The following is a 57237-nucleotide window of genomic DNA, read 5'->3' as shown; positions in this document are numbered from 1 at the left end:
CACCGCACGCTCACAGCGCGGCCAAGGCCGTGTTCGGCAGATCGGTGACGAACATGTGCCCCGGGCTGTGCGTGATCATGAGCGGGGGCTTCGATGCGAGCGCCACCGCCTGCGGCGTGACGCCGCAGGCCCAGAACACCGGCACGTCGGCGGGCTCGAAGTGCTGCACATCGCCGTAGTCGGGTCGCATCACGTCGGCAATGCCGATCGCCGCTGGATCGCCGATGTGCACCGGTGCGCCGTGAGCGCCCGGAAAGCGTGCGCTCGCGGTGACGGTCCTGGCTACGTCGGGGCCACGGATCGGGCGCATCGAAACGACCATGGGCCCATGAAACATCCCCGCGCCACGGCATGCGATCGAGGTGCGAAACATCGCCACGCCCTTGCCGTGCTCGACGTGCCACAGGCGCACGCCGGCATCGAGCAGCGCCCACTCGAACGTGAACGAGCAGCCGAGCAGAAACGCCACCAGGTCGTTGCGCCAATAAGGGCGGATGTCGTCCACTTCGGCGGCGAGCTCGCCATGCGCGTAGACGCGGTACTTGCCGATGTCGGTGCGCAGGTCCGCGCCGGGCGCCACGCCCACGGGCTCGGCCGAGCCTTCATCGCACACCTCGATCAGCGGACACGGCTTGGGATTGCGCTGGCAGAAGAGCAGGAAATCGTACGCCTGCGCCCTGGGCAGCACGGCGAGATTCGCCTGCACGAAGTTCTGCCCCAGCCCGGCCGTGACGCCGCGCAGCCGGCCCTCGCGGATGTCCTGCCGGATCGCGCCGGGGTGACGCGCGTCGATCGTCATGGTCGCATTCTAGCAACGCGCCATGTCGAGAGCGCGGGGCGACCGAACACGCGACACCACGAAGCCGTGCCCGGCATTGCACGAAGCCGTGCTGGCCGAGCAGGCAAGCTGCAAGACGGGCGAGTTCTGGCCGCTGCACGATACGCTGATGCAGCGCGGTGCAGCGCTCACGTCCGGCGAGCTCGATGCGCTGGCCGCGGCGAACGCGCTAGCAAGCGACGCGCTCGACACGGCAGCGCAGGAAGCGGCTGCGCGCGTGCGCGCCGATAGCGACAGCGCGCAGCGCAGCGGCGCATTGGTGTCGCCGACCTTCTTCGTCAACGGCCGCCGCTACGAAGGCGCCTGGGACGAAAGCTCCCTGGCCGAAGCCATGCTCGGCTCGCTCGGCCACCGCCTGCACGCGGCGAGCCTGGATTTCGTGCGCTGGGCTCCGTCCACCGGATTGCTGCTGATCGCAATGACGGCGGTTGCGATCGTGCTGGCCAATTCGCGCTTCGGCCCCGGCTTCGAAGCCTGGTGGCAGCAGCCGCTCGCGCTCTCGCTGGGCAATCACGAATTCGCGCTGCCGCCCTCTTCTATGGCGAGCACCTGCATCCGATCTACCTCGCGGCTGCGGCGGGCACTACGCTGTGCCTCGTCATGCTCAACCGCACCGGCCTATACCGTGCGCCGCCCTACGCGATCCTGGGCGTCGTGCTGTGGGTGTGCCTGCACCACGCCGGCCTGCACGCGACGCTGGCCGGCGTAATACTCGCGCTGGTGACGCCCACCCGCCCGCCCGCCAATCTCGCCGCGCTGAATGCGCAGGCCGAAATGGTCATCCAGGCCGAGATGCGACGCATGGGCGACGGGGTGATGCACCACGGTCCGTCCGAACCCGCGCTGCAGGCGCTCGACGTGGTCCACGACCGGATCGAATCGCCGGCGAGCAAGCTGCTGCGCACGCTCGAGCCGTGGTCGAGCTATGGGGTGCTGCCGGTGTTCGCGCTCGCCAATGCGGGCGTGACGTGGACGGGCGGCGTGATCGAGCAGCACGGAGCCCTGATGGCGGCGATCGTGCTCGGCCTGGTCGTCGGCAAGCCGCTCGGCATCGTGGCTGCCTCGGCGCTCGCGGTCGCTTTGCGCATCGCGGCCAAGCCCGCGGCCTATACCTGGCGCCAGCTTGCCGGCGCCGGAGCGCTCGCCGGCATCGGTTTCACCATGTCGCTGTTCATCGCCGCTCAGGCGTACCCCGGAGAAGCGGAATTCGCCGCGGCCAAGATCGCCATTTTCGCGGCCTCGCTTCTTGCCGGCTCGATCGGCGTGGCGTTGCTGTTCCCACGCGTGCGTGCGCGCGAAGAAGGCAAGGCATGAGTCGCGCAGGGCCGAACCGCGCAGGCCGATATTGCGAATCGCCCCGGCGAGAGACACCACGATGCGCGCATCCCGACTTGCGCCCGGGAACCTGGCGTCTCTTCCGTTCGGCCGGCGCGAACCATGGTTCGCGAAACCCCGGCCTCACTCCCCAACCCTTCTCCCGGAGGGAGAAGGGAGCGTCCAGTGCCCGCTGGGGCGGGCAGGTTCCTGGAAAGGGACTTGCGGTTCGAATCAAGCCTCGGGAAGCATTGCCTTGACTGCGCGCAGAGGCACGTCGCTGCGGGTTCTGCTGATCCTGCTTGCCGCCGGCGCGCTTTTGCCGCTCGCGCTCATGTCCGGCATCGGCTTGTTCCTGCTCGACTCGCACCATCGGGACCAGACTCGGCGCCTGGGCGTCGGGACCGCCCGCGCCCTGAGCATGGCCGTGGATGCCGAATTGAACCGCGCCATGGCCGTGCTGCTGGCGCTGGCGGGCGAAGCGTCGCTGGAAGAAGGCGACGTGCAGCGATTCCGCGACCATGCGCAGCGTGTCATGCGCACGCACCCCGATTGGCTCCTGATCGCGCTCACCAGCCCCGACGGCGAGCAGTTGATGAGCACCCGCGCCGATCCGGGGACGACGCCCGCGCCGGTGGTGGAGCCCGAGAGCCTGCGCAGGCTCGTGCGCGAGCGCGTGCCGACGGTGGGATTCGTGGAACGCGGACCCGGCGGCAACTACGCCGTGCCGGTGCGCGTGCCGGTGCGCGTGCCGGTGATGGTCAACGGCGCGCTGCGCTATGTGCTGTCCGGTGCAGTCAAGCCCGACGCATTCGCCGAGGTGGTGAAACGCCAGAAGGTGCGCGCGGATTGGGTGATCTCGATCTTCGATGCGAGAGGCACCCGGGTCGCGCGCTCGCGTTCGCACGAGCATTTGGTCGGTGGCGGCGCGACCCCGAGCCTGCAGAAGCTGCTCGAGCGCACGGGCGAGGGCTGGGAGCTCACGCATACGATCGAAGGCGACCCGGTGTTCACCGCCTTCAGCCGTTCTCCGGGAACGGGCTGGGCGGTTGCGGTCGGCATTCCGCAACCGCTCATGCGCGAAGGCGCTGCGCGCACGCTGGCGGCGTACGGCAGCGGCCTCATGATGTCGCTCGGGCTGGCGTTGATCGCGGTCGTGCTGATTGCGCGCCGGATCACGATCCCGATGGCGAGTTTGCGTGCCGCGGCGCGCACGCTCGCCCGGCGCGAAGTGCCCGTGATCGCGCCGACCCGGGTCACCGAGATTGGCGAGGTCGGGGACGCGCTGGTGGCAGCAGGCGAGGAGCGTGCACGCGTCGAAGGCCAGCGCGAGCGCCTGCTGCGCGGGGAACAGGAGGCGCGCGCCGCGGCCGAGCGCGCGAACCGGTTCAAGGACGAGTTCGTTTCGATGCTGAGCCACGAGTTGCGCAATCCGATCGCCGCGATCGCAGCCGCATCCCGCCTGCTCGAGCCTGAGCTGGCGGAGGACGACGTGGCGCTGCGCGCGGGCGACGTGGCGCTGCGCGCGGGCGACGTGGCGCTGCGCGCGCGCGCGGTCAGCGCGGTCATTCGGCGTCAGGCCGACCAGCTGGGCCGGCTCGCCGACGATCTGCTGGTGGCCGAAGCGGCGCTACAGGGACGCATCGTGCTCGAGACTCGCAGCGTCGACCTCGCCATTGTGGCGCGCGAAGTGCTCCAGCACACGATCGCCGCCCGCGACGCAAATTCGCATCGCGTGAGCGAGGCGCTCGAATCCGTCTGGGTGAACGCCGACCCTTTGCGCCTGGAGCAGATGATCGCGCGGCTGCTGGACAATGCTTTCAAGTTCACGCCGGACGGCGGTTCGATTCGCGTGAGCAGCCGAGCCGAAGCGGGCGAAGGGGTGCTGGTGGTTGCCGACAACGGCATCGGCATGACGCCCGATCTGGCGCAGCGTGTGTTCGAGTTGTTCGCGCAGGCCGAGCGCGAACCGCATCGGCCGCAGGGCGGGCTCGGCATTGGCCTCACGCTGGTGCGGCGGCTCGCGCAGCTGCATCGCGGCTCGGCCACGGCCCGCAGCGCCGGCCCCGGCAAGGGCAGCGAATTCGAAGTCCGGCTGCCGCGCGCGCCGACACCGCAACCCCAAGCGGCCGCCGAGAATGCGCAGCCCGCGCCGCGGCCGCGTCACGTGCTGGTGATCGAGGACAATGCGGACGCCCGCACGATGCTGCAGCTGCTGCTGCAATCCGCGGGACACCGCGTGCGCGTCGCCCGCGATGGCGTGGAAGGGCTGCAAGCGGTGCTGGACGAACAGCCCGACATCGCGCTGATCGACATCGGGCTGCCGCGCATGGATGGCTACGAGGTCGCGCGCCGAATTCACGAGACCTTCCCGGCTGCCGGCCGGCCGTTCCTGGTCGCCGTCACCGGCTACGGCCTGCCCGCCGACCAACGGCGTGCGATGGCCGCCGGCTTCGACGTGCACCTGGTCAAGCCGATCGACTACGCGGTGCTGGAAACGATTTTCGCGCGGCTCGGGTAAGCCGACGCCACCGCGGCAGTCACAGCGGCGGCCAGGCGCATCCGGTGCTCCCGCATGATGTGCGCCACCTTGCCGGTCGCGGCGGCAGCCGCGGCACGCGCACCAGTGCTCCACCTGGTGCGCACCACCTTGCCTGACGCAGTCGCGGCAGAGCCGCTGCAGGCGCGCCGCTACTTGCGCCGGATCAGCAGCCCCAGCACGATTCCGGCGACAGCGGCGACCCCGACCGCCGCCCACGGATGATCCTCCACCTCCTGCCGGGCTCGGGTCGCGGTGCGCCCGGCAGCCGCGCTCGCTTCCCCGCCCCACGCGGCGAGCGTCGAGCGCATGGTCGCCACCGAGCGTTCGACGCGCTCGGCCGCATGCCGCGCCTGCTCGCCCACCTGCCCGGCGCTGGCGCGTACCAGCGCCTCGGCATCGTCCGTGACGCCGCGCACTTCGTCAACCAGCCTGTCGATGCGAGTGTTCATGATGTTCTCCTGGAAAGTCTGGTTCGATCATACCGCCGTGCGGCGGCGCGGGCTCGCGGGCGAGCGCACTTTCTTGCGCGCCGACTTTCGCCCGGAGCGGCGCACGAGCAGCACCGGAACGGGAGCATCGCGCAGGACGCGCTCGGCATCGCTGCCCAGGAGCAGGCGGTTCAAGCCGCGCCTGCCGTGCGTGCCCGTCACGATCACGTCGGCGCGCGAACGGCGCGCGTCCGCCACGATGACATCCGAAACAGGCTTTCCGCGGCTCGCGACCTGCACCGCCTCGGCCTTGACGCCGGCCTTCTGCGCGCGCGCGACGGCCTGGTCCAGGACCTTGCGTCCCTCCACGCGCATGGATTCCAGCACGTCGCCGATCGGCACTGCAACCGGCTCCACCATCATGGTGGTAAGGACCATCTCGTCGACCACGTTCAAGATGCGCATGCTCGCTTCCTGGTTGCTGGCCAGCGCGATCGCGTGCTCGAGGCCCAGTAGCGAAGTATTGCTGCCATCGATTGGCACCAGAATTTTTCGATACATGTTGTGGACTCCTTAGCGCCTCGAGGCGTGCGCCTGGGCCGATTTCTTCGTATGGCTTCGTCCCGCGCAATCATCGCGCCCCGCGCGCAACGCGGTGCATTGCGCGCGAGCGTCAAAGCGGTGTCTGCTGGTGGAAGGCAAGCTTCCAGCTAGCGCCGTCGCGCACGTAGACACTGCTCGCGCGGGCGCGGTACGGTTCGCCGTCGGCTCGCGCAGCAGTCGCCTTGTAGGTCACCAGTGCGGCCTGCTCGTCCAGCTCCAGCAGGCGATGCTCTTCCAGTTCCACTTGCGACCAGCGGGCCTTTTCCGCGAGCGAGGGCGCGATCTCGTCCTTCAGCAGGAGGCCCGCGGGCTCCGGGAAAACCATGAGCGCGGTATAGGCGAGATTGCGCTCGTAGTACTCCGGCCCCTGGGTCCAGAATTTTTCCTCCAGGGCGAACAGGTGGTCTTCGAGTCGGGTCGGCATGTCGGCCTCCGCGGCAAAAGAAGCTTCGACCGTACGCAGCGACGCAAAAATCCTCCGACGCGCTCGATTACGGCAATTCGCCTTGTGGGAGGGCGAGCAGCGCATCGTAGATTTGGCGATCGATCTCGATGCCTTCGCGCAAAGCCTTGGCGCGCTCGCGCAGCGCGCGCTCACCGGGCAGGCGGATTTCGTCCACGCCCGGCTGGCGCGGGGTTGCCTTGACGCGCGCGAGCATGGCGCTCATATCGCGGCGAAAATCGTCCAGCGGCAGCAGCAGGTCCGGCTTGATCGCCATGACGAAGTAACCGTAGGTCTTGTCGTCGCCGTAACCCGAGCCGGCGAGCACGCCGAGCGCCTGCATCGTCAGGGCCAGGGCGAAGCCCTTGTAGCCGCCGAAGGGCAGGAGCGCGTGCACCTTGGCCGGGTCGCGCGTCGGTTGGCCGTGCGCATCGATCGCCACGCCTTCGGGCAACACCGCGCCGCGCCGCTCCTGAAAAATGAGATCCGTGCCCATGAAGGCCGACGTTCCGATATCGACCAGGAACGGCTCGTCCAGGGCCGGGAATCCGAACGCGATCGGATTGGTGCCGGTCGCGGGAGCGCTCGAGCCGGGTGCGGCCACATGGATCTGGCTGCTGACGCTGTGAATGCCGATCATGCCGGCACGGGCCACCAGCTCAACGTAGTGCGCGCTGCGTCCGCTCATCCAGGAGTTGTTAACGCCCACGGCGGCGAAACCCTGGCTGCGCGCCTTGTCGATCGCGACTTGCGTGGCCCGATACATGGCCACCATGCCGTTGTTGTTGCCGCCATCGAATAGCGTCGACAGCGGCGTTTCGCGCAGCACCCGCATGGGCCGGCGCGGCGCACGCAGCTGCCGATGCTCGGCCACGTTCAGGATCTTCGGCAAACCCGAATATTCATAGCCGCACAACGCGGCATCGACCACGTGATCGGCGATGATCTTCGCTTCCTCGGCTCCATAGCCGATGCGGGCAAGCGAGCGCTCGGCGAGCGCCTGTGCTTCGGCGGCGCTCAGCAGGACCCTGCCCTCGGACACGTGCTCCATACCATCCCATCTCCGTCGATTGCAGCCCAGTTGGGTTGAGCGTGCTGCCCGCCTGTTTCGCGAGTCGGGCGGACGCGTCCACTTGGGCGTTTCGGGGTTCGAGCGTATCGTAACGCCCAGCGGGCGTGGGTGCCACTCGCGGCTGCATGCTAAAGTTGTGCGCTCGAATCTCCGGCGGAGGGTTGCGCATGAGCGAGGAGAGAACCCTGCGGATCGTGATGGCGGAGGATTCCGCGGCCGATGCGGAGCTCGCCCGATACGCGCTGAAGCGCGCTCGCATTGCAGCCCATGTCGTACTCGCGACCACGGCGGCAGACTTTCGCGCAGCGCTGCTGTCGGTGCGGCCGCATGTCATCATCTCGGACAATTCGATGCCGCAATTCAGCGGCAAGGACGCGCTCGCGCTGGCGCGCGCACTGGCGCCGGACACACCGTTCATCTTCCTGTCCGGCACGCTGGCACCGGGTTACGGCTCCGACGAGGCGTTGTCGCAAGCGAACGCGTGTCTCGACAAGAGCGATCTCGACCGGCTCGGCGCGCTCGTCAAGGGCCTGCTGGTGCAGCCGGGCGCCGGCCCGCAGCCCTGATATCCGCATACCGGTTCCAACTGCTCTGATCCAGCGAAAGCGAGGTTTGCAATGGCGACCAAGCTGGCGAAACCGCTGCGACGCGAGATCACCATCGGCGACAGCCCCTACATCGTCACGATCTCGCCCGAGGGCTTGAAGCTCACCGCGAAGGGAAAGCGCAAGGGCATCGAGCTCGCCTGGTCCGCCATGGTGAGCGGCGAAGCGGCGCTGGCGAGCGCGCTCAACGCATCGCTCGAACAGACCCGCTGAGCCGGCCGAGGGCCGCAACCGATGCGGCACCGCGCCTGTGCCAAAGAAGGCGCGGGGCTGCGTCGACCACGCTCAAGTGACGTCGAGTCGGTCGATACGGACGCGCGTTGCTGGCCATGGCTGCGATGAGGCCATCGACGTACGGTCCGAAACAAGAACTCCGCGCGCTTCCGTAAGTGGCGACGCTCGCGGTCGCCGGCGCTTCCCTGCGTCTGTTTACTTTGCGCTTACGCAGTCTATATAGTGAGCGCCGGGCAGCGCGCACCGCCCCGACACAACCACGAGGAGGATGCAGTGATGAAGAAGCTCTATTCGCTCACGCGCGCGGCATGCTTGACCGCGTTTGCTGCATTGGGCATGACGTTATCGGCGACAGCGGCCGCTGGGGAAGTCAGTTTCGCGGGCAAGCGCATCGAAGTCATCGTGCCGTTCGCACCCGGCGGCGGAACCGATGTCTATGTTCGCGCCCTGGCACCGCATCTGGAGAAGCACCTGCCGGGCAACCCGACGATCGTGGTGCGCAACGTTCCCGGCGCCCGCGGCATCCCGGGGGCCAATCAGTTCCAGTCGCGCGCGAAGCCCGACGGCCTGGAGATCATCGCTGCATCGGCTTCAACGGTCGCCAATTTCGTGTTTCAGAAATCCAAGGTCGACTACCAGCTGGACAAGTGGGAGCCCATATTGCTCTCGCCCCAGGGGGCCGTGGTGTACGCCTCGACCTCGCTCGGCGTGACCGGTGCGAGGGACGTGGCCAAGCTCAAGGCTCAGCAACTGGTGTTCGGCGGTCAGAGCGCAGCCTCCGCAGAGCTGCGGGCGATCCTGACCTTCGAGCTGCTGGGTCTGAAGCCGAAGTACGTCTGGGGCATGAACCGGGGCCCGGTACGGCTCGCCTTCGAGCGCGGCGAGATGAACATCAACTACGATTCCACGCCGGGCTACCTGAAGGGGGCACATCAGCTGGTGAAGGCGGGCAAAGCGGTGCCGCTTTACGCGCTCGGCGTGCTCGACGACAAGGGCGAGCTCGTGCGCGATCCGAATTTCGCCGACCTGCCGAGCTTCGCCGAAGCCTACGAGATGATGCACGGCAAGAAGCCTTCGGGACAGGGCTACGAGGCCTGGCTCTCGGTCATGAAGATGCTCGTGATGCTGAACAAGGGGTTGTACCTACCGACCGGCACCCCCAAGCCGGTGCAGGCCGTATGGCAATCGGCGGTGAAGAAGATGCTGGACGATCCGGAGTTCGAGAAAAGCGCCGGAATGGTGATCGAAGGCTATCCCCAGTTCATCGGCGATTCGGGCCGTCCCATCATCAAGGACGCGACCACGTTCTCGCCCAAGTCGTGGCAATGGATCAAGGGTTATCTCAAGACCTCGCACGACGTGACGGTTCAGTAAAATGCCGCGGCGCGCACGGTTCATGATGCAGGCTGGGCCGCCGCGGTCGCAATAGCAACGAACCGGGAAATGGCTTTAGTAGGGAGGTGGGTTCCACGAAGCATGCCGCGCGGCGTGCTGCGCGGGCGCCCGATGGGGCGCCCGCGGCCGCCGCGAATCCTTCGGCGCCGAGCCGTGACGCCTGGAACACGCTGCCGCAGATGGGTATTATCGCGAGCTGGATCAAGAATTACTCTAACACAACGTACAACACGACGATCCAATAAATGCTCGGCGATCTTCTGCAGGCGCTCGTAACCCTTCTGAGCTTCGAACACCTGGCTTATCTGCTGGTGGGCACGACGCTCGGTCTGATGATCGGCATCCTGCCCGGTCTCGGCGGCACAGCCATGCTGTCGCTGATGCTGCCGTTCGTCTTCGGCAAGGACCCGGGACCGGTGCTCGCCATGATGGTGGGACTGCTCGCGGTCAACAACACCTCGGACACCTTTCCCGCGGTGCTCATGGGCATACCGGGAAGCTCCTCGTCGCAGGCGACCATCATGGACGGCTTTCCGCTGGCGAAGCGCGGCGAGGCCGCGCGCGCGCTGGGGGCCGCGTTCTCGGCGTCGCTGATCGGCGGCCTGTTCGGCGCCTTCGTGCTCACGCTCGCCATCCAGTTCGCGCGCCCGCTCATCCTCGGCGTCGGATTCGCCGAGCAGCTGATGCTGATCCTGCTGGCGCTCACCATGGTCGGCATGCTGACAGGCGCAAGCCCGCTGAAGGGCCTCGGGGCTTGCGGCGTGGGACTGCTCCTGGGCAGCATCGGTGATGCCCCGGCCACCGGAGAGTACCGGCTCGCCTTCGACACCGTGTACCTGAGCGACGGCATCAACATCGTCATCGTGGGGCTCGCGATGTTCGCCGTGCCGGAGATCGTCGACATTCTGCGCCGGCACGTCACCATTTCGTCGTCGGCCACGCTCGGTTCCGGCGTGCTGCGCGGCTTCATGGAAACGCTCAGGCACAAGTGGCTAGTCCTGCGCTGCTCGGCCCTGGGTTCGGTGCTGGGCGCATTGCCCGGGCTCGGCGGGCCGGTCACCACCTGGATTGCCTACGGCCACGGGGTCCAGACGACCAAGGACCGGGAAATGTTCGGCAAGGGCGACATCCGCGGCGTCATCGCGCCGGAAGCGGCCAACAACGCGGACAACGGCGGTGCGCTCATTCCGGCGTTGATGTTCGGCATACCCGGCTCGGGCAGCATGGCGATCTTCCTCGGCGGCCTGATCCTGCTCGGCGTCGAGCCGGGCATCGGCATGATGGAGCGCCACCTCGACCTGACTTTGGTCATCATCTGGTCCCTGGCGATCGCCAACGTGCTGGGCACGGTCACCTGCCTGTTCCTGGCAAAACCGATCGCGCGTCTGACGACCGTGCCTTTCGCGCTGCTCGCGCCCTTCATGGTCGTGATCATCTACTTCGCGGCCTATCAGACCACGCGCAGCTGGTACGACCTGGTGGCGCTGTTCGTGCTGGGCGTGCTCGGCGTCTACATGAAGCGCTTCGGCTGGTCCCCGCCCGCGCTGCTGATCGGTTTCGTGCTGGCGAACCGCCTGGATGCTTCGGTGTACCAGTCGATCCAGGTCTATGGCATGAGCTTCCTGGAGCGCGGGGGCGTGCAGTTCATGATTGCACTTACCGCCGTGTCCATCTTCCTTGCCGTGCGCATGAAGCCGCATCGCGATCCATTGTCCGAGAACGGCCCGCATGCGTCTGTCAACAAAGCGCCGCAAGCGATCTTTCTCGGCCTGGTGATCGCCTGCGTCGCCTACGCGATGTACGACATGTCCCAGCTGGCGTTCCTGGGCAAGGTGTTCCCGATGGCCGTCGGCATCATCACCATGCTGCTGCTGGTCGCGATCGCGATCATCATGCGCGGGAAGCGGGCCAACTTTGCGATCTACGACGGCGAGAACCCGGCATCCGGGGAGGCCAAGCCCGCCCACAGCGCACTTCACGTGCTGGGCTGGATGCTGGCGCTGCTGGTGATATGCGCCGTCGTCGGCTTCGTGCTCGGCGTTTTCGTCTACATCGTCACGTTCCTTCGCCTCAAGGCCGGCTCGAAATGGCCAGGGGCCATTGCCGGAGCATTGGGGGCGGTGGCGGTGTTGAGCGCGTTCGGACACTTCATGGTGCTCGACTACCCGAGAGGCCTGCTGCAGCTCGTTTTCGAAATGCCCTGGCCGTTCGATTGAGACGGGGCTGCGGCCTTGCCGGCCGGCTCCCGGAGACCGGGAGCCCCGACCGTCCCTATCGACGTCAGTCGCATCCGCCCGCGGTCGATGCGGCTCAAAGCTGCCAGAGCAGCTTGAAATAGACGCCGCGCTCGAACTCGCTGCGGGTCTCCACCGCACCCACGCCGGCATACAGCGTCTCCAGTGCGCTGAACTCGGGATGGCTGCTATCGAACAGGTTCTGCAGCGTCAGCGACAGCTCCAGCGTCCTGGAGACGCGCCAGCCGAAGCGGGCATCGACCGCCGTGTAGGCAGGCACCTCGGGATTGGGCAGCCTGCCCACACGGCGCACCAGGATGTCCAGCTCGTGCCGCGGCGACAGGTCGTGCGAGGAGCGCAGCATCCACTGGCTGCGCGGATCGTTGCCCAGCACACTCGGTCCGAACGGGTCGGTGCTGGACGACTTGGGGCGCAGATGGGTCTTGAGCAGCAGCGCGCCTGCGCTCAGCCGCCACGACGGCGTAGCATCGAGATTGCCCCAGAGCTCCAATCCGTGAACGCTGCCTTCCATCTCGTTGCCGTAGAACACCGACCTGCCGCCCGGACCGAGCTCCTGGCTTCGCAGGTGATCGTAGTCGGCATAGAACAATGTGGCCGAATACGAGGTCGTGCGCGAAGGCTGGCCGCGGTAGCCCAACTCGACGACGTTGGCGATCTCGGAGCGAACGTCCGGGCCGCCTGTGAGGATGAACGGCGGTTGCCCGGGCACGAACGTGTCGCGGTCCAGGCGCGAGGGCGAGCGCACCGCGCGCGATAGCGCGGACCACAACAGGTGTCGTTCCGACAGGCTCCAGGCGAGCCGCGCATTGGGAAGGAACTCCACGCCCGTATAGTCGTTTCGTTCCACGCGCGCGCCGAGCGTCAGTTTCAGCGTGTCGGTGAGCGCGATGGCGTCCTGAGCGAACAGGCTCGTCCACGACTGGTTCACGTGCGCGGGCAGGAACGCGACGATCGAACTGTTGTCGACGCGATCCCTGGCATAGCGATACTGCGCTCCCCAGGCCCACTCGTGGCGGCCCGCCGCAGCCAGCGTGTGCTGAAGCTTGACGTCGAAGATGTCCAGGGTCTCGGCGAACGTCGGGCGAACGATCCGCTTGGTGCGATCGACGTAAGCCTGGATGTCGACGCTCGAACCGCTCGCGAGCGTGCGCGACCAGCGGCCCGTCATGTTGGTGCCGGAGATCGAGATCCTGCCGAGCGGAAACGGCACGCCGGTCGTGATGGTTCCTGGCGCCGGCTGCGACTCGCTGCCGCGGTAGGCATTGGCGTTCAAACTGAATCGATCGCCGCCGCGCGCCCAGTCGGCGCGAAATCCGAACTGGCTCTTGTGCCAGTCGTCGTCGACGGAGCCGCCGCTCGCCTTGACGGTCTCGCCGCGGTCGAGATGCTTGGCGTAGATCCGAAAATGACCGTCCTCGCCCAGGCGCCCGCCGTAGCGCGCAGCCGCATCGGTGCCGATGCTTCCGCCTCCCAACGACACGAGCGTGCCTTGCGTGTTCGCCGCCGATCGCGTGACCACGTTGATCACGCCGTTGACCGCGTTGGTGCCCCAAAGCGTCCCGCCTGGTCCGCTCACCACCTCGATGCGCTCGATGTCCTCGAGCATGACGTCCTGAACGTCCCAGAACACACCGGAGAACAGCGGCGTATACACCGAGCGGCCGTCGATCAGGACCAGCAGCTTGTTGCCGGCGCTGTTGTTGAAGCCGCGGGCGCTGATCGCGTATCCGCTGGCGTGGCCTTGTGCGACTTGAAGATTGGGTGCGAGCCTTAGCGCTTCCGGGAGGCTGGTCGCGCCCGAGCGCCGGATGTCGTCCTGTCGGATCACGTAGATCGATGCCGCGCTCTGCGCCACGCGCTGCGGCCGGGTCGCGACCGACGTGACCTCGATGTCGAGCAGCTGTTCGAGGTTGAGCTCCCGCAGATCGGCGGCGGTTCGAACCTGATCCAGTGCCAGTTGCCGTGCACTCGCGCTGGCGCACGCGCAAGTCAACGCAATACTGCAAGCGACTCGCACCCATGACGTGGACGTTGGGCGGGCATGGCCCGACGCGCCGTAGCGAAGACACCGCGCGGCGCGGCTCATTGCAACCCCATGCCGATCTCCCGTGTCGAGAATTGTTCGTCGTCCGCGGACGTTAGCGGCGAGACCCGTTCGCCGTCAAGCCGTTCGTCGCACGCACGTCGATCCCGCAGCTTCGCGCCGATCGCCATGGCGTCGGAAAACCAGCATGCGTGTCGAGGATCTGCCTCGGCGCCCGGCGGCGCGCGACCGGATATCGTCAAATGGCACGCGAAGGCCGGGCGGGTCAGAAGTTGGGCGTTCGGCAGGCGCTCTGGCCGACTGGCATGCTTCTTTCTAGGGTCCCAGGCGGAAGCGGTCCACGCGGTTCATGGAGAAGACGGTTTGTTCGAGCTCAAGGGACTCATCATCGATGCGCCGCACATCGAACACATTCTTGCGGGGCGCAAGCGCTGGGAGATGCGCGCGGCCGGTACCCGCCAGCGCGGCACGATCGCCCTGATTCGCAGGGATTCGGGCGCGGTGGTCGGCGTTGCCGATCTGATCGATTCGCTCGGCCCCCTGACCGAGAACGAGCTGCTTGCAACCGGCGCACTGCACCTGATTCCGAGCCAGCGCGTGCGCTCGATGGCCGTGGTGAAGTACCGCTACGCCTGGGTGCTGGACAATGCGCGCCCGCTGTCTACGCCCATCACCTACCGGCATGCGCCCGGCGCCGTGACCTGGGTGAATCTGAACGCCGAGGTCGTAAACGCGCTGGAAACGAACTGGGTGGCCTAGAGCATTCTCTGGTCTGGAGCACTCTGGCCGGCATCGAAGGCTCCCTGAGTCAGCGCGCACCTACGCATCGCGGCAGTCGGCTTCATCGGCCATCTTCGCAAACGCCAGCACGTTGATGGTCCGTGAGTGATGGGTTGCACTACGCATGGGCCGCGGCACTCGCGATGAGCTCGGTCCGCATCGCGACGCTTGCGGCCGAGTCAACCGTGCCTGCCCCACAGCCCGAGAGCGTCTGTATCATACTGCTGCAGCGCCCCAGACCAACCGACGCATCGGGAGGGAACCATGGCCGATTCCACGCTCTTTACCGAGAGCGGACGCGTCCGAGCCGCAGTGGACAGTGCCCGCACCGCCTGCGCGAACAAGCTCGTATCGGATCTCGTCGACGCCGACGGCAACCAGTACGTCGACTTCGTGATGGAAGGCGGTGGCGTGCTCGGCATCGCGCTCACCGGCTACACCTATGTGCTCGAGCAGGCAGGCATCCGCTTCCTCGGTGTCGGCGGAACGTCGGCCGGATCGATCAATGCGCTGATGATCGCGGCACTCGGGACTCCGAACGAAGCCAAGAGCGAACGCTTGGTGTCCGCGCTGGCCGACATGCCGATGGAGTCGTTCATCGATGGCGACGGCGATGCCCGCGACTTCTCCCGGGCGATCCTCGACAAGGCCGGCATGGTGAAGCTGCTGTGGAAGGCCACGCAGGTGCTCGACAACCTGAAAGAGGATCTCGGTCTGAATCCGGGCGACAAGTTCCTGCAGTGGCTTACCGAGGCACTGGGTGCGGTCGGCATTCGCAGCTATGCCGATCTCGTGCAGAAGCTGCATGCCACCCCGCATGGCTTGCATCGGCGCGACGGCGAGGCGCTTCTGGAAAGCCAGCGCTGCGGCCGGCTTGCGATGATCGCGGCCGACGTCACGACCGAAACCAAGGTCGAGCTGCCGAAGATGGCGCATCTGTATTGGGCCGATCCGGCGAGCATGAATCCGGCCTGTTTCGCGCGCGCGTCGATGTCGATTCCGCTGTTCTTCAAGCCTTTCCAGGTTTGCGATTGCCCGCAGGCGGAGGCGTTGCGCGCCGACTGGGAAAAGCTCGCCGGCTACCTGGGCGAGTTGCCCAAGGAAGTTTTTTTCGTCGATGGCGGCATCATGTCCAACTTCCCGATCAACCTTTTTCACCAGCCGCACCGGGTGCCGTCGGCGCCGACGTTCGGTGCGAAGATCGGAATCGATCGGTCCAAGCCGGTGGCGATCACGAAGCCGGCGCAACTGATCGGATGCATCTTCGATGCCGCCCGCCATACCCTCGACTACGACTTCATCCTGAAAAACCCCGACTACCGCCACCTGGTGAAGATGATCGATACGGGCAACCACAACTGGCTGAATTTCTCGATGTCGAACGACGACAAGCTCGACCTGTTCGCGATCGGGGCGGAGGCAGCGGCCGAGTTCCTCGGCGGATTCGACTGGGAAAACTACAAGAGCATCCGGCGCGATCTCGCCGAGGCATTCAAGAAGAGCACCGGCTGACGCTACATCCCGGTGCTCGCGCCGAGCAGGAACTTCAGTTCAGGACGCGAGGATTACCGTGCCGCTGCCCACGCCGCGCAGCAAACCATCCTGCGCATGCACCCATATTTCCACCTCGTGGCTGCGCGCCGCGCGGGCGGCGACCTTGCCCCGCAAGACGATCTCGTCCCCGGCGCGCACCGGACGAATCCCCTTGTATTCCACACGCGCACCGGGGCGAAGCAATGCGCCCGGACCGTAAGCCTGCTCGAGCAGCTCGGCGCAGTAGGCGAGGCTCGCCACTCCGGCGTTCGCGGTGCCGCCGAACAGCGTGCGCCGGGCGAAGTCGGCGTCCTGGTGCAGATTCGTGCCGACGCGCGGACGCAGCCGCGTGAGCGTGGCGTAACGATCGATCGCTTCCTGCGTCTCATGCTTCGTCACCGGCGCCAGCGCATCATCGGGGTCGATCTCGGGCAGCGGGTCCGGCGCCACCGCTGCCTGGCCCTTTGCGCCCACGCCCGGACCGTCCGGCCAGATCGTCGTGTAGGTGTAATCCAGCAGCGCCTCGCCCGCATCGGTGTTCGCTTCCGTGCGCCATTGGGCGAAACGCTTGCCCCGCCGCTCGAGCTTGTCCTCCAAAAAGACGCGCGAGGCCACTGTATCGCCCGGATGGATCGGCCGATACAGCCGCAGCTCGCACTTGGCGTACGGCGTCTGGTACTCGCCTTTTTCCTCGGGGGCGGCAAAACCCTTGGCGTGCATCACTTCGTTGCGGCGCAGCGGCGCCACCATGAAGGCGAAGGACGGCGGAGCAACGAGACGCCCGAACGGACCGCCAGCGGCAACGGTCGCGTCGAGGTAGAGGGCATCGCTATTTCTCACGGCCTCGCAGTACGCCGCGATGTCTTCCTCGCTGACCGTGTGTGTGAACAGCGGTGCCTCGTCGCCGATCGTGGCGACCTCCCAGCTGTAGGTGGGAAGGGCGAGGATGCGCTCGGCCGCGAGCGTTTGCTCGGAATCGATGCTCATGCAAGGTACGAACGTGTTTTCTCGGAGCGCAATTATCGCCCCGCGAGGGGGCGAATCATAGTGCTGCCGAAAGCTGCGGAAAAACACTCGCAGCTTTACGAGGCCAGCGGCCCATGCAGCCAGGTCCCGCAGAGCGCGGCCGGACGGCGCGTCATCTGTTGCGAGAGCCCTGGCTCAGTGCGAATTCCAGCCCCCGCCCAGCGCCCGCACCAGCGCAACGGCGGTCTGATACTGCGCCGAGCGCACCTGCAGCGCCTGGCGCCGGTTGCGCAGCTCGCTGCGCTGCGCATCCAGCAAGTCGAGCTGGCTGACATAGCCGTTGCGATAGCGCACGTCCGACAACGACGTAGCACGGGACGCCGAGTCGACTGCGACACGCTGCACGTCGGCCTGCTCGGAGAGCAGTCGCAGTGCGGCAAGCTGGTCCTCGACATCCTTGAACGCCAGCAGGATTTGTTCGCGATAGCGCGACACGGCAGCGTCGAATTCGGCGCCGGCGCGGTCGATACCGGCCTGGCGCCGGCCACCGTCGAACACAGGCAGCGACAGGAACGCGCCGATCAGCCAGCTGCGGGCGGACCACTTGAACAGATCCGAAAGCTCGCCGGAAGCAAGCCCTCCCGAGGCAGTGAGCGTGACATTGGGAAACCACGCGGCCTGCGCAACGCCGACGCGTTGCTGGGCGGCAAGCATTTCGTTCTGGGCCGACGACACGTCGGGTCTGCGCGCCAGCACCGTGCCGGGGATGCCCGCGGGAATCACCGGCAGAGCCGTGTTCCAGTCGCCCGTGCCCAGATCGAACGCCGACGGCGTCTCGCCGACCAGCACCGCCAGCGCATGCTCGAGCTGGGTGCGGCGGCGCGTGAGCGCCAGTGCCTCCGATTCGGTCTCGGCCACCTCGACGGTTGCGCGCGCCACATCGAGCTCGGCGACGTCGCCTGCACGCCAGCGGCGCTCGGTGAGCTCCAGCGTCGCGCGATAAGCCGCGACCGTGCTTTGCACGAGCGCGATCTCGGCGTCGAGCGCTCGCATGGCGAGATAGGTTTGCGCGACTTCCGACTGCACCAGCAAGCGCGTGCTCAGGAACAGCCCCTCGCGCGCCCGCGCATCCAGCGCTGCGGCATCGGTGGCCCGCTCAAGGCGTTCGAACAGATCGACTTCATAGGCGAAATCCGCTCCGGCCTCGAAAATGTTGCGCGCGGGCCCGGGGTTGCCGGCGGCCAAACCGCGTTGACGCGCCGCGGTCGCGCCTACCGCGACCTGCGGATAGCGATCGGCATCGGTCGCGCGCACGAGGGCGCGCGCCTGGGCAAGCCGCGCCGCCGCGGTCCGGATGCTGGCGTTGCTGCGGTTGGCGCGCGCGACCAGATCGTCCAGCACCGGATCCGAGAACGCCTTCCACCATTCGCCGCGCGGGTGCGCTTCGGCGGGGGGCGCAACCGTCCAACGGCCGTCGCCTTCCTTGAACGCCGCGGGAACCTGCGGCAGCGCTTGAGGATCGACCTGGGGCAGCTGCGCGGCGCAACCCGCGAGCAGCATCATGAGCATCAAGGCGACTTTCATGGCGACTCCTTCATCGGCAGCGGCTTCAACGCACCGCCGCCCGGGGCATGCACGTCGTGCGCTATCTCGCCGTGGCGCTTGAGCGGGCGGTTGCCGGTGAGCGCCCGCAGCAGCACGTAGAACACGGGCGTGAGGAAGATGCCGAAGGCGGTGACGCCGATCATGCCGGCGAACACCGCGATGCCCATGGCCTGGCGCATCTCGGCACCCGCGCCGACCGAGAAGGCCAGCGGCAACACGCCCATGATGAACGCGATCGAGGTCATCAGGATCGGCCGCAGCCGCAGCCGGCTCGCTTCCATCGCGGCCTGCACGGGGTTGCGCCCGGAGAATTCCAGCTCGCGCGCGAACTCGACGATGAGAATCGCGTTCTTCGCCGCCAGCCCCACCAGCACCATGAACCCGATCTGGGTGAAGATGTTGTTGTCGCCCTCGGTGAGCCACACGCCGAAAAGCGCGGCGGCGAGCCCCATCGGCACGATCAGGATGATCGCCACCGGCAGCGCGAGGCTCTCGTAGAGCGCGGCCAGCACCAGGAACACCAGCAGTATGGCGAGCGGGTAGACCCACAGCGCCGAATTGCCGGCGAGAATCTCCTGGTAGGTGATGTCGGTCCACTCGAAGTCGATGCCCGGCGGCAGGACTTCCGTGGCGATCCGTGCGATCGCGTCCTGCGCCTGGCCCGACGAGTAGCCCGGCGCGGCGCGACCATTGATGTCGGCGGACAGGAACCCGTTGTAGCGCATCGCCCGCTCGGCGCCGCCGGCCGGCTCGATGTGCATGAGGGCGGCAAGCGGCACCATCTCGCCGCGATTCGAGCGCACCTTCAGCAGCCCCACATCCTCCGGACGCGCCCGATAGGGCGCATCGGCCTGCACCCGCACCGAGTAGGTGCGGCCGAACTTGTTGAAGTCGTTCACGTACACGCTGCCGAGGTAAACCTGCATCGTTTCGAACACCTCGGCCACGGGTACGCCGAGCTGGCGCGCCTTGGTCCGGTCGATGTCGGCGTAGAGCTGCGGCACATTGACCTGGTAGCTGGAAAAAATGCCGGCGAGCTCCGGAGTCTGATAGGCCCTTTCCAGCAACGCCTTGGTTGCGGCATCCAGCGCGACATAGCCCCGCGATGCACGGTCCTCGAGCTGCAGCTTGAAGCCGCCCGTGGTGCCGATGCCGTTCACCGGCGGCGGCGGAAAGATCGCGATGAACGCCTCCGGTATCGCGGCGAACTCGCGATTGAGCTGCTCGGCGATGGCGGTGCCGCTCAGCTGCGGCGACTTGCGCTGTTCGAAGGGCTTCAGCACGGCGAACGCGATGCCGGCATTCGAGCTGTTGGTGAAGCCGGCGATGGAAAGCCCCGGAAACGACACCGCGTGCTCGACGCCGGGATGTTCGAGCATGATTGCGCCCATGCGCCGGATCACTTCGTCGGTGCGATCGAGCGTCGCGCCGTCGGGCAGCTGCGCGAAGCCGATCAGGTACTGCTTGTCCTGGCTCGGCACGAAGCCGCTCGGCACCGCCTTGAAGAGCACGCCGGTCAAGGCCAGCAGCACGACGTACACGCCCATCATGAACGTCTTGCGCGTGAGCACCCGGCCGACACTCGCACTGTAGCCGTCGGCGGCGGCGGCGAAGTAGCGGTTGAAGGTGCGGAAGAACCAGTTCTTCCGGCCGGTATGCGGTTTGAGCAGCAGCGCGGCGAGTGCGGGCGACAGCGTGAGCGAGTTGATCGCCGAGATCACCGTCGAGATCGCGATGGTGAGCGCGAACTGCTTGTAGAACTGCCCCGACAGGCCGCTGATGAAGGCGAGCGGCACGAATACCGCCACCAGCACCAGCGCGATCGCGATGATGGGGTTGGTCACTTCGCGCATGGCCTGGTAAGTCGCCTCGCGCGGCGATAGTCCCTCGGCGATGTTGCGCTCGACGTTCTCCACCACCACGATGGCATCGTCGACCACGATGCCGATCGCCAGCACCAGGCCGAAGAGCGAGAGCGCGTTGATCGAGAAGCCGAACGCATACAGCAGCGAAAACGTGCCGACGATCGATACCGGCACCGCCACCAGCGGGATGATCGAGGCGCGCCAGGTCTGCAGGAACAGGATCACGACCAGCACCACCAGCGCGGTCGCTTCGAGCAACGTCCTCACCACGGCCTTGATCGAGGCGCGCACGAACTGGGTCGGGTCGTAGACGATGTCGTAGTCGACGCCTTCCGGCATCGTCTGCTTGATCTCGGCCATGGTGCGCCGGACGTTGCTCGAGATCTCGAGCGCGTTGGCGCCAGGCGCGGCGAAGATGCCGATGCCCACGGCGGGCTTGTTGTTCAGAAGCGAGCGCAGCGCGTAGTCCGCCGCGCCCAGCTCGATGCGGGCCACGTCGCGCAGCCGCGTGACCGCGCCTCCCGGCTCGCTCTTGAGAATGATCTCGCCGAACTCTTCTTCGCTCTTCAGGCGGCCTTGCGCGTTGATGGTGAGCTGTACATCCACCTTCTCCTGCGTGGGCGACCCGCCCACGATGCCGGCCGCGGCCTGCACGTTCTCGCCGCGGATCGCCTGCACCACGTCGCCGGCGGAGAGCCCCACTTCGGCCACCTTGCGCGGATCGAGCCACACGCGCATCGCGTACTCGCCCCCGCCCCACATGATCACCTGCCCCACGCCCGGCACGCGCGCGAGCCGATCCTTGACGTTGAGCAGCCCGTAGTTGCGCAGGTACGTGACGTCGTAGCGTTCGTTCGGCGACACCAGGTGCACCACGAGGGTGAAGTCCACCGCGCTCTTGACCGTCGTGATGCCGAGCCGGCGCACCTCCTCCGGCAGCCGCGGCTCGGCCTGGGTTACCCGGTTTTGCACCAGCTGCTGGGCGAGATCCGGATCGGTGCCGAGCTGAAAGGTGACGGTGAGCGTCATGCGCCCGTCGGTGGTCGCCTGGCTCGACATGTACAGCATGCCTTCGACGCCGTTGATCTGCTCCTCGAGCGGTGTCGCCACGGTCTCGGCGATCACCTTGGGGCTCGCGCCGGGATAGGTCGCGGTGACCACCACCGACGGCGGCACGACCTCCGGATACTCCGAGACCGGCAGCAGCCGCAGCGAGATCAATCCCGCGAGCAGCACCAGCACCGACAGCACGCCGGCGAAAATCGGGCGATCGATGAAGAAGCGCGAGAGATTCATGACGCCCCCGTCGGCTGGGATTCGTCCGCAGCGGCGGATTGCGGCGAGAGCTGAGCGCCCGGACGCACCCGCTGCAGCCCGTTGACGACGATGCGCTCGCCCGGCTCGAGCCCGGACGCGACGATGCGCTCACCGTCGATGCTGGCGCCGAGCGTGATCTCGCGGTAGACCGCCTTGTCGCCGGCGCCGACGACCATCACGAAGCGCTTGCTCTGGTCGGTGCCGACGGCGCGTTCGCTGACGAGGATTGCCGGCTGCGACTTCGCACGACCCATGCGCAGCTTGACGAACTGGCCCGCCATGAGGCTTCCGTCCTTGTTGTCGAACACCGCGCGCACGCGCACCGTGCCGGTTTTCGGGTTCACCTGGTTGTCCACCAGCTGCAGGAACCCGCGTTTGTGCGTGCCGCCGTTGGTGACCGTTTCCATCTCCACGGGGATGCTCTTCAACTGCGGCGCCTCCCTCAGCGCGCGTGCGACCACCTGCTCGCCGGCATCGAAGCTCGCGTACATCGGGTCGACCGACACGAGCGTGGTGAGCACCGGCGCGCCGGGGCCGGCAGCGACCAGGTTGCCGACCGTGATTTCGAGCTTGCCGACGCGGCCCGAGACGGGCGCGCGCACCTCGGTGTAGCCCAGGTCGAGACGCGCCGACTGCAACGCCGCCTGCGCTGCGCGCAGGTTGGCATCGGCCTCGCGCTCTGCGTTGGCGCGCTCATCCAGCTCGCGCTGCGCGATCGCGGCTGCCTCCCACAGGCGTTTGGCGCGCCCGTGTTCGCTACGGGTGTATTCGAGGCGCGCTTGCGCCGCGACCACCTGCGCTTGCGCGCGCTCGACTTCGGCGGCATAGGGCGCCGGGTCGATCCGGATCAGCAAGGCGCCGCGCTTGACCAGCGAGCCTTCGATGAAGTGCACGGACTGCACCGCTCCGGCCACGCGCGAGCGCAATTCGACGCGCTCGACCGCCTCCAGCCGCCCGGAAAACTCGTCCCAGGCCGTGACCTCGCGCTGCACGACCGTGGCCACCTCGACCGGGATCGCCTGCGGGGCAGGCGGCTGTTCGCTTGCTTCGGTCCCGGCGCTGGGCAAGCCGAACGCCAGCACGGCGGCAAGCGCAATGGCCGCCAAGGATGCGGCTGCGGTGATGAGCTTCTTGTTCGGCCTAGAACGTAACCCTGCCATGGCGAATCTCCTGCAGACGACGATTTCGAGCGAACGAGCTTGTCCGGGCGCGCTTGCCGGCTGCGTGCCGGAAAAGCGCTGCGCGAAACTCCGGGACTTCTGCTTATTTGTATATCGGTCGATACATAAATAGGTGGCGGACTCTAGTCGCCTTGCCAGCGCCTGTCAAGTGTTTTAGTATCGATCGCTATGAAAACCGATTCAGCTCAGGCTCCGCGAACGCGCGGGCGCCCCCGGGGATTCGATCGGGAACAGGCGCTCGAGCGCGCGATGGAGCTGTTCTGGCGCCAGGGTTACGAGTCGACTTCGATTGCCGATCTCACCAAGGCGATGGGCATCAATCCGCCCAGCCTGTACGCCGCCTTCGGCGACAAGGAGCGGCTGTTCCTGGAGGCGGTCGAGCGCTATGGCGGCCATTCGAGACAGACGCTGGAGTCCATACTGAGCGCGGCGCCCAGCGCCCGCGCGGCGGTCGAGCGCCTGCTCGAGGCAACGGCGCGCGAATGCACCGATCCCTGTCACCCGCCGGGCTGCATGATCGTGAGCGCGGCCACCAACTGCTCGGCCGGGGGGGCGCACGTGCAGGCTGCGCTGGCGGCACGGCGTCGGAGCGCCGAAGCGAAGGTGAAGGCGCGCATCGCTCACGGCGTGAAGCAAGGCGAATTGCCCGCGCGCACCGATTGCGGCGCACTTGCCAAGTTCTACTGCACCGTGATCGAAGGCATGTCGATTCAGGCGCGCGACGGCGCATCGCGCAGGAGCCTGCTGGCAACCGCCGCGGCCGCCATGCGCGCCTGGCCGGCAAGGAAAGCAAACGCCTGAACGCACGCGCGCACGCCCTTCGCAAATCAATGATTGAACGTAACGAACGCGGGCCCGGAATTCATGCGCTCGAGATCCCGGATGCGACGTTCGAGATCGGCGTGGTCCGTCGCCGCGCCGAGATAGCGCTCGGTCGCATCCTGGGTACGCCAGCAGCGCAGGAACTGCCGCCGCAAGTGTCTGGCTTTAGCTAAGATTCTGGCCTTGCCCGCCGATGCCCGGGAAGTCATGACGCTCGAGCCTCCACATAGTTGATACGCAGTCGGGGTCGGCACTCCCGCGTGCCCTCGATACCCCATAGTCGTCGCGACGGCGCTCGAATCGACACCTGGATCGGCAGTGCCGCGGTTTTCAGTGCCGTGGAGAAGTTGCTCGGAGCTCCCGAACCGCGGTTGTCATGCTGGACCGATCCTAAGAATTAGTCTAATTAATTGTTATCATGAAACGCATAAGGCTTTCTTTGAGTCCGCATGCGCAGCCTGAACCTGGATCAATTACAGACGCTGCAGGAAGTGATCGCGCTCGGCAGTTTCTCGGCGGCGGCGCAGAAGCTGCGCCTGACGCAGCCCGCCGTCAGCCTGCAGGTGCGGGAGCTGGAAAAGCGCTTCGGCGTGCGGCTGGTCCAACGCTTCGGCAAGCGCGCCTATGCGACTGCCGCGGGTGAGGAGTTGCTACGCTACGCCGGCCGGTTGATCGCGGAAGCCGGGCACGCAACCATGGCCATGCGCCGGCACCGGGAGGGCCACCTGGGCCATGCGCGCCTGGGGACGTCGGTAGCCGTGTGCACTTATCTGCTGCCGCCCGTGCTGACCGAGTTGCGGCGCGCACACCCCGTGATCGAGCTCACGATCTCGCTCGGGACCACCGAGTACGTCGTCGAGCGCATTCTCGACAACGAGCTCGACATCGGCATCGTGACCATGCCGGTCAAACGCCATCCGGCGCTCGCAGTCGAGCCCTTGCGCGAGGACCCCATGATGGCGTTCTTTCCGGGCGGCGAGCGCCGGCTGCCGCGCGCAGCCGATCCGCACTACCTGGCCGGCCGCAATCTGATCCTGAGCCATCGGCAAAGCCAGACTTACCGGATCATCGCGCGCTGGTTCGAGGCCAAGGGCATCGAGCTGCGTCCCATCATGGAGCTGGCCAACACCGAGGCGATCAAGACACTGGTCGCCGCGGGGATTGGTGTGGGCATCCTCCCGCTCGAGCGCAAACAGGGGATCCTGGTGTACGGCAAGACGCAAGTACGCCCGCTCGAGCCTGCGCTCATACGCGAGCTGAGCATCGTTCGGCGCCGCGAAAAGCATCCGGAGCCGGCGCTCGGAATCGTGCTCGATGCGTTGCAGGCCCTGTCGACGCGAACGGGCGCGCAGCCTGCCCGAAGTGACGCTGGCGGATGAGTTTTCGCGACGGCCTCGCGAAAATCGAGCCACGCCGCAGTAGCCCGAGCCGGAGATGAATGCCGGCAGGACATTGTGCTTGCGCGCGGATTCGAGGTCAGTGGCTCTTGAGATGCCCGAAGAGCATCTCGCGCATCGCACATCCTGCTGGACTTCCGGGGCGATGCACACGGACCCGCCGAACAAGCCACCGCTGCCGAGCTCGTGCAGGAACTCCAGGCTCGCGATCGAGGCGACCAGCAGGCCGACCCAAAGATATCTCATGGCAAGGCTCAGCAACCGGGGACGAACGCCGCATTGGATGTTACGCCCATAGGGCGTGTCGGGTACAGGCCCCGGAGGAAGCAGCGTTCAGCCAGGTTCTTGCGTGAGGCAATAGGCAGCTTGTCGTACGCCACCGGGGGGTTTGCAGGGGCGGCGAAAAGACCGGACTGATACCATACGACAGCAGGACGCGGTTCCCTCCCAAGAACAACACCGAGTCTTTCGTGGCACACATCAAAAAGCACGGCTTCCACTACGCCTGGGTCGTTCTCGCGGCCGCGTGCGTCCTCAACATCGTTGCGCGCGCCGACCAGGCCTCTTTCGGCGTCTTCATCGATCCGCTGGTCGAGCAGTTCGGCTGGAAGCGCGGCGACATCTCCTTCGCCTATTCGCTCGCATTCCTGATCGGACTCCCGGCGGTGGTGATCATGGGCTGGCTGGGCGATCGCTTCGGGGCGCGCCAGCTCATGCTGATCGCTGCGGCCATGATCGGCGCAGGCACCATCCTGCTGGGCTCGATCGAAGAGCTGTGGCAGTTCTACCTCATCTACGGCGTCTTGGTCGGCTCCATGGGGCATGCAGCCTTCAGCGTCCTTCTGCCCGTCATCATGACGCGATGGTTCCACCGCCACCTCGGCGTCGTCATGGGTCTGTATTGGGCGGGGCAGGGTGTCGGGCCGATGATCTTCGCACCTCTGTTTCGCTGGCTGCTCGAAACGCGGGGCTGGCAGGACACCTTCACCGTCATCGGCCTGGTCCTGGGCGTGATCCTGGCGTTCTTTTCGCTCTTCATCCACAGCAATCCCGCCGCCAAGGGCCTGCAGCCCTATGGCAGCGAAGACGGGCCGACAAGGCCGGGGGCGCCCGCCGCGTCCGGCACCAAGCCGATCAGCCTGCGCGAGGTCCTGCGGCAGCCGGTCGTGTGGCGATTGACCGCGATCCATCACCTCGGCTGCCTTTCGCATTCGGTCATCCTCGCCCATGTCGTATCGATGGCCACCTTCAAGGGCATCCCGGGCGTGGAGGCGGCCGGCGTGCTGGCCGCCATCGCCGGCAGCTCGGTGATCAGCCGCTTCGCCTTCTCCGTCATCGCCGACCGATTCGGCGGCCGGTTGACGCTCACGCTGTCGCTGCTCGGACAGAGCCTGCCCGTCATCATTCTGTTCTTTGCCACCGAACCGTGGATCTTCTACCTCTTCGCCATCGTCTTCGGCCTGAGCTACGGCGGCGAAATGGTGGGCTTCCCGATCATCAACAAGCAGCTCTTCGGCGCGAAAGCGCCTCTGAGCTCGATCTACTCGTTCGAGATGGTCGGCGCCGGCACCGGCATGGCGCTGGGCGGCTGGCTGGGCGGCGGGCTGTTCGACATGACGGGTGACTATACCTGGGCGCTGACGACATCCCTCATCGTCGGCTGCGTGGGCGTGCCGCTGGCGATGTCGTTGCCGCGGCACACGGCGCCGCCGCCGCAGAAGGTGCTGGCGCCGGCGTAGCGTGGCAGCGTGGATCAGGCAGCCCGTGCCGTGAACAGGACATGCGGCGTGGAATATCCACGCGCGAGACCGACCGTTTCCTCGATCGTAAAGCGCGCCCGGTGCAGTGCCTCGGTGAGCATTTCGCGCGGCACAAACCCTACGGCACCGCTCGATTGCGTGCGTCGCAAGAGATGCACCATCAGCCGCTCTTGCCACAACGCCTTGGTCATGCGCCATGAGCCGTCGTCTTCGGCTTCCTTGAGCACGAGGCGCCCGCCGGGCCTCAGGAGCTCGTGGGCGGCATCCAGGAACGGCGCCCAAGTTTCCGCGGCCAGCAAATAGAGAACGTCGGCCACGAGTACCGTGTCGAACTCGGCAGGCCGCTCGGCGGCCAGGGCATCAATCGTGCATGCGATGAGCTCCACGTTACTGCAGCGGCCAACCGACCGGCGCGCCCAGTCGATCTTGCGCGTGTCGGGATCGATGCCAACCACATGACGCTCCGGTCGGCCAACGGCGAGCAACGCGACCAAGGCACCATGACCGCAACCGACGTCGAGAAGCGACAATCCCTGCGCGCGCGCCGCCAGCTCGTGCAGCGGCGCGGAAGCCAGCCGGCCGCGCACGAACAGCCGTTCTTTGAGTGGCAAGGCGTCGAATACGTCCAGATTCACTGTCATCCGCGATACCCGGAGCGGCGTTCTTGCCTTCGAATGCCAGCTCGATCGAGCGCAACCGCCGCGCTATGGTGAGACAATCGATGCGCCACTTGTGATGCAGCCAACATGATTTCCATTGTCGTACCAGCCCACAACGAAGAGCGCAACATCGCGTTGCTGCATGCGCGCGTAAGCACGCAAATGCAGGTCCAGATTGGCGCCTGGGAAGGCTCCGACTGGGAGCTGGTGATCGTCGATGACGGCAGCAGCGACGATACCTGGGCCCGCGTAACGGCGCTGGCCGCCGCCGACTCCCGGGTTCGCGGCGTGCGGCTGTCGCGAAACTTCGGCCATCAGAACGCCTTGCTCGCGGGTCTCGCCGCGGCGCGCGGCGAAGCCGTGATCTCGATGGATGCGGATCTGCAGCATCCCCCCGAGGTGTTGCCGCTGCTGATCCAGAAGTGGCGCGAAGGCTTTCAGATCGTGCACGCGATCCGCCGCGATTCGCGCAGCCTGGCCCTGAGCAAGACGCTTACTTCGCGACTGTACTACCGGCTTTTCTCGTATTTGAGCGGCGTGCACATCGAACCCGGCGCGGCGGATTTTCGTTTGCTCGATCGGCAAGTGCTCGACGAGATCCTGAAGTTCAGGGAAGAAGGCCTGTTCCTGCGCGGCATCGTACATTGGGTGGGCTACGCGACCGCAGCCGTGCCGTTCGATTGCTGCGAACGCCACTCGGGCGCGAGCAGCTATGACGTGCGAAAGATGCTCAGGCTTGCATGGTACGGCATCAGCTCGTTTTCCCTCGTGCCGCTGCGCATCGCCGTCGTCATCGGGCTCGCGGCGTCCACCTTGTCGCTTCTCGGCGTCAGCTACGCGATCCTCGGCTGGTGGCTCGACCGAGCGGTCGTGCCCGGCTGGGCCTCGTCACTGGCGATCATGTCGGTGCTGTTCGGCCTGCTGTTCGTGGTGCTCGCCATTCTCGCCGAGTACTTGGGCCGCATTGTCGTCGAGGTGCGCGGCCGGCCGCGCTTTCTGGTACGCGAGACCGCCGGCGCCGTCCTCCGGCCGCGCAACCGCGCTCACCTCCAGTCGGCCGCCCCGACCGACGTTCGCACCGGCACCTGATGGTGCTGCGCAAGCTTCGCGCGAGCCGCGCGCATACGGCCATCCGCTTCGCGCTCGTCGGTCTCACGAATTTCGTCGTGAGCTTCACCGTGTTCTTCCTGAGCTTCCACTACCTGCCTGAGGCCGTACAACGGAATTTCCCCGCCGCCGCGCTTGCAAACCTGCTCGCCTACCTGGCCGGTATGATCAACAGCTTCCTTCTGAATCGCTCCTGGACATTTCGCGCCTCCGGAAATGCGGCGGAGCAGGCCGTGCGCTTCACGATCGTGAATCTTTCGAGCCTCGCGCTGAGCACGGCGGTGATGTTTCGTTTCGTCGACGTGCTGCACTACCCCGAGATTGCCGTGTGGGTGCCCACCACCGTTGCAGTGATGATGCTGAACTATCTCGGCTGCAAGCACTGGGCGTTCGCGCACGCGCCGCGGCCTTCGAGCAAGACCACGTGAACGCGGCCGGCACACGGTTGATCGTGAATGCCGACGACTTCGGGCTTTCGCCCGCCATCAATCGCGGCATCGTCGCGGCGCATCGCGACGGCATCGTCACGTCGGCCTCGGTGATGGTCAACGGTCCCGCGTTCGAGCACGCAGTGGCGCTTGCGAAGGAGAATCCGACGCTCGACATAGGCGTGCACCTCACGCTCACCGGGCTCGGGCCCATAACCTCGCCCGATACGGTATCGTCGCTGGTCGACGAGAACCTGCGGTTCGCGCCCCACGCGCTCGATTTTGCGCGCCGCTACGCCCGCGGTTCGCTCGTGGCTGCCGAGGTGCGCACCGAGCTCGACGCGCAGATCCGGCTCGCGCGCGCCCACGGCCTTTCGATCAGCCATCTCGACAGCCATCAGCACGTACACGCGCTACCAGGCATTGCGCGCATCGTTGCCGATCTGGCAAGCGCACACGCGATCCGCGTCATACGCTATCCTTGCGAGCGGCTGCATGCCTACATGTTCAAAAGCCTCGGCAGCGCACGGCGGCTGGCCGAACAGCTCGCGTTGAACGCGGTCTGCACGCTGTCGGCATTGCGGCGCCTGGGGCATCCCGACCGGTTCGTCGGTTTCTATTTCGGCGGAAGACTCACGCAGGGCAACCTGGAGACGGTTTTGCGCTCTCTGCCCACGCGCGGCACCATCGAGCTCATGTGCCATCCGGCAGAGGCCGAGCCCGACGGCCCGCAGCGGCAATGGGGTTACGCCGGTCCGGCCGAGGGCGAGGCGCTCGCAGCCGCAAGGATCAGAGAGCTGATCCACGCACGCGGCATCGAGCTCATCGGCCAGCGCGATCTTTGAAGGCTCGAATCCGATGGACGAAGCCGAGTTCGACAAGTTTGCCGCCGAGTATCGTGACCTCCATGCCGCGAACATCAAGCTGTCGGGCGAGAACCCGGAGTATTTCGCCGAGTACAAGATCAAGGACATTGCCGCCGAGCTTACGGGCGCGAACGCGGGGCTCGACGGGCGCGTGCTCGATTTCGGCGCAGGCGTTGGCTATTCGGTTCCATTTTTTCGCCGCCACATGCCTGCGGCCAGCATTACGTGCCTGGACGTGTCGAAGCGCAGCCTCGCCATCGGCGCGGCGAAGCATCAGGACGAGGCCGAGTTCCGCCATTTCGACGGCACGACCATTCCCTACGAAGCCGCAAGCTTCGACGTAGCTCTGGCGTCGTGCGTGTTTCATCATGTACCACCCGGGGAGCACATCGGCTTGCTGCGCGAGATACGGCGCGTTCTCAAGCCCGGCGGCACCCTGTTCGTCTTCGAGCACAATCCGCTGAATCCGCTGACGCGCCGCGCCGTAAATACGTGCGAGTTCGATGAGAACGCGGTGCTCATCATGGCACCGACGATGCGCAGCCGCATGCTCGAGGCCGGCTTCGGCACTGCGCGCATCCGCTATCGCATCTTCTTCCCGGCCCTCCTGCGCCGATTGCGCGTGCTCGAGCGCCATCTCACCTGGCTGCCGCTGGGTGCCCAATACTACGTATGCGCGAGCAGATAGTGCGTAACTGGATCTATGTCGCGCTATTCCTGCTCGTATTGCTTCCGACGTATTGGCCCACCGTCTTTCACGAATACGGCTTCCGGGACGACTATTCGCACTTGCGCGAAACCCGCGAGATTCCCGAACACCTGATTCGCTTTACGTCCTCTTACGGACGCCCCGTATACGGCCCGCTGCTGGTCGCCACGGTGCGCCCGCTGGATGGACAGGTCGCGAATCTCGAGTGGTTGCGACTCGGGGCTGTTTTCCTGCTCGCGCTGGTGGGTATGGTCCTGATGCGGCTGCTGCAGCGGGCGGGATGGTCCACGTTCGAGAGCGCGGCGGTCGGGTTGTCGATCGGGATGTTGCCGGCCGCGCAGATGACCGTCGGGTGGTCCATTGCGTGGCCACTTGCGTTGGCGTTGTTGCTTGCGCTCGGCGGCTTCGCCGCCACCGACGCCGCGCTCGCGCGCACGGGCTGGCCGCGGCTCGGCGCATGGGCCGCAGGATTTTTCGCCTATCTCGTCGCGGGACTCATCTATCAACCGAGCGCACTGTTCTTCGTGGTGCCGCTGGCTGCGGCCCTGCTGCTCAAAAGCGATCCGGCGCGTGCACGGCTCGGCTGGTGTGCCGCACACCTGGCAACCGGGCTCGGCGGCATCGCCACGGGCTTCGTGGCGATGCGAATGGTGTTCGCGCTCGGCTGGCTCAAGCAAGCCACCGTATTCGGGCTCGAAACCGATCCGCTCGCGAAGCTGGTCTGGTTCGTCTCCGGGCCGGTTGCCAACTCGCTCGGGCTGTTCGTACTGCGCGACCGCTTCGATACACCACTGGCATTCTGGGTTGCCGTCGTGCTCGTCACCGCGTTGATCGCGGCGGGCTTCCTATGGCGCGTGAATCGAAAGCCCGTCGACAATTGGACTGCGCTGTTCTGCCTGTTCGTGCTTCCGTTCGTTGCGTTTGCGGTCAATCTGGTGGCGGCCTTGCGGGTGCCGAGCTACCGCACCACCTACGGACTCGCCGGCCTGGTGGTGGTGTTCATCGTGTATGCGCTTGGCAGCTTGCGCGCGGGCGGGCGCATCAGCCGCAGCGCGCACTATGCCGCGCTGAGCCTGATGCTCGTTACCGGCGCCGTGGCCGCCAATCGACACGCCTACACGCTCATTGCCGAGCCCCAAGGGTGGGAGTGGCAAATCATGCTCGATGCCGCGAGTCGGTTCGAGCCCGGCATGACGGTCTACGTGATCCACTCTTCCACGGAAAATCGCGCGACGCAGCGAACCTTCGCCGACGAGTTCGGCTCACTGTCCTCGGACACCGACTGGGCCGTGGAGGCGATGTTCAATTGTGCGTTGCGACGGCGTTTTCCGTCCGGGATGCCCGCGAGCTCCTACACGCTCAGGGCAGGGCCGGAGGCGCCGCACGGCGGCACCTTCGATCTCGTGATCGACATGCGAAAGCTCCGCCAGCACCGCGCGGATTGACCCATCCGCCTCCATGAACGCGCTACTGTTCGAGCCGGTATCCCTGCGCAAGCTGACGTTGGCGAACCGCATCGTCGTCGAGCCGATGACGCAGTTCTCGCGCGCTGGGGGTGAATCTCGCCTATCCGCAGCAGTATGAACGCGCGCATCCATCCCGCTCGCATGGGGCAGGAATCAATGCGCCGGGTAACGCTGCGCCTGGCGCCACGATGGAGGTCCGGTCGACGTAGAACGAAGCACCAACGAGCTGGCGGTCCCACGCCGTAAACCGAAGGAGGAGTCAGCAGTCATGCGATACCTGCAAGTTGCAGTCTCAGCGGCCGTGATGTGCCTCGGCCCCCAGCACGCCGCACAATCGCAGGAGCGGTTTCCGAACAAGCCGGTGCGCATGATCGTCGGCTTTACTCCCGGCAGCGAGATCGATGTCGTTGCCCGTCTGCTCGCCGAGCAGCTCTCGCAAGGCTGGGGTCAACGGGTCATCGTGGACAATCGCACGGGCGCGGGAGGAACGGTTGCCGGCGCCATCGCCGTGCGGGCCGCGCCGGATGGCTATACCTGGTTCTTCAAGCCGCGACGCTTCTAGCCAAACAGAGCGATCCTTCCGTTTCCGCCCGGCATGAGCCGCGAGCGCATTCGCACGTGGACCTGGCCCACGGCGCTGGCGATTCTTACCACGAGCGGTCTCATCTCGGCGCTCGTGTCGGAGGCATGGGGCGACGTGTGGTCGTGGCTCGGCCTCGGCATCCCGGTTCTGGTCATCGGCTGGTTCGCTTGGCATCCTGAGCGACCCGGTTCTGCGCCGTATTCATCCAGGTAGCTCTCATGCAACGACCTGCCCCGGCCCTGCTCGCTCCCGGCGCCATTCGCACCTGGTCGTGGCTGCACAAGTGGAGCAGCCTCGTCTGCACGCTGTTCATGCTGCTGCTGTGCCTGACCGGGCTGCCGCTCATCTTTCACCACGAAATCGGCCACCTGCTCGGCACCGAAGTCGAGGCGCCGGCAATGCCGCCCGGCACGCCGAAGGCGGGGCTCGACCGAGTCCTGGAGGTCGCGAACGCCCGCCACCCCGACCGGATCGTTCAGTTCGCGTCGCAGCCCGAGGACAGCACCGACTTGTGGTTCGTCACGCTCACGCCGACCCCCGAGCCCACGGAAGATTTCCGCTCCGTCGCCGTCGACGCACGCACCGCCGATATCCTGGCCGAGCCGCGTTTCGACGAAGGCTTCATGTATGTCATGCTCAAGCTGCACGTCGACCTGTTCGCCGGTCTGCCGGGCAAGCTCTTTCTCGGTTTCATGGGGCTGCTGCTGGTGATCGCCATCGTCTCGGGCATCGTGCTGTACGGCCCGTTCACGCGCAGGCTCGATTTCGGCGCAGTCCGGCGTGGCCGCACCTCGCGGATCAAATGGCTCGACCTGCACAACCTGTTGGGAATCGTCACGCTGATGTGGGCGCTTGTCGTCGGCGCGACCGGTGTGATCAACACCTGGGCCGACCTGCTGGTGAAGTACTGGCAGTACGATCAGCTGAGCACCTTGCTCGCGCCGTACCGCGACCAACCCGTCGTCGCGAGCAGCGAGCGCGCGTCGGTGCAGCGCTCGCTCGACGCGGCGCTGGCAAACGCGCCCGGCACGACGCTTTCGTTCATCGCCTTTCCCGGCACGGCCTTCTCCAGTCCGCACCACTACACCTTCTTTCTACGCGGCAGCGCGCCGCTCACATCCCGCCTGCTGCAGCCGGTTCTGGTCGACGCCGAAACGGCCGCGATTACCGCGGCACCGAAACTGCCGTGGTACCTGACCGCGCTTCTGGTCTCGCAACCGCTGCACTTCGGCGATTACGGCGGCATGCCAATGAAGATTCTATGGGCGCTGCTCGACATCATCACGATCGTGGTGCTCGCAAGCGGACTGTACTTGTGGCTGAAGAAGCGGCGCAACGCGCAAGGCTTCGCGGACGAATCGAACGTCGCGCCGGCGGGCGCGATGGATTGACGGCATGCGCTGTCCCGGCCGCGATCGCCAGCCGGGGAAAGCTGTCGCGGCGTCGCCCGCCTACCTCTCTGCTGCCCGTGCTTGGGGATGTCGTCAATCCAGCTTCACGCCCGCCAGTTTGACCACCTTGGCCCATTTCGCGATCTCGCGTCGCGTCTGCGCCGCGAATTCTTCCGGAGAGCTGCCTTCGGGTTCGATGCCGAGCGAGACCAGACGTGCGCTGACCTCCGGCTGCCGGACCATTGCGGCGAGTACGCCGTGCAGTTTCGTGATCACCGCGCGGGGCGTGCCGACCGGTGCGACGATGCCGTACCACGACGTCACCTCGTAGCCGGGCACCGTCTCGCCGATCGTCGGCAGCTGCGGCATGGCGGACATCCGCTTGGCCCCGGTTGCGCCGAGCGCGCGCAGTCTGCCGGCCTTGACGTGCGGCACGGCGCCGGAGAAACCGGTAATCAGCATCTGCACCTGCCCGCCGATCAGGTCCGTCAGCGCGGGGCCCGCGCCCTTGTAGGGGACGTGAATGATGTTGATGCCCGCCATGTGCTTGAACAGCTCCGATGCCAGGTGCGCCGTCGAGCCGACGCCCGAGGATGCGAAATTGATCGCTCCCGGCCGTGCCTTGGCGAGCGCGATCAGCTCCTTGACCGATTTCACCGGCAGCGACGGATGAACCACCAGCACGAGCTGGCTTGCGCCGATGCGGCTGATGAACGCAACATTCTTGAGCGGATCGTACGCGAGGTTGGGACGCAGATTGGGTGAGATCGCCATCTCGCCGTTGGCGCAGAGCGACAATGTGTAACCGTCCGGCGCTGCCTGCGTGAGCGAGGTCATGGACACGGTTCCGCCTGCGCCCGGCCGATTGTCCACGACGACCTGCTGCCCGAGGGCTTCGGACAGATGCTGGGCCGCGAGTCGCGCGGTGATGTCGGTGGGGCCGCCCGGCGAAAATCCGACCAGCAAGCGAATCGGCTTCGTCGGATAGTCCTGGGCACCCGCGGCGCCGGCGCTCAGCGCCAGTGCGCAAACGATTGCGATGCGTCTTGTCATGACAACTTCATCTCCTGGATCGGATTGACTCCGGCAACAAGTCGTGGCTGTAGGAGCAGTCGATTATCTCGCAATACGTCTCTGCCAGGCGACAGCATGTTGGCCGATGAACAACCGGCATCGCAGGACACGAGGAGAAAGCGTGGCCGCGCGGGATCGGTTTTCAGCTTCTGGCGCAGCGCGGCCAATTAGTATCATGGCTTGCATTTTCGGATTGTGGCTGCTATTACCTTTGCCGAGGAAGGGAAGCCGCGGTATCGAACCCAATGTCGAAGGTTCATATCAGGCAGTTGCAGCACTGCCAGCGGCACGCGCGTACCTTTCCGTCCCTCGCCCGAACGCTTTCTCCGTGATATGCCGCAACACTATCACCACGGTCTGGTCGCCCTTTCGATTCTAGTCGCCATTCTGGCGTCGTACACAGCGCTCACGCTCGCCGTTCGGATCCGACTTGCGACTGGCTGGGCGACGCGAGCGTGGTTGGTCGGGGGCGGATTTTCAATGGGGATCGGAATCTGGTCCATGCATTTCGTCGGTATGCTGGCGCTGTCCTTGCCGGTGCCCATTGCTTATGACTTGTGGATTACGCTGCTTTCTCTCGTCATTGCAATTGCCGCCTCGACATATGCCTTGTACATCGCAAGCCGCAAGACGATTGCGCGAGCCGCCCTGGTCACTTCAGGGATCGTAATGGGCATCGGCATCTGTTCCATGCATTACGTGGGTATGGCCGCGGTGAAGATTCAACCGGCGATCACCTATCAATTCTGGTGGGTCGTTGCTTCGTTCGCGATCGCGATCGGAGCATCGCTTGCTGCATTTTGGATCGTGTTCACCACACAGGAAGAAACCGGCTGGTCGCGCTATCGGCGGATATGGGGCGCCACTGGTATGGGCCTCGCGATAGCCGGCATGCATTACAGCGGAATGGCGGCAGCCCGATTTCCAGCCAACGCGACGACGGGAACTGCTGCGCTGATCGATAACGGTTGGCTTGCCGGCGCCGTGGCGGTCGTGACTCTGTTCGTTTTGCTCACCACCTTGCTCCTTTCATTCCTGGAAGCCAAAGCCGCGAGACATGCTGCTCGAATGCGCGCCTCTCTGTCGGAAGAAGTTGAAAGCGGCCGGGCGAAAGACCAGTTTCTGGCGATGCTGGGACATGAATTGCGTAACCCGCTTGCTTCGATCTCCAACGCAATCTTCTTGCTCGACCGCGCCGACCCGGCCAGCCAGGAATGGCGTTTTGCGCGCGATGTCATCGGGCGCCAAACCACCTATTTGACGCGGATGGTGGACGACCTGCTCGACGTGGGACGCGCGGTGACGGGGAAGCTCTCCCTCAGTCGGGGACCGATGGATCTCGGTGCAGCGGTAGAAGGCGGTGCCAACTCGATTCGCGCAGATAGGAGATTCGGAAACCGCCGACTCGAATGCCGGGCGACGAGCGTCTGGGTCAATGGCGACCGCACTCGAATCGAGCAAGTCGTCACCAATCTGGTCAATAATGCCGTGCAGCACACGCGGTCGGACGGCTCCATTCGAATCCAGGTGAATGCAACCGAATCTCATGCCGAACTGATCGTCGCGGACGACGGAGCGGGAATGGAGCAGGAGACGATCGCTCGAGCATTCGACCTGTTTTTCCAGGCGGAGCAAGGGGTCGACCGGCGCCGAGCAGGACTGGGGATAGGGCTCACTCTGGTCCGACGAATTTTGGAGATGCATGGCGGAACGGTCAGTGCGGCAAGCGACGGTCCTGGGAAGGGCTCTACCTTCACTGCGCGCGTACCGCGAATTGCGACCCCCATTGAAAGCAGCGATACGCGAACGCCATCGTTGGAGCATCCTGTGCGAAGGATCATCGTGGTCGAGGATGCGCTTGATTCGCTCCTCACTCTCCAGCAAATCCTTCAAACCCACGGCCATTCCGTGCGCACTGCATCGAATGGCATGGCCGGTCTTTCACAGATCATGGAATGGAAACCGGACGTCGCCATCGTGGATATCGGACTTCCAGAAATGAGTGGCTACGAGATCGCGGCGCGTGTTCGTGCGTCCGGGCTGTCGACGTTTCTCGTTGCGCTGTCAGGCTATGGCCAGAGCGGTGACAAGATGAGCGCTCGCGAGGCCGGATTCGACATTCACCTGACAAAGCCGGCCGACCCTGGACACTTGCTCGAAATTGTTTCTCTACAATCGCGCTAAATTGTCAGCCGCACGGCCTCATGTGCCCTCCCCCTGCGGCTATAACGAATTCCCCCACTTCGCCGTCACGTTCCACGTCAAAGGAGCAAACATGGGTCTCACCGCAGAGGTCGCCAATTACATCACCTCGGCCAAGTTCGAGGACTTCACGCCCAATGCTGTTTTCGCCGCACGTCATGGCATCATCGATTGTGTCGCCTGTGCGCTCGCGGGCGCCAATGAGGATCTTACGAAAATCCTCGTCGGGTTCGCCCAGGACACGGGCAGCGGAAATTCGGGATCGACCCTCATCGGCCAGAATATGAAGGCTTCTGCGCCCATGGCAGCGCTCGTGAACGGCGCGATGGGCCATGCCTTGGACTACGACGACATCGCGCGTCCCTTCAAAGGCCATCCCAGCGTCGTTTGTTTGCCGCCTGCTTTGGCGGTTGGCGAGCAAGTGGAAGCGTCGGGCCGCGATGTCATGGCTGCGTATATGATCGGCTTCGAAGTCGGCTGCGCCATCAATACGGGAATGGGGGTGGACTATGCCGACGATCTCGGCTGGCACCCGACGGCCCCGGTGGGCACGCTGACCGCGGCGGCTGCCGCGGCCCGACTGCTCGGGTTGAACGAACAGCAGACCGCAATGGCCCTTTCACTCGCGGCCTCGAACGCCTGCGGCCTGCGCGAAAACTTCGGCACGATGACCAAGCCTTTCCATGCCGGCAATTCGTCGCGCGGGGGCGTGACGGCCGCGATGCTGGTGAAGCGCGGTTACCAGGCGGCGACCACCGGGCTCGAAGGCCGCTTTGGCTTCATGCACGCATTCTCGGGCGGCCGGGGCGAGGACGTGAACAAGCCGCTGGAACATCTCGGCAAGCGATTGTTCCTCGAACAGCCCGGCGTGACGATCAAGAAGTATCCGTGCTGCGGTTCCACGCATAATCCGCTCGATGCCTATTTCGCTCTCCGGAAGGACAAGAAGATCGATCACCGTGACGTCGAGTCGGTGGACGTGCTGGTCGATTTCGATCCACCGCGTTCGCTTATCCACGCTGATCCGCACAACGCGCTGGAAGGTAAGTTCTCCATCCAGTACACCATCGCAGCCGCACTCGTGGACGACAAGGTAGGCTTGGGACAGTTCGAGGGCGACCAGCAGGTGATGCGCCCCGAGATCCGGGCGCTGATGCCGAAGATCAACATGAGGCGCAATCCCGGCTACGAAGGCAAGCCCTCCTGGGTCGAGGCCTACAACGAGGTGCGCATCACGTTGAAGGATGGCACGGTGCTCGCGCAAGGACAGAACCGCAACTTCGAAGGCCCGGTCGTCGGCGTTACCCCACAGGGCATGGACATGAAGTTTCGCGACTGCGCATCGAAAGCGCTTCCGGCGGCAAAAGTGAACGAAGCGCTCGAAATCCTCCACAACCTGGAGACGCAGCCCAGCATTGCCCCCTTGATGAGTGCGGTGAGCGGCAGGTAGCCCGCTTCAGTTCGAGACTCGAGCAGCAAGGCGAATGGGTGCCCCTGGTGATTCCGCTCGTCGTGGTAATGTTTGGTGAATACGGCCGAGCCGGCGGATGCTGCGAATGACGTCGGCCTGCGTCTAAACGAGCCACTCGGGCCGGTTCGATCCCAGCACGGGCGACGCCTTATCCCAATACGGCTTGGTCTCTGACATGCGCAGCACCGGACCGAGATGCTTGAGCGTGCCATGGCCGCCGCTCGATTCGATCATGATTGCGTCCAGCTCGGGCTGGGTCAGCCCCATGTCGGGCTCGGTATAGCGGACGTGTCCTTGCTTATGGAGATACATTCCGGAGCGGCATAGCGAGACCCGGACATGGTAGGAGCCACCCTCGCGAGCGCGCCGCGCGAGAGCGAGCAGCACGCCGTAGGCGCCGTTGTAGCCGGTCGTGTAGTCGCATGCGGAAGCCGGCAGCAGCTTCGGGCGCTCGTCGCCGTTGTCGAGGCAGATGCCGGTCGCGCATTGCGCGATCTGCTCCCATCCGCCCCGTCCCGAGAACACGCCGCCCGCGCCGTAGCAGCTGATCGACAGATAGACGATACCGGGACGTTCGGCCGCGAGCTGCTCCGGAGTGAGCCCGTGCTTGTCCATGATGCCGGGACGATAGCCTTGGCTGAATACGTCGGCTTCGCGCACGAGCTTCTTGAGCGTCGCCAGGTCGTCGGAATAGTTGAGGTTGAGGAAGCAGCTGCGCTTGCCGTGGCTCGTGTCCATTACGTGCTCGGGTACCTGCGGCAGGTGCGGCGCGGCGACCATCAGCACGTCAGCGCCGTTCTCGGCCAGCGTGCGTGCCGCGATCGGACCGGCGAGAATACGCGTCAGATCGAGCACCTTGATGCCCGCAAGCGGCCGCTCCCCGCCGGGAAACGGAATCGGGTCGCTATCGCCGATCTTGACGATCTCCACCAGCGGTCTTGCTGCGAGCATCTTTCCATGCGGGTGCTCGAGCCACTCGGCGTTGGAGCGCACGATCGAGCCGCAGGCACGCGCCGCCGCGACCGCCTCCTCCAAGTCGGCCGAATCCCATTTCGCGATAGCCTTGGCCACTGCGTCCGCGTTCGATTCGCAGCCGAGCACGCCGATCACACGATCGTGCAAGTGCGGCAGGTTGAAGTGCGGCAGGTACCAGCGCCCGTCCTTGCATCGCCACGGCTGGGTGATAGAGCGCATGTGGAGCATCGATGGTGACGACGGCACAGGCTTCCAGCCGCCCTCGGGGGCCGGCTGACTGAGGTACTTCGAGCTCTGGCAGGTAGCAGCTGCATGACGCACGTCGAGTGCGACCTTCTGGCGCCGACCGGTTTTCATTTCGTGGATATCGGTTACCGCCACGCCGATACCGGCGAGGATGTTCGCCGTGGCTTCGCCGATCCGGAAACGCGCCGAGAAAACGGGATCGCCGCCCGCAATCGTTACTTCGCTGACCGCGGGCATGCCGCGACCGCGGATGCCCAAGACTTCTTCGAATCCTGCCTTCATGGAAACGACTCTCCTCGAGAAAGGACCCTGGCATTCTCGGCGCACAGGCGGGCCCGTGTCCATCATCCACGCCGACCGGCAGCCCGAGCTTGCCGGCACGCCGAGCCGCGATATGGCTTACCGCGTTGTCAGGAACCAAACTTTTCCGGCGGAATATTCCGCGAGCAAAACATCACAGCGGAAGACGCCAGGAATTGCGGGCGTGCTCGCTGTTGACGATATCGAACTTGACGCCGTTCGGATCGACATACTTGCGCTGCGCCTGCTTTTGCGCAGCCTCCGTAACCTTGCCGCCTTCGAGCTGGCCGCGGTTCGCGAAGCGCTTGGCGACATTCTCGTCGCTATCTGCATAGACCGCGCCGCTGCGCTCGGCATTTGCAGCCGTTAGCTCGACGTCCTCAGCGATGAAACCGAAGTGAGGCAGCCCTTCGTGGCCGAGCGCTTCATGGCTCGTCTTGTTGTTCAGGATGGCAAGACTGATCACACCATCCGAAAGCATCACCGAGCTTGCCGATTCGCGCACACGCTTCATGCCGAACGCTTGCTCGTAGAACTTGGCGGCGGCATCGGTATCCGGAACCGCAATCGCGATATGGCGCAATTTACCCATGTCTGTTCTCCGGCGCGTGGCAGGCTTGCCGCAGCCCGATTGTATGCCGACAGCGGGCCATGCAGTGCCGTCTATCAGAAGGCGAACTGCTTCGACACCGGGCTCGTTGGCCGGCGTGGTCGCTGCTCAACCGGCTGCTGATGCGGGCGGCCGCGCTCATGGCTGCAGCGCCTTCATCAAAGCGCCCACGTTTTGACGCCAGGGGCCAAGAATGCTTGCGGCAATCGATGGCCCGTCATCGGGGTTTCGACTGCAGTCCGACAAGCCATTCGCCCGGACCGGGGAGCCGCAACGCAGCGGCGAGGCCCGCAGCGCATTCCCTGCAATTCGAATATAACCGCAAACACGGCAGCCATCTCTCGATGTGCGGGGTTCGCTATTGCCGGAGGCGCTCGCGGACATCGACCATACATCGTGACTGTCGTTCTTGCATCCTTCATTGGCAGCGCCGAGGGAAAGGGAAGCCAGGTGCAGGAAGTGGCTATCGCCATCTCCCGCATCGTCGGATCGATGGTGAACACAGGAGGTGGTATGGAAATTCCGGAGCGGATCGTCGAGGGTAAGGTCGTCGTGGTAACGGGCGCGGGCGGCGGGATCGGTTCCGCGATCGCGCGGCTGATGGCCGAACAGGGCGCGCGCGTGGTCGTGAACGACGTGGGCAGTTCGGTGCACGGAGACGGGCGCAGCGCGAGTCCCGGGCAAAAGACCGTGGACGCCATCCGTGCCTCGGGCGGGGAGGCTGTGCTCAGCACCGACAGCGTGGCCGACTGGGACGGCGCCCAACACATCGTGCAGTGCGCGCTCGACAGCTACGGCCGCATCGATGCCGTCGTCAACAACGCCGGCATTTTGCGCGACGTGATGTTTCACAAGATGACGAAGGAAGACTGGGATCTTTCCATCGGCGTCGTACTGACGGGCTCGGCCTACGTGAGCCTGGCGGCCGCGCCTCACTTCCGCAAGCAGAACGGCGGCGCCTTCGTGCACCTGAGCTCGACCTCGGGTCTCATCGGCAACATGGGCCAGGCGAACTATGCCGCCGGGAAACTAGGACTGGTCGGTCTGTCCAAGGGCATCGCGATCGACATGGCGGCATTTCGCGTGCGCTCGAACGTGATCGCGCCGACCGCCTTCACGCGCATGACCGAATCGATCCCGGCCAAGACGCCAGAGCAGCAGCAGCGCGCCGCTCAGCGCGAGGTCATCGCGCCGGAGAAGAATGCGCCGCTCATCGTCTTCCTGTGCAGCGATCTCGCGCAAGACATTTCCGGCCAGGTGTTCTACTCGCGCAAGAACGAAATCATCCTGTTCAACCAGCTGCGTCCGATCCAGCGCGCCCACCTCAGCAGCGGCTGGACGCCGCAGCTGATCGCGCAGCACGTAGTACCGGCGTTCCGGAAATCCTTCGTTCCGGTCGACATGACGCGCGAAGTCTTTTCGGGCTACCTGCCGTAGCGGGCTTATGCACAGGGCGACTGGGTTCATGATCGCAATCCCGGCTCGTGTTCCAGTGTTGTCCAAGGTACTTGCGGGAGAGGGATGGAGATGGTTTACAAAGCTGTCAGAGGATGCGCATGACCAAGCTGCCTCTGGAAGGCATTCGCGTCATCGATTGCTCGCACATTGTCGCGGGGCCGTTCACCTCGATGCTCCTGGCGCAGGCCGGCGCGCAGGTCATCAAGCTCGAGCCACCCGCAACCGGCGAGCGCTTGCGCCGTGGAGCCTCCATCCCGAACGCCATCGGCGAGCGCGCTCCGCTGAACTTTATTGCGCTCAACCGCGGCAAGCTGGGTATCACCCTGAACCTGAGGGACCCGCAGGGCAAGGAGGCGTTCAAGAAACTGGTGGCGGTCAGCGACGTTCTGGTGGAGAACTACCGCCCGGGCGCACTCAAGGAGCTCGGGCTTTCCTATGATGTGCTGAAGGCCGTCAACCCACGGCTCATCTATGCTTCCATCTCCGGCTTTGGCAAGCGCGCCGACCTGCGCGGCCCGTACTCCGGCTGGACGGCCCACAATCCGTCCGCACAGGCGATGAGCGGCTTGATGGATGGGAGCCGCCTACCGGGTGGCCCACCCATGCAAGTCGGCGCACCCATCGGTGACACCATCCCCGCGCTTTGGACCGCGTATGGCATCACCCTTGCGCTGCGGCAGCGCGAGCAGACCGGGACAGGCCAGTTTCTCGACATCGCCATGTACGACACCATGAGCATGCATAACTACGGAGCGGTCGCGGCTGCAGGCGTGAGCAGCTCCGGCACCGAGCGTCGCCACCAGGAACTCGGTCCGAGTCACCGACTGTCCGCAGCTTGCGGCACGAGACATGTTCGTGGAGTTCGAGCACCTGGGCCGGACATTCCGTCTGCTGGGCGACCCGATCAAACTATCGGATGCGCCGTGCGCGTCGGGCCGGCCACCGCCGCTGTTGGGCGAGCACAACGAGTATGTTTTTGGCGAGATCGCCGGATTCAGCCCGGATCAGATCCGGGAGATGAAGGCGAAACGCGTGCTGTAGTTCTCGCGAACCCCGCTTGTGTTCGCCAATACGACGCAATATGCTGAAGTCAGATAGGAGGGCTCATGCTGGAAAACATGTCCGAGAGGGAACGCTTCGATCGCATTCGGGTCCGACGAGGATTTGGGCACCATCGTCGTGACGCAGAACCTGATCGACGAAAACCGCAAGGCGCTGGACTGGCCCGAGGCGCCATTTCCGGTTCTGCATGCCGCCAAAATGGATTCCACGAAAGAATTGTTCCTGGCCCGTGTCAATGCCAGGAGCATCCGTCAGTTTTTCAACCCGCCGCTTCCAGGCAAGAAGATCCACCTCAAGATGCGCATCGTCGACAAGTATCTGCGAGCGGGCGCCCCGTATGTTGTCGAGGAGACAACCGCCACGGATGAGGATGGACGGAGAATCGAGGTCATGACCGTGCATCAGCTTCTGCGTACCAGGAAGGTAGGTGAGAAATGGGCTTGACCGTCGCCGATATCGAGGTGGGGACGGAGCTCGTTCCCTTGGTCAAGCGCATGACGCTGCAGAAGATGCGATGGTTCTCCGGCGGAGAAGGGCGGCCCAACAAGCTGAACCTGCATACGGACGCCGCCGCCGCCGAACGCGAGACAGGCATGAAGCAGCCATTCGCATCCGGCCGCATTTCAATGGGCTACGGCTGCGAGCTGATGTCCCGTTTTGTCGGACTGGATGTGTTCAGCCATAGCGGCACGATCGATTTCAAGTTTATAAAGCCCGTGATGCCTGAGGACACCGTCACCGTGCACGGGCGGGTGGCGGAGGTCAAGTCCGTTCCCCGGGGCGCGCTGGTCACCGTCGAAATCTACTGCGAGAACCAGAAGGGCGAGAAGACTGCGGTCGGCAGCGGCAGCGCTGTCGTGCCTGGCGACTAGTATGGTGAATCGTAAATTCGTCGTAATTCGTCATTCCCGCGCAAGCGGGAATCCAGAACGAGACTCCACCTGGACCCCCGCGTTCGCGAGGGTGACGAACTTCTGACTCAGGACACTAGATAGAAAGCCACTCAAATAGAAAGGTCGCTCGATCTCGAAAAGCTGCGAGTCGGGCAATTTTGCTATTTGAGCTTGATGTTGGCGGACTTGATGATCTTGGCGTAGTTGGCCATGTTGGTTCTTATCAATGCAGAGAACTTGTCCGGCCCGAGGATGAAGGGCTCCACGCCCTGGCCGGCAAGCTTTTCCTTGAATTCGGGCGTGCGCTGAATTTTGGCAATGTCGCTGGCTAGCTTTTTGACGACTTCCTGAGGTGTGCGCGCCGGTGCAAGAATTCCGTAGGTGACCTTTGCTTCGATCCCCGGCATACCGCTCTCGGCGAAGGTAGGGACCTGCGGCAGTGGCGGAAAGCGGCTGTCGCCCGAGATGGCGATACCCTTGAGTTTGCCGCTTCTGACGAGCGGAATGGTGGCGACGGGGCTCATGATCGCCAATTGCACTTGGCCTCCGACGACTTCGATGAGGGCCCGGCTCGTCCCTTTGTAGGGAATGTGCTGGATGTTGACTCCCGCCAGCATCTTGAATAACTCGCCGACGAGATGGCCCGAACCGCCTGCGGACGACGTGCCGTAATTCAGTGCGCCGGGTTTTGCTTTGGCCAGTGCGATCAACTCCTGCAAATTGTTGGCCGGCACCGACGGATTGGCCACCATGATAGTCTCGGTGGCTGCAACAGGGGCGACAGGCGAGAAGTCCTTGATGATGTCGTAGGGCGTCGACATGAAAAGCGGGTTGAGGATGAAGGTGTTGATGCCGGAGAACAGAAGGGTGTAGCCATCGGGAGCGGACTTGGCCACGATGTCGGTTCCTATCAGTGTGTTCCCACCAGGCCGGTTGTCCACAATCACCTGCTGGCCCCAACTTTCTGTCAGATACTGGCCGATAAGACGAGCCATCGTGTCGTTGCCCCCTCCGGGACTATAGGGGCTGATCAAGCGAACGGGCCTCATGGGATAGTGTTGCTGCGCGGCGGCTGAGCCGGCGATGACGAGCAACATGCTCGCGAGCACTATTCGCGAAACGGCAGCAACGGATTTCATCGTAGGCTCCTCCAGGATAGCGTGAATGACTCCGGCGCGATCGGCTCGCAACGCGTTGCTCCTCGTGTTCGATGCTGCCGCGCCGAAGGATTATAGAGACATCATCCCCCATTAGCGGTCAATGGCCTGACGGATTAGACATGTGGCGTGTTTGGAGGAATATGCTTGCTCCAACGAACGATTGCGGCAGACGCGAACCGGCTGCCCAAGGCGACAAGGGATGCCGACATACCCGAAGAGCAAGCTGACAGGAGGAAGCGCCATCGAAACACGACGCGAGCCGGGGCACACGGCCGAACGATCCGAAGACCGCGTACAGTCGTTCCTGACGCGCTACGCTTCCGAGCTGCGCTATGAGGACTTGCCCGCCGAGGCGGTGCACGCTGCAAAGGTCCGTATCATCGACACGCTCGGCGCATTGATCGCCGGCTTCGATGGAGCCCCCTGCCGCCTGGCGCGACAGGTTGCCGCTGACATGCAGCAGGCGAACGGTGCAACGCTGCTCGGCACGCGCAAGAAGACCAGCCTCGATATGGCAGCATTCGTCAATGCCACGGCAGCGCGCTTTCCTGAGCTGACCGACACCTACCACTGGCCTGGGAGCGGCTCGGTCTTACACCCGAGGCGATGTCAAATTGCATTGCAATGGCCGTGACGGCAAACGTCATTCTGCGGCAGGTTCGCGTGGATCACCTGACGATGTTCAAGGTGGCGGCCGCCGGGCAGGCTGCACGCACAGGCGTGTTCGCGGCGCTGCTGGCACGCACCGGGATGGAAGGGCCACACTTGCCGTTCGAGGGCCGGGCCGGCTGGTGCACGTATGTAGCGGGTGAAAACCTCTCGTTTCGCGCGTTCGGAGGCAAGGACGAACCCTTCAAGATTCTCGCGACGCGGTTGAAGATTCGCCCCTGCGCCGGGAACACGATCTCGTCCGTGCTGGCCGCCGAGAAGATTGCTCTGCAGGTGCCCGTCGAACACATCGAAATGGTGTGCGTGGAAGTTTACAAGGCGGCGAAAACGGCATCAGGCACGCTCGTCCCTCACCCCCAACCCCTCGCGAACGAGACGATTCTTCCGCACTTTCACGGCAACACCCAGTTCCAGATTTTTCCTGCAGGCTCCGGAGTGATGGGCAAGACGCCGGTGCAACCCCTGATGCTCCAGTACAAGGATCACCACACCGCGTACGGACCACTGGTCGCTGGAGCGCATGGGCTGACCTTCATCGCATTGCGCAACCGAACCGGCGATTCCGCTCCGGTGTATCTCGGCAAGCCGGGCTACAAGGAGAAGCTGAAGCCCAGCAGGCGCCGAAACTGGATATCTTCGCCAATCACCCTGTCGACGCGGCCTGTGCTTCAGTATCGCAGGGAGGCGTCGTGGGACCCGGTGTTCGAGCCCGAAAAGATCGACGACGAAATGTCGGCCCATCTGTTGAGGCTGGGCGGCGCAATGTCGACCTCGGGCCCGGATCCCAAGGCCGGTGACGGCTACTATGTATTCGTTGCCAACGGCAGTCTGGCGATGAACGGCGACACCTTGCCGGCATGGTCGATGGTATTCGTCGAGCCCACCGAAGAGGCATTCGAGATCAAGGCGGGTCGCAGTGGCCTCGAAGCCCTCGTGATGCAATTCCCCAAGGACGAGCATTGACGATGGTCGATGGTCGAGTCGGTGGTTCTGTTCGCTACCTCCCCGGGCAGCCAAAATCACCGCGGAGTGAGCTTCGATGTTGATCGTCGATTCCCAAGTGCACACGTGGGCCGCGGACACGCCGGAACGCCCGTGGTCCGGCGGTGGCGAGCCGCACCGGACAGTGCCGCTGACGAACGAGGACTTGTTGAAGGAAATGGATGTGGCCGGCGTCGACCGTGCGATACTCGTGCCGCCCGGTTGGGAAGGCTCACGCAACGATCTCGCGCTCGCAGCAGCGCGCGCGCATCCGGACCGGTTCGCGGTGATGGGCCGCATTCCCCACGATCGCTTATCCAGGTCGCAGGGTGCGCTGGTGGGCTGGCGCAAGCAGCCGGGGATGCTGGGCCTGCGCCTGGCCTTCAACACGCCCAAGGCGGCGGCGATCTTCAGCAGCGGTAAGCTCGACTGGCTGTGGAACGAAGCCGAGGCGGAGGGCGTGCCGCTGATGATCCTCGTATGGCATGCGGACGTGCATTTCGTCGACGCCATCGCCGCGAAACACCCACGGCTTCGAATCGTGATGGATCATTTGGCGTTGAAAAGCAGCCAGCGCGATGCGGCAGCATTTCGCGATTTCGACAAGCTGCTTGCGATCGCGAAGCGGCCGAACGTGGCCGCGAAAGCGAGCGCGCTGCCCTCTTATACCAGCGATCCGTATCCGTTCCTCTCGCTTCATCCGTACATCCGCCGAGCGTACGACGCATTCGGCCCCAAGCGTCTGTTCTGGGGCACGGACTTGTCGCGATCTCCGATTCCCTATCGCCAGCAAGTGACGATGTTTACCGAGGACTTGCCGTGGCTCACGACCGATGACAAGGAGTGGATCATGGGTCGGGGTATCTGCGAATGGCTGGGTTGGCCCGCAGATAACCGCTCTTCCGCCTCGCAGTAACGCGCCACAGCGAACTGAGCTGAGCCACGTCCGCGCGGCGGCCCATTGCGCTACGCTGCTGCGGATGGATCTCGGCTTTCGTCGAATCGTGCGTACTCCCAACGGCTCAGGCGTTGTGCGCGTGGTAATACGTATTGCGAAGCACCTTGCCGGGCAGCGCGCCGGTGTGCTCGGCGTTATCCAGCAGGACCTCGCCGTTGACGATCGTCGCCATGATCCCTTGCGCGGGCTCTTTCACGCGCCAGCCAGCGCCGGGAAAATCGTGGACGATGCTTTCCGGGAGTGGGCACACGGTGTCGGGATCGAAGATGACGATGTCGGCCGCCAAGCCGGGCCGCAGCAGGCCGCGATCGTACAGACCCAGCGCTGAAGCCGAATCGAAGGTGAGGCGACGGACGGCGTGCTCGAGCGTCATGATCTGCTTCTCGCGCACCCATTCGCCCAGGAGCCGCGTGCAATAGCCATAGCCGCCGTGGAATTGCACGTGCGCGCCGCCATCGGACAGTCCGACGATGGCGTTCGGATGCGTGAGGATTTGCTTCATCGCTTCGGTGTCGACGTTGATTTCCGACTGCACGAAGACGGTGTCGAGCTTCTCTTCGACTACGAGATCGAGGAGCGCATCGATGACTCCCTTGCCCTGCTCTCTGGCCAGTTGGCCGATCGTCTTGCCTTTGAGCCGCTTGTTCTTCTCGAGCGCCGGCTTCTCGACCCACATGTAATCCCACCACGTCTGCGAGTAGCCCGCCGCCGGCAGTTTGGTGCCTTTGTGCTCGACCACTTCCTCGTGGAGCTTCCGCCGCAGCGCGGGATCGTTGTAGGCGCGCAGCTTCTCTTCGTCCGCGGCGAGCAGGATGGGATGCCACGTCGGCGTGCCGCGGAAAACCTGGCAGTTGCGCATCGTGAAGGTTTGCGTGGTCCGATTCGGGCTGCACAGCGGGAATGCCCGGATCCCGGCTTTCGACGTTTCGTCGAGCCGCGCCATGTGCGTCTTCCAGGCGTCGGGGTCGCGGTAAGTCTGGCCGAGACTGTTGTAGATGACCGTGCGGCCCGTCGCTTCGGACAGGCGTGCCATCAAGCCCTCCTTGAGCTCTGGCGCGCGGCCGCCGCCGCACTGGACGATGCCGGTACCGAGCTCGCGCAAGACATCGGCGAGCGCGAAGATCTCTGCTTCGTCGGCCCACAGTGCCGGAATGTGCTTGCCTTGCGGATCGTAATGGCCTTTGTTGCGCGACACCGAAAGGCCGAGCGCGCCGGCCTTCATGCCGCCGCGCACGACCTCCTGCATCGCTTCGATTTCTTCCCTCGTCGCGGTGCGCTCCTGGCTCTCGTCGCCCATGACGTAATAGCGCACCGTCGAGTGTCCGATCAGATTGCCGACGTTGACGCCCAGGCGTCCCTCGAGCCTGTTCATGTATTGGGGGATGGTCTCCCACTCGATCGGAACGGTGCTGAGCACCTCCATCGGAATCGCTTCGACGTAGGAAAGAAATTCAGCGACGCGCTTCCCGGTTCCGGGTCGTATCGGCGCGAGCGCGAGCGAGCAATTGCCGAAGACGACCGTGGTCGCGCCGTGCTGCGGCGAGAAGGAGCAAAGCGGGTCCCAGGTGACCTGGGCATCGAAGTGACAATGATTGTCGACGAAGCCCGGTGAAACGACGCGACCCTCGGCATCGATCGTGCGCCTTGCGGCACCGTTCAGTTTGCCGAGCTCGGCGATCTTGCCGCCCTGCACCCCAACGTCCCCGCGGAAAGCCGGCATTCCCGAACCGTCGACTACGCGGCCATTCTTGATCAGCAGATCGTATGCCATCGTCGTCCCCTTTCCATGTGCAAGTTATGAACCGGCTCGGCCCTGACTGAAACCCACGGCTTGCCGTTGTCTCGCGTGAACTTCGATAGATATTGCCGGGTACTGATCGTCCAGAATCTCCTTGTCTCAGAACGCTGGATTTCGTGTGCTTTGTCGATCCACCGTCGCTCCGGCGTAGATGCCGAGCAGCGGCGGATGTAATACTCTATGCGCCGGGCTTATTCGACGCCGAATAAGGACTGATGGCAAGCCCCACTTTTTGCGATAACCGGAGACGGCGATGGCACGACTTCCCCTGGCAAGCCGCGAGAGCGCTCCCGAGAACCAGCGTGAGGCCTTCGATGAGATCGTCAAAACCGCGGGATCGGTCCCGCGCTTCGGTCCCGGTTCGGTGGTGCTTCATCTGCCGCACGCGCACCAGCGGCTGATGGGCTTCAACAGGTTCCTCCGCAGCGAGTCGTCGCTTCCGAAGAAGCTCCAGGAACTGGCGATGCTGGTGACCGCGCGCGAGCTCGATTGTCAGTACATCTGGAACGCGCATGCGGCATCGGCCCGCGCAGCCGGCGTGAGCGACGCGCTGGTGGATGCGCTGAGGGAACGCAAGGAATTGCCGAGGCTGCCCGACGACGAAACAGCGGTAGTGCGTTTCGGCCAGGAGTTCTTCCGCACACATCGCGTCAGCCGCGGCACATTCCAGCTCGCGATGGAAAAACTCGGGCAGCGCGGCGCGATCGAAATCGCACTCTTCCTTGGGAATTACGCTTCGCTCGCGCTGCTCGTGAATTCCTTCGACGGCGACCTGCCGACGGATCGGAAGGAGCCGCTGCTGCCGCTGTGAAAACGGCCAAGCTCACCACCGTTCAGCATTGGCACAAAAGTGGCACGCGCGATATCGAGTTTCGGTGGGGATCTCGCGCGATCAGCCGAGGGATACGATGGCCACGGCGAATGGGTGACTGCCGCGCGACGTCAGTCCATTCATGGAGACTGATTTGAGTCGGATACCTTGGCTGGACCCGGTTGGGACCGGTTCGGCGTAATTCTCCAGATCGTGTTCGACAAGTCATCGGCGACGATCAGAGCGCCGCGCGGGTCCACCGTCACTCCCACCGGCCGCCCGCGAGCCTTGCCGTCGCTGCCCAGGAAGCCGGTGACGAAATCAACCGGGTCGCCGGCGGGCCGGCCATCACGGAACGGCACGAAGACGACCTTGTAGCCGACCGGCACGCTGCGGTTCCAGCTGCCATGTTGGCCGACGAACACTCCCTCGGCGAAGCGCGCGCCCATTGCCGGATTGGAGAATGCCAAGCCAAGCGCCGCGACATGCGATCCCAGGCTGTAGTCCGGACGGATCGCCGAGGCGACCTTCTGCGGATCCTGCGGCTGAGCGCGTGGATCGACGGTCTGACCCCAATAGCTGTACGGCCAGCCGTAGAAACCGCCCTCGCGTACCGAGGTCAGGTAGTCGGGGACAAGGTTGGGTCCGATCTCGTCGCGCTCGTTCACTACCGACCAGAGCTGGCCTGTCCCCGGCTGGATGACGAGCGCAGTGGGGTTGCGAAGGCCGGTTGCATAGGGCTTGTGCGCGCCTGTTTGCGCGTCGATCTGCCAAACCATTGCGCGGTCGACCTCGGCATCCATCCCACGCTCGGTGATGTTGCTGTTCGATCCGATGCCGATATAGAGAAAGCGGCCCTCGGGACTGGCGGTCAGCGCCTTGGTCCAGTGATGGTTGATCGCCGACGGCAGGTCCGTCACTTTTGTCGGCGGTCCGCTCGCCTTGGTTTGGCCGTCGCGATAGTCGAAGCGCACCAGCGAATCCTGGTTGGCGACGTACAGGAAGCCGTTGATCAGGGCGAGACCATAGGGCGCGTTGAGGTTGTCGGCGAAGATACTCCGCGCCTCGTAGGCGCCGTCGCCGTCGGCGTCGCGCAGCAACGTCAGCCGATTGCCGCCCTTCACGGAGCCCTTGCCCTGCTTCTTGATGAAGTTCGCGATGAAGTCCTTGGGGCGCAACACAGGGGCGCCGCCGCCCGACCCCTCGGCTACCAGAATGTCGCCATTCGGAAGAACCAGAGTCTGACGCGGAATCTTGAGATCGGTGGCGATGGCTTGGATCGTGTATCCCTGCGGCACGGTCGGCCGATCGTCGCCCCAACCCGCCGGCCTCGAGATCACCATGCTGGGCAACAGGCCGCGCTTCGGTTCGGGCAGCGCCGGATTGGCGCCAAATTGCGGCGGCTCTGGATCGCTGCCGCATCCAGCCAGTGCCAGCACCATGATGCCGCCCAGCAGAAGGGACGAACGCATCATCTCATCTCCCTGGCAGGCAATCCGGAATAGCCGATCCAGGCTGCAGCGAGCGCAAGGAGCGTCACGATGATCGACAGATAGAGGCCTTCCGGCATCGTAGCCCAGGCATCCTTCGCATGGACGAGGGCGTTGACGAAGCCGAGCACCCACATGACGAGCAGCGCGACAAGATAGGTAACCGGCCGCCCGGTCCGAGCCGTTGCGCTGCGAAGTATTTCGATCAGCGCCCAAAGCAAGGCGAAGGCGCCGACAAGCAAGGCGCCGGCGATCAGCCACGCCGAGAAGTTGATCCACTGCACATGGAAGCTCGACCAGTAAGCGAAATCGCTGAGCAGTGCGCCCAGGAACAGCGGAAATGGAAATGCGAGCAGGATCGCGTGAAGCGGGTGGATCGGCCTCATATCAACTCGTCCGAGAATAGTGACCACAGAATCTTTTCCCGTTCCTCGACCCGGCCGCACTACTTGAAGGCTCATTGCGCGATGCGCCGGCCCTGGACGGGACGAGTTGCCTTCCTGCGGTCGGGTGGCCAGCCGCCGCCCTGACGCACCCAAGATGCCCGGTCGGGCGAAAATCGTCAATCCCTGGCAGGCCTCGGCATGACAGATGCGAATCACATGTCTGCCCGGCGCTTTGGAACGGAAGTGGTGATAGAAGGTGACGACACCGTGCACCTCGGCACGCGACAAGTTCAGCTCCATTTCCAATCCGCTTGCAGCCGGTTACCATATGCACGTACATGCATATGACAGTTGATTGTCGTGTCTACTGACGGTTTGCCGCATGGAAGGTGGAGAAAACGGTAACATTGGCGCTGATCGCTGGACACATGCACATTCGCGCATATGAGCAAGATCGCCATCCATCCCGCCTGGCGCTTCGAGACCGATAGCGGCGAGCAAATCGACCCTCGGCTGTTCCGCTTGCTGCGAGCCATTCGCGAGACCGGCGTCCTGAAGCAGGCCGTGATGGACACCAGGGTGTCCTATCGATACGCCTGGGACCTGCTGAAGCGATTGGAAGAGTCTTTCGGCAGTCCCCTCGTGCGCATGGAACGCGGCAAGGGTGCCACCCTGACTACGCTGGGAGAGAAACTATTGTGGGCGGAACAGCGCAGCGATGCGAGCCTCTTCCCCCATCTCGACAACGTTGCTTCCGAGCTGAATCTCGAGATCGGCAAGGCGCGCAAGGCGATGCAGGCCGTGATCCGCATCCATGCGAGCCACGGCTATGCGGTGGAGAAGCTGCCACAGTTGATGACGAATCACGGCCATTCGGACGTCGACCTGCAGTACATGGGCAGTGTCGACGCACTCGCTTCCCTGTGCCGCTCCAGTTGCGACCTCGCCGGGTTTCACGTCCCGCTGGGGGAGATCGGCCGAGGGCTGTGGGGGCACTATGCCAAATGGCTCAAGCCTCGCCAGGAGAAGATCATTCGACTGGTGATCCGAACGCAGGGCCTCATCGTCGCTCCCGGCAATCCGAAAAAGATCCGCAGCCTGAAGGATCTTTCCCGGCCCGGCGTACGATTCGTCAATCGCCAGCGAGGGTCGGGGACGCGAATTCTGCTCGACGGACTGCTTCGTTCGCTCTCGATCGATCCAACGAAGATCACGGGGTACGCGGGCGGAGGCGAATTTACGCACGCTGCGGTAGCGGCATTCGTTGCGAGCGGCATGGCGGACGTGGCCTTCGGTGTCGAACCAGCAGCGCGGCAATTCAAACTCGAATTTCTTCCTATGGCGAAGGAACGTTACATGCTGGCATGCAAAAACTCGTCCTTGCATCGAGGTGCAATTCAAGAACTGATTGCGCTACTCAAGGGCCCGGAGTTCCTGGAGATGGTGGGGCCCGTTCCGGGATATGCGCTCGACGCTCCCGGGACCATCAGCGAGGTGAAGGACATCGTTCCCGGTTGACGTCATGGCAATGCCGTCGCAACGCCGGTGGCCGTCTGGCGAGTGATCGCAGGCTTGGGATCGGCATATAGGAAAATGGCGCTGATTGCCGGTGGCCCGGCGGCGTAGAGGCGTTCGACACGCGCGGGGACTGCGACCCTGCGTCCTGCTGCGCCGTCGATGATGAGGCGCGTCGATTGCGCCTGCGCATGGACCCAGCCAGCGGCCTTGAAGTCGATGCCGCTGCGAGAGCGGCTGCGGCGAAGCGTCGGCGCCCGGCGTTAATCGCGCTGGAGCTCAATCCGTGGCGACCATCACATCGGAAGCCTTGATGACCGCATAGGCGGTGTCGCCCGTCTTGAGCTTCAGCTCGTCGACCGCCTCGTTGGTGATGGCCGCGGTCACTACGGTTCCACCCACGATCTCGATCTTGACATGCGCCGTCGTCGCGCCCTTGATGATACCCACGACGCATCCCTTGAGCATATTGCGCGCACTGAGCTTCATGCATTTCTCCTCAACGAGGTGCGAAACCGTGTCGCCTCGGAAGACTCTGGTCTTCGGTACTCATCGCGACCAGGAAAACGATCATCATCACCCGAACCGGAACGATCACGGCAACCCCGCGCCCGCTCGGCAGCGTCGATTCCGAGCGCGATTCGCGCCATGTGGCGAATCGGCTCGTAGCAGGCGTCGTCCACGGGTTGCAGTCGGGCGATGCCCCAGCTATTCAGAATCGATTTCCCTTCAAGCGAGCAGTGCAAGCTCGCGAGGCAATCCGTCACGCGAGCCCGCCAGCGTGCGGGCATCTGCGTCGACACGACCCAGGGTGGAGACGGACTGGGACCCAAGGTGTGCACGACCCGAATCTCGTCCGTCATACGCGTACGAGCTCGAACTTCCGCCTCCAACACGCTGCTATCGATCGCCGCTCCAGCTGTGGCTCCTGCAAGGATCATTTCCAGCGCGGCCTGATGCGAACCGGCCTCGACGACCTCGCCGAAGAAGTTCCACCGCAGCCCTTGCGACGCGAGGTGATAGCGCACCAGGTTGAAGCCGGAGTGCGATCGCGGCTCGTTGTAGGCCCATGACTTGCCCCGCAGATCGGCGAAGGTGCGAACATGGCTGTCGGCGCGGACCACCACATCGGAGAAATAGACAGCCGTGCCGCCATGTCGGGGATGATGCATGACCGGCGCAACACATGCGGCGATGGCTGCACCTCGGTCTGCCTTGTCTACATAAGGCAATCCGCAGATCCAGCACAGATCGATCTCGCCACGGTCGAGCATCCCTTCTCGCTCGTGCCAAGGCACGTCGTCGATCCAGTGCACGGGGATAGCCAGCTCCCGCCCGAGCAGAGCGACGATCGCCCGGCACATCCGGTCTGCGTTCGGCGCCATGCAGCTTGCGATGCGCAGGCAGCGCAATTCGTGATTCAACCCGCATTCCTTCGAGAACGATCCTGCTGGGCGATACCAAGAGCTGCGCTGCGCAGCCCACCGAGAGCGGCGCCGCACAGACCACGTTCTGAGAAGGATTGGAGCGGGACGCGCGTCGCCGTGAGCTCACGACGAACCGGACGGCACGCGTTCGGCGATTACTGCCGCGAGGGAGGACGCAACGAAGAGGCCAAAGGGTTCATGCTCGCCATTGTAACCACTCGTCGGGAAAAAGCATGCCGGTCGCGAGCCGAGGCCGCGCCACAACTTGTTGTGCGGTCGTTCCCTGGGACAGCGGCCGGTAAGTGCAGAAGAGGGGCAAACGCGTTGCGCTGCAAGAGAAAACGGCCCTGCACCGACAGGGCCGCTTCCGAACAAGCAACAGTCTAGAGATGCTTCAAGACCGCTTCGGCCGAGGAGACCTCGAACTTCCCCGGGGCCTCGACATAGACGCCTTTGACGACGCCGTGATCCACGACCATGGCGTATCGATTCGACCGCACGCCCATCCCTCGGCCGGTGAGATCCAGGTCAAGCCCCAACTCCTTTACGTACTTCGCGCTTCCATCGGCGAGCATGCGCACCTTGCCGTCGACCTTCAGGTGCTTGCCCCAAGCTGCCATGACGAAGGCGTCGTTCGTCGTCACGCACCACACTTCATCGACCCCTTTGGTCTTCAGGGCCTCAGCGTTCTGGATGAAGGACGGCACGTGCTTCGCCGAACAGGTCGGCGTGTAGGCGCCGGGAAGCCCGAAGATGACGATCTTCTTGTCCTTACTGGCTTCCGTTATATCGACCTCCTGGGGTCCTAGCGGACATCCAGTGCTTTCGTCAAAGCTTGTCGATTCCATGAGCTTGCCTGCGGGAAGGGTTTGACCAGCTGCGATCATGTCGTTTCTCCTGGTTGCTTCGATTGGTGCGACATCTACCAGCATATAGCATACGGATCCACCGCGGCCCAACCGTTTGGGAATCCGCCGCGATGGTGAGGCGGTACGCTCATCTCTCCGGCGCAGTTTGCCGAATAGGCAGAGTCCATCGTCAAACTGCTTCGTGGCACAAATGTGGCACAACGTGCCACGGGAAAGGGGCCGCGAAATAGTGGCAAGTAGTTGATTGTTTGGCAGGCCGTGCTGGGCTCGAACCAGCGACGAACGGATAAAAAGCCCCCGAAGATCTATTTGTATCCATTCGTCGCGCTTTGCCGCGGGCGGCTGGATGCTCCGGGTGTTCTTTTTGCGATGGGGCGTTCCAGCACGATCGGATATTGCGAAACCGATCGTTCCCTCAAGAACGAAGAAGGCGGCGGCTATACACGAGCGAGATTGGGCCAATCCCCCAAGTGTGCCGAGGATCATCCTATTGGCTTGCGCCTGAGCCAATCGACGATGTCGACTGAAAAATCAAAGCCCGGAATTGCTATGCACCGCATCGGATTCTACGCAGGGCTCTTCATCGTTGCAGCCGTCGGGTTGATGCTGCAGCTCATTCAGACACGCATCCTTTCCGTCGTCGGCTGGTACCACCTGGCGTTCTTCGTCATCAGC

Annotated in this window: 53 protein-coding genes and 1 pseudogene (1 of these 54 only partly in view); 31 read left to right on the top strand and 23 right to left on the bottom strand. The window is 64.7% G+C overall.

Features of this window, described 5'->3' with window-relative positions; all coding sequences use genetic code 11:
• Together pxpB and GEV05_03705 are read right to left on the bottom strand one after the other, a co-directional pair.
• Positions 1–353, bottom strand: partial view of a 5-oxoprolinase subunit PxpB gene (pxpB, locus tag GEV05_03710; protein MPZ42505.1) — the 5' portion only. It extends 703 nt beyond the left edge of the window; 353 of the gene's 1056 nt are visible here — the first part of the coding sequence; it begins with the start codon at positions 351–353; its stop codon lies off the left edge, out of view.
• Positions 11–799, bottom strand: a complete 789-nt coding sequence (locus GEV05_03705; protein ID MPZ42504.1) for a putative hydro-lyase — start codon at positions 797–799, stop codon at positions 11–13. The genes pxpB and GEV05_03705 overlap by 343 nt, the downstream gene beginning before the upstream one ends.
• Before the next feature lie 22 nt (positions 800–821).
• Here GEV05_03705 and GEV05_03700 point away from each other — a divergent pair.
• A pseudogene (locus GEV05_03700) lies at positions 822–2152 on the top strand (thioredoxin domain-containing protein).
• Positions 2153–2213: 61 nt separating this feature from the next.
• Positions 2214–4673 (top strand): response regulator, encoded by a 2460-nt coding sequence (locus GEV05_03695; GenBank protein MPZ42503.1) that lies wholly within the window; start codon positions 2214–2216, stop codon positions 4671–4673.
• Between the two features lie 170 nt (positions 4674–4843).
• On the opposite strand, the gene GEV05_03690 is transcribed toward GEV05_03695, so the two are convergent.
• From GEV05_03690 to GEV05_03675, 4 genes are all read right to left on the bottom strand, one after another.
• Positions 4844–5143: a DUF883 family protein gene (locus GEV05_03690; protein MPZ42502.1), complete on the bottom strand. Its 300-nt coding sequence runs from the start codon at positions 5141–5143 to the stop codon at positions 4844–4846.
• A gap of 27 nt (positions 5144–5170) precedes the next feature.
• The gene (locus GEV05_03685) at positions 5171–5683 is read right to left on the bottom strand and encodes a universal stress protein (protein MPZ42501.1); all 513 of its coding nucleotides are present in this window, start codon (positions 5681–5683) and stop codon (positions 5171–5173) included.
• Between the two features lie 112 nt (positions 5684–5795).
• Positions 5796–6254 carry a DUF4440 domain-containing protein gene (locus tag GEV05_03680; protein ID MPZ42500.1) on the bottom strand — a complete coding sequence of 153 codons (459 nt, stop codon included), beginning with the start codon at positions 6252–6254 and terminating at the stop codon, positions 5796–5798.
• A complete protein-coding gene (locus tag GEV05_03675) occupies positions 6217–7218 on the bottom strand; it encodes an Ldh family oxidoreductase (protein MPZ42499.1) in 1002 nt (333 codons plus the stop codon). The genes GEV05_03680 and GEV05_03675 overlap by 38 nt, the downstream gene beginning before the upstream one ends.
• A gap of 146 nt (positions 7219–7364) precedes the next feature.
• Between GEV05_03675 and GEV05_03670 the strand changes: the two genes are divergently transcribed.
• From GEV05_03670 to GEV05_03655, 4 genes are all read left to right on the top strand, one after another.
• Positions 7365–7805: a response regulator gene (locus tag GEV05_03670; GenBank protein MPZ42498.1), complete on the top strand. Its 441-nt coding sequence runs from the start codon at positions 7365–7367 to the stop codon at positions 7803–7805.
• A gap of 51 nt (positions 7806–7856) precedes the next feature.
• Positions 7857–8057, top strand: coding sequence for a hypothetical protein (locus tag GEV05_03665; GenBank protein ID MPZ42497.1), 201 nt, complete (start codon positions 7857–7859; stop codon positions 8055–8057).
• 297 nt (positions 8058–8354) lie between these two features.
• A complete protein-coding gene (locus GEV05_03660) occupies positions 8355–9452 on the top strand; it encodes a tricarboxylate transporter (protein ID MPZ42496.1) in 1098 nt (365 codons plus the stop codon).
• Between the two features lie 266 nt (positions 9453–9718).
• Positions 9719–11689: a tricarboxylate transporter gene (locus GEV05_03655; GenBank protein ID MPZ42495.1), complete on the top strand. Its 1971-nt coding sequence runs from the start codon at positions 9719–9721 to the stop codon at positions 11687–11689.
• A 94-nt stretch (positions 11690–11783) separates the two neighbouring features.
• Here the strand turns inward: GEV05_03655 and GEV05_03650 are convergent, their stop codons facing one another.
• Entirely contained in the window at positions 11784–13814 is a 2031-nt protein-coding gene (locus GEV05_03650; GenBank protein MPZ42494.1) for a TonB-dependent receptor plug domain-containing protein, read from the bottom strand.
• A 321-nt stretch (positions 13815–14135) separates the two neighbouring features.
• Here GEV05_03650 and GEV05_03645 point away from each other — a divergent pair, with 321 nt between their 5' ends.
• Both GEV05_03645 and GEV05_03640 read left to right on the top strand, forming a co-directional pair.
• Positions 14136–14531, top strand: a complete 396-nt coding sequence (locus GEV05_03645) for a hypothetical protein (protein ID MPZ42493.1) — start codon at positions 14136–14138, stop codon at positions 14529–14531.
• Positions 14532–14816: 285 nt separating this feature from the next.
• A complete protein-coding gene (locus GEV05_03640) occupies positions 14817–16064 on the top strand; it encodes a hypothetical protein (protein ID MPZ42492.1) in 1248 nt (415 codons plus the stop codon).
• Positions 16065–16103: 39 nt separating this feature from the next.
• On the opposite strand, the gene GEV05_03635 is transcribed toward GEV05_03640, so the two are convergent.
• From GEV05_03635 to GEV05_03620, 4 genes are all read right to left on the bottom strand, one after another.
• Positions 16104–17072, bottom strand: coding sequence for a hypothetical protein (locus GEV05_03635; GenBank protein ID MPZ42491.1), 969 nt, complete (start codon positions 17070–17072; stop codon positions 16104–16106).
• A 174-nt stretch (positions 17073–17246) separates the two neighbouring features.
• Positions 17247–18635, bottom strand: a complete 1389-nt coding sequence (locus GEV05_03630; protein ID MPZ42490.1) for an efflux transporter outer membrane subunit — start codon at positions 18633–18635, stop codon at positions 17247–17249.
• The gene (locus GEV05_03625; GenBank protein MPZ42489.1) at positions 18632–21817 is read right to left on the bottom strand and encodes a multidrug efflux RND transporter permease subunit; all 3186 of its coding nucleotides are present in this window, start codon (positions 21815–21817) and stop codon (positions 18632–18634) included. The genes GEV05_03630 and GEV05_03625 overlap by 4 nt, the downstream gene beginning before the upstream one ends.
• Complete coding sequence (locus GEV05_03620; GenBank protein MPZ42488.1) at positions 21814–22998, bottom strand: efflux RND transporter periplasmic adaptor subunit; 1185 nt, start codon at positions 22996–22998, stop codon at positions 21814–21816. The genes GEV05_03625 and GEV05_03620 overlap by 4 nt, the downstream gene beginning before the upstream one ends.
• A gap of 189 nt (positions 22999–23187) precedes the next feature.
• On the opposite strand from GEV05_03620, the gene GEV05_03615 reads away from it, so the two are divergent.
• A complete protein-coding gene (locus GEV05_03615) occupies positions 23188–23820 on the top strand; it encodes a TetR family transcriptional regulator (GenBank protein MPZ42487.1) in 633 nt (210 codons plus the stop codon).
• 26 nt (positions 23821–23846) lie between these two features.
• Here GEV05_03615 and GEV05_03610 read toward each other — a convergent pair whose 3' ends face one another.
• Positions 23847–24050: a hypothetical protein gene (locus GEV05_03610; protein ID MPZ42486.1), complete on the bottom strand. Its 204-nt coding sequence runs from the start codon at positions 24048–24050 to the stop codon at positions 23847–23849.
• 240 nt (positions 24051–24290) lie between these two features.
• Between GEV05_03610 and GEV05_03605 the strand changes: the two genes are divergently transcribed.
• Positions 24291–25220 carry a LysR family transcriptional regulator gene (locus tag GEV05_03605; protein MPZ42485.1) on the top strand — a complete coding sequence of 310 codons (930 nt, stop codon included), beginning with the start codon at positions 24291–24293 and terminating at the stop codon, positions 25218–25220.
• Positions 25221–25651: 431 nt separating this feature from the next.
• Positions 25652–26977, top strand: coding sequence for an MFS transporter (locus tag GEV05_03600; GenBank protein ID MPZ42484.1), 1326 nt, complete (start codon positions 25652–25654; stop codon positions 26975–26977).
• 14 nt (positions 26978–26991) lie between these two features.
• Here GEV05_03600 and GEV05_03595 read toward each other — a convergent pair whose 3' ends face one another.
• The gene (locus GEV05_03595) at positions 26992–27639 is read right to left on the bottom strand and encodes a methyltransferase domain-containing protein (protein MPZ42483.1); all 648 of its coding nucleotides are present in this window, start codon (positions 27637–27639) and stop codon (positions 26992–26994) included.
• A gap of 105 nt (positions 27640–27744) precedes the next feature.
• Here GEV05_03595 and GEV05_03590 point away from each other — a divergent pair, with 105 nt between their 5' ends.
• The 8 genes from GEV05_03590 to GEV05_03555 all read left to right on the top strand — a co-directional run bounded on the left by GEV05_03590 (position 27745) and on the right by GEV05_03555 (position 34207).
• Positions 27745–28746 (top strand): glycosyltransferase, encoded by a 1002-nt coding sequence (locus tag GEV05_03590; protein MPZ42482.1) that lies wholly within the window; start codon positions 27745–27747, stop codon positions 28744–28746.
• On the top strand, positions 28398–29192 hold the full coding sequence (locus GEV05_03585) for a hypothetical protein (protein ID MPZ42481.1): 795 nt from the start codon (positions 28398–28400) through the stop codon (positions 29190–29192). The genes GEV05_03590 and GEV05_03585 overlap by 349 nt, the downstream gene beginning before the upstream one ends.
• On the top strand, positions 29093–30037 hold the full coding sequence (locus GEV05_03580; protein MPZ42480.1) for a ChbG/HpnK family deacetylase: 945 nt from the start codon (positions 29093–29095) through the stop codon (positions 30035–30037). Before GEV05_03585 ends, GEV05_03580 begins: the two co-directional genes overlap by 100 nt.
• Before the next feature lie 13 nt (positions 30038–30050).
• A complete protein-coding gene (locus GEV05_03575) occupies positions 30051–30746 on the top strand; it encodes a methyltransferase domain-containing protein (GenBank protein ID MPZ42479.1) in 696 nt (231 codons plus the stop codon).
• Entirely contained in the window at positions 30731–32212 is a 1482-nt protein-coding gene (locus GEV05_03570; GenBank protein ID MPZ42478.1) for a hypothetical protein, read from the top strand. The genes GEV05_03575 and GEV05_03570 overlap by 16 nt, the downstream gene beginning before the upstream one ends.
• A gap of 289 nt (positions 32213–32501) precedes the next feature.
• A complete protein-coding gene (locus GEV05_03565; GenBank protein ID MPZ42477.1) occupies positions 32502–32795 on the top strand; it encodes a hypothetical protein in 294 nt (97 codons plus the stop codon).
• Between the two features lie 33 nt (positions 32796–32828).
• A complete protein-coding gene (locus GEV05_03560) occupies positions 32829–33029 on the top strand; it encodes a hypothetical protein (GenBank protein ID MPZ42476.1) in 201 nt (66 codons plus the stop codon).
• A gap of 5 nt (positions 33030–33034) precedes the next feature.
• A complete protein-coding gene (locus tag GEV05_03555; protein ID MPZ42475.1) occupies positions 33035–34207 on the top strand; it encodes a PepSY domain-containing protein in 1173 nt (390 codons plus the stop codon).
• A gap of 93 nt (positions 34208–34300) precedes the next feature.
• Here the strand turns inward: GEV05_03555 and GEV05_03550 are convergent, their stop codons facing one another.
• Positions 34301–35260, bottom strand: a complete 960-nt coding sequence (locus GEV05_03550) for a tripartite tricarboxylate transporter substrate binding protein (protein ID MPZ42474.1) — start codon at positions 35258–35260, stop codon at positions 34301–34303.
• Between the two features lie 354 nt (positions 35261–35614).
• Between GEV05_03550 and GEV05_03545 the strand changes: the two genes are divergently transcribed.
• Together GEV05_03545 and GEV05_03540 are read left to right on the top strand one after the other, a co-directional pair.
• A complete protein-coding gene (locus GEV05_03545; GenBank protein ID MPZ42473.1) occupies positions 35615–37465 on the top strand; it encodes a response regulator in 1851 nt (616 codons plus the stop codon).
• Between the two features lie 91 nt (positions 37466–37556).
• Positions 37557–38933, top strand: a complete 1377-nt coding sequence (locus tag GEV05_03540; GenBank protein MPZ42472.1) for a hypothetical protein — start codon at positions 37557–37559, stop codon at positions 38931–38933.
• 123 nt (positions 38934–39056) lie between these two features.
• Here the strand turns inward: GEV05_03540 and GEV05_03535 are convergent, their stop codons facing one another.
• Complete coding sequence (locus tag GEV05_03535; GenBank protein MPZ42471.1) at positions 39057–40457, bottom strand: CoA transferase; 1401 nt, start codon at positions 40455–40457, stop codon at positions 39057–39059.
• Positions 40458–40629: 172 nt separating this feature from the next.
• Positions 40630–41067 (bottom strand): VOC family protein, encoded by a 438-nt coding sequence (locus GEV05_03530; GenBank protein MPZ42470.1) that lies wholly within the window; start codon positions 41065–41067, stop codon positions 40630–40632.
• Between the two features lie 537 nt (positions 41068–41604).
• On the opposite strand from GEV05_03530, the gene GEV05_03525 reads away from it, so the two are divergent.
• The 4 genes from GEV05_03525 (at position 41605) to GEV05_03510 (ending at position 44477) form a co-directional block, all read left to right on the top strand.
• Complete coding sequence (locus GEV05_03525; GenBank protein ID MPZ42469.1) at positions 41605–42522, top strand: SDR family oxidoreductase; 918 nt, start codon at positions 41605–41607, stop codon at positions 42520–42522.
• A gap of 113 nt (positions 42523–42635) precedes the next feature.
• Positions 42636–43631: a hypothetical protein gene (locus tag GEV05_03520; protein ID MPZ42468.1), complete on the top strand. Its 996-nt coding sequence runs from the start codon at positions 42636–42638 to the stop codon at positions 43629–43631.
• A gap of 76 nt (positions 43632–43707) precedes the next feature.
• Positions 43708–44049, top strand: coding sequence for a hypothetical protein (locus tag GEV05_03515; protein ID MPZ42467.1), 342 nt, complete (start codon positions 43708–43710; stop codon positions 44047–44049).
• The gene (locus GEV05_03510) at positions 44040–44477 is read left to right on the top strand and encodes a hypothetical protein (GenBank protein ID MPZ42466.1); all 438 of its coding nucleotides are present in this window, start codon (positions 44040–44042) and stop codon (positions 44475–44477) included. The genes GEV05_03515 and GEV05_03510 overlap by 10 nt, the downstream gene beginning before the upstream one ends.
• Before the next feature lie 182 nt (positions 44478–44659).
• Here the strand turns inward: GEV05_03510 and GEV05_03505 are convergent, their stop codons facing one another.
• Positions 44660–45637 carry a tripartite tricarboxylate transporter substrate binding protein gene (locus GEV05_03505; protein MPZ42465.1) on the bottom strand — a complete coding sequence of 326 codons (978 nt, stop codon included), beginning with the start codon at positions 45635–45637 and terminating at the stop codon, positions 44660–44662.
• Between the two features lie 220 nt (positions 45638–45857).
• Here GEV05_03505 and GEV05_03500 point away from each other — a divergent pair, with 220 nt between their 5' ends.
• The 3 genes from GEV05_03500 to GEV05_03490 all read left to right on the top strand — a co-directional run bounded on the left by GEV05_03500 (position 45858) and on the right by GEV05_03490 (position 48224).
• Positions 45858–46292, top strand: a complete 435-nt coding sequence (locus GEV05_03500) for a hypothetical protein (GenBank protein ID MPZ42464.1) — start codon at positions 45858–45860, stop codon at positions 46290–46292.
• The gene (locus GEV05_03495) at positions 46265–47290 is read left to right on the top strand and encodes a hypothetical protein (GenBank protein ID MPZ42463.1); all 1026 of its coding nucleotides are present in this window, start codon (positions 46265–46267) and stop codon (positions 47288–47290) included. Before GEV05_03500 ends, GEV05_03495 begins: the two co-directional genes overlap by 28 nt.
• Positions 47291–47366: 76 nt before the next feature.
• Positions 47367–48224 (top strand): amidohydrolase family protein, encoded by an 858-nt coding sequence (locus GEV05_03490; GenBank protein ID MPZ42462.1) that lies wholly within the window; start codon positions 47367–47369, stop codon positions 48222–48224.
• A gap of 106 nt (positions 48225–48330) precedes the next feature.
• On the opposite strand, the gene GEV05_03485 is transcribed toward GEV05_03490, so the two are convergent.
• Positions 48331–50037, bottom strand: coding sequence for an amidohydrolase family protein (locus tag GEV05_03485; protein ID MPZ42461.1), 1707 nt, complete (start codon positions 50035–50037; stop codon positions 48331–48333).
• A gap of 280 nt (positions 50038–50317) precedes the next feature.
• Between GEV05_03485 and GEV05_03480 the strand changes: the two genes are divergently transcribed.
• Entirely contained in the window at positions 50318–50875 is a 558-nt protein-coding gene (locus tag GEV05_03480) for a hypothetical protein (GenBank protein ID MPZ42460.1), read from the top strand.
• A gap of 140 nt (positions 50876–51015) precedes the next feature.
• On the opposite strand, the gene GEV05_03475 is transcribed toward GEV05_03480, so the two are convergent.
• The gene (locus GEV05_03475; GenBank protein ID MPZ42459.1) at positions 51016–52350 is read right to left on the bottom strand and encodes a sorbosone dehydrogenase family protein; all 1335 of its coding nucleotides are present in this window, start codon (positions 52348–52350) and stop codon (positions 51016–51018) included.
• Entirely contained in the window at positions 52347–53051 is a 705-nt protein-coding gene (locus GEV05_03470; protein MPZ42458.1) for a hypothetical protein, read from the bottom strand. Before GEV05_03470 ends, GEV05_03475 begins: the two co-directional genes overlap by 4 nt.
• Before the next feature lie 144 nt (positions 53052–53195).
• Here GEV05_03470 and GEV05_03465 point away from each other — a divergent pair, with 144 nt between their 5' ends.
• Positions 53196–54269, top strand: a complete 1074-nt coding sequence (locus GEV05_03465) for a LysR family transcriptional regulator (GenBank protein MPZ42457.1) — start codon at positions 53196–53198, stop codon at positions 54267–54269.
• Positions 54270–54545: 276 nt separating this feature from the next.
• On the opposite strand, the gene GEV05_03460 is transcribed toward GEV05_03465, so the two are convergent.
• From GEV05_03460 to GEV05_03450, 3 genes are all read right to left on the bottom strand, one after another.
• Positions 54546–54755, bottom strand: a complete 210-nt coding sequence (locus GEV05_03460) for a transporter (protein MPZ42456.1) — start codon at positions 54753–54755, stop codon at positions 54546–54548.
• On the bottom strand, positions 54752–55690 hold the full coding sequence (locus GEV05_03455; protein MPZ42455.1) for a PhnD/SsuA/transferrin family substrate-binding protein: 939 nt from the start codon (positions 55688–55690) through the stop codon (positions 54752–54754). The genes GEV05_03460 and GEV05_03455 overlap by 4 nt, the downstream gene beginning before the upstream one ends.
• A gap of 386 nt (positions 55691–56076) precedes the next feature.
• The gene (locus tag GEV05_03450; GenBank protein ID MPZ42454.1) at positions 56077–56580 is read right to left on the bottom strand and encodes a redoxin family protein; all 504 of its coding nucleotides are present in this window, start codon (positions 56578–56580) and stop codon (positions 56077–56079) included.
• Between the two features lie 222 nt (positions 56581–56802).
• On the opposite strand from GEV05_03450, the gene GEV05_03445 reads away from it, so the two are divergent.
• A partial coding sequence (locus tag GEV05_03445; GenBank protein ID MPZ42453.1) for a hypothetical protein occupies positions 56803–57237 on the top strand: 435 nt, incomplete at its 3' end.

Source organism: Betaproteobacteria bacterium (assembly GCA_009377585.1).
Taxonomy (GTDB): domain Bacteria; phylum Pseudomonadota; class Gammaproteobacteria; order Burkholderiales; family WYBJ01; genus WYBJ01.
Note: the sequence above shows the minus strand (reverse complement) of the source record. Positions and strands in the feature narration are given on the sequence as shown.

Coding starts and splice junctions, on each gene's coding strand:
- GEV05_03705 (MPZ42504.1), bottom strand. CDS start 799: ATGACGATCGACGCGCGTCACCCCGGCGCGATCCGGCAGGACATCCGC.
- GEV05_03695 (MPZ42503.1), top strand. CDS start 2,214: ATGCGCGCATCCCGACTTGCGCCCGGGAACCTGGCGTCTCTTCCGTTC.
- GEV05_03690 (MPZ42502.1), bottom strand. CDS start 5,143: ATGAACACTCGCATCGACAGGCTGGTTGACGAAGTGCGCGGCGTCACG.
- GEV05_03685 (MPZ42501.1), bottom strand. CDS start 5,683: ATGTATCGAAAAATTCTGGTGCCAATCGATGGCAGCAATACTTCGCTA.
- GEV05_03680 (MPZ42500.1), bottom strand. CDS start 6,254: ATGCGCTGCTCGCCCTCCCACAAGGCGAATTGCCGTAATCGAGCGCGT.
- GEV05_03675 (MPZ42499.1), bottom strand. CDS start 7,218: ATGGAGCACGTGTCCGAGGGCAGGGTCCTGCTGAGCGCCGCCGAAGCA.
- GEV05_03670 (MPZ42498.1), top strand. CDS start 7,365: ATGCTAAAGTTGTGCGCTCGAATCTCCGGCGGAGGGTTGCGCATGAGC.
- GEV05_03665 (MPZ42497.1), top strand. CDS start 7,857: ATGGCGACCAAGCTGGCGAAACCGCTGCGACGCGAGATCACCATCGGC.
- GEV05_03660 (MPZ42496.1), top strand. CDS start 8,355: ATGAAGAAGCTCTATTCGCTCACGCGCGCGGCATGCTTGACCGCGTTT.
- GEV05_03655 (MPZ42495.1), top strand. CDS start 9,719: ATGCTCGGCGATCTTCTGCAGGCGCTCGTAACCCTTCTGAGCTTCGAA.
- GEV05_03650 (MPZ42494.1), bottom strand. CDS start 13,814: ATGAGCCGCGCCGCGCGGTGTCTTCGCTACGGCGCGTCGGGCCATGCC.
- GEV05_03640 (MPZ42492.1), top strand. CDS start 14,817: ATGGCCGATTCCACGCTCTTTACCGAGAGCGGACGCGTCCGAGCCGCA.
- GEV05_03635 (MPZ42491.1), bottom strand. CDS start 17,072: ATGAGCATCGATTCCGAGCAAACGCTCGCGGCCGAGCGCATCCTCGCC.
- GEV05_03630 (MPZ42490.1), bottom strand. CDS start 18,635: ATGAAAGTCGCCTTGATGCTCATGATGCTGCTCGCGGGTTGCGCCGCG.
- GEV05_03625 (MPZ42489.1), bottom strand. CDS start 21,817: ATGAATCTCTCGCGCTTCTTCATCGATCGCCCGATTTTCGCCGGCGTG.
- GEV05_03620 (MPZ42488.1), bottom strand. CDS start 22,998: ATGGCAGGGTTACGTTCTAGGCCGAACAAGAAGCTCATCACCGCAGCC.
- GEV05_03615 (MPZ42487.1), top strand. CDS start 23,188: ATGAAAACCGATTCAGCTCAGGCTCCGCGAACGCGCGGGCGCCCCCGG.
- GEV05_03610 (MPZ42486.1), bottom strand. CDS start 24,050: ATGACTTCCCGGGCATCGGCGGGCAAGGCCAGAATCTTAGCTAAAGCC.
- GEV05_03605 (MPZ42485.1), top strand. CDS start 24,291: ATGCGCAGCCTGAACCTGGATCAATTACAGACGCTGCAGGAAGTGATC.
- GEV05_03595 (MPZ42483.1), bottom strand. CDS start 27,639: ATGACAGTGAATCTGGACGTATTCGACGCCTTGCCACTCAAAGAACGG.
- GEV05_03590 (MPZ42482.1), top strand. CDS start 27,745: ATGATTTCCATTGTCGTACCAGCCCACAACGAAGAGCGCAACATCGCG.
- GEV05_03585 (MPZ42481.1), top strand. CDS start 28,398: ATGGTACGGCATCAGCTCGTTTTCCCTCGTGCCGCTGCGCATCGCCGT.
- GEV05_03575 (MPZ42479.1), top strand. CDS start 30,051: ATGGACGAAGCCGAGTTCGACAAGTTTGCCGCCGAGTATCGTGACCTC.
- GEV05_03570 (MPZ42478.1), top strand. CDS start 30,731: ATGCGCGAGCAGATAGTGCGTAACTGGATCTATGTCGCGCTATTCCTG.
- GEV05_03565 (MPZ42477.1), top strand. CDS start 32,502: ATGCGATACCTGCAAGTTGCAGTCTCAGCGGCCGTGATGTGCCTCGGC.
- GEV05_03560 (MPZ42476.1), top strand. CDS start 32,829: ATGAGCCGCGAGCGCATTCGCACGTGGACCTGGCCCACGGCGCTGGCG.
- GEV05_03555 (MPZ42475.1), top strand. CDS start 33,035: ATGCAACGACCTGCCCCGGCCCTGCTCGCTCCCGGCGCCATTCGCACC.
- GEV05_03550 (MPZ42474.1), bottom strand. CDS start 35,260: ATGACAAGACGCATCGCAATCGTTTGCGCACTGGCGCTGAGCGCCGGC.
- GEV05_03545 (MPZ42473.1), top strand. CDS start 35,615: ATGCCGCAACACTATCACCACGGTCTGGTCGCCCTTTCGATTCTAGTC.
- GEV05_03540 (MPZ42472.1), top strand. CDS start 37,557: ATGGGTCTCACCGCAGAGGTCGCCAATTACATCACCTCGGCCAAGTTC.
- GEV05_03535 (MPZ42471.1), bottom strand. CDS start 40,457: ATGAAGGCAGGATTCGAAGAAGTCTTGGGCATCCGCGGTCGCGGCATG.
- GEV05_03530 (MPZ42470.1), bottom strand. CDS start 41,067: ATGGGTAAATTGCGCCATATCGCGATTGCGGTTCCGGATACCGATGCC.
- GEV05_03520 (MPZ42468.1), top strand. CDS start 42,636: ATGCGCATGACCAAGCTGCCTCTGGAAGGCATTCGCGTCATCGATTGC.
- GEV05_03510 (MPZ42466.1), top strand. CDS start 44,040: ATGGGCTTGACCGTCGCCGATATCGAGGTGGGGACGGAGCTCGTTCCC.
- GEV05_03505 (MPZ42465.1), bottom strand. CDS start 45,637: ATGAAATCCGTTGCTGCCGTTTCGCGAATAGTGCTCGCGAGCATGTTG.
- GEV05_03500 (MPZ42464.1), top strand. CDS start 45,858: ATGCCGACATACCCGAAGAGCAAGCTGACAGGAGGAAGCGCCATCGAA.
- GEV05_03495 (MPZ42463.1), top strand. CDS start 46,265: ATGTCAAATTGCATTGCAATGGCCGTGACGGCAAACGTCATTCTGCGG.
- GEV05_03490 (MPZ42462.1), top strand. CDS start 47,367: ATGTTGATCGTCGATTCCCAAGTGCACACGTGGGCCGCGGACACGCCG.
- GEV05_03485 (MPZ42461.1), bottom strand. CDS start 50,037: ATGGCATACGATCTGCTGATCAAGAATGGCCGCGTAGTCGACGGTTCG.
- GEV05_03480 (MPZ42460.1), top strand. CDS start 50,318: ATGGCACGACTTCCCCTGGCAAGCCGCGAGAGCGCTCCCGAGAACCAG.
- GEV05_03475 (MPZ42459.1), bottom strand. CDS start 52,350: ATGATGCGTTCGTCCCTTCTGCTGGGCGGCATCATGGTGCTGGCACTG.
- GEV05_03470 (MPZ42458.1), bottom strand. CDS start 53,051: ATGGAGCTGAACTTGTCGCGTGCCGAGGTGCACGGTGTCGTCACCTTC.
- GEV05_03465 (MPZ42457.1), top strand. CDS start 53,196: ATGAGCAAGATCGCCATCCATCCCGCCTGGCGCTTCGAGACCGATAGC.
- GEV05_03460 (MPZ42456.1), bottom strand. CDS start 54,755: ATGAAGCTCAGTGCGCGCAATATGCTCAAGGGATGCGTCGTGGGTATC.
- GEV05_03450 (MPZ42454.1), bottom strand. CDS start 56,580: ATGATCGCAGCTGGTCAAACCCTTCCCGCAGGCAAGCTCATGGAATCG.